This window comes from Kitasatospora sp. NPDC088134 (genome assembly GCF_044741705.1).
GTDB lineage: Bacteria > Actinomycetota > Actinomycetes > Streptomycetales > Streptomycetaceae > Kitasatospora.
This window is the reverse complement of the sequence record NZ_JBIUTD010000032.1, coordinates 1-56,318: the sequence shown is the minus strand read 5'-3', so window position 1 is coordinate 56,318 and position 56,318 is coordinate 1. Positions and strand designations below refer to the sequence as shown.

The window sequence follows — 56,318 nt, the reverse complement described above, 5'->3', positions numbered from 1 at the left end:
TAGGGCGGCGGCCTGGTCGGCGGTGATCGGCAGCACGGGGACGTCGAGGCTGATGTCGTTCTTGGCGAACAGGCCGGGGGTCGGGCGGTAGGTCAGGACGCCGACCGCGCCGGCCTTCTTGGCGTCGGCGGAGACGGTGCGCTGGGAGGTGCCGTCGTCGGGGACGAGGGCGAGTCGGCCCTTGAGGTCGGCGCCGGCCAGGTCCCCGGGCGCGGCGACGACGGCGAGCGGGGCGCTGCCGGTGGCGGGCAGGTGGGCCTCGTCGGCGTACTGGGCGTAGTGGGGTTCGAGGGTGAGTCCGGCGCCGCGCAGCACCGCCTCGGGGGCGGCCAGGCGCAGGTAGCTGCCGAACTCGAAGCCGCCGGTGCGGGCCTTGCCGCTGCCCCAGGCGGAGAGTTCGACGGGGAGCAGGCCGGTGCGCACGCCGGTGGAGTCGACCCACTTGTCGCCCCACCAGCGGCCCAGTTCGAGGACCGCGTTGCGGACCCGCAGGTCGTGGTCGGTGCGCACCTCGATCGGGTCGGCCTTGCGGGCGTCCAGGGTGAGGACGGTGTCCTTGTTCAGCTGGAGTTCGGGCATGGCGAGCGCGGTGACGCCCTTGGGCGCGGCCTCGCCGGTGGGGTCGCGCCGGTCGGGGGTGACCACGTAGCCGCTGAGCGCGTAGGTGCCGGGGCGCAGCCGGTAGACGATCTCGCCGTTGGCGTCGGGGGCCTGCCGGCTGCCGGTGGCCTGGCCGAGGTCGACCAGGGTGATGCTGGTGCCGGCGTCGGACGCGGCGGGCTTGCCGTCGCGGTCGATCAGCTTGACCCGGACGGCGAAGGTGTCGGGTTCGACGTAGGCGTTGAACGGGGTGGAGACGGTGCTGCCGTCCGCGGCGGTGGCCAGCACCCGGCCGGTGAGGTCGCCGTACTGGCCGCCGGCCAGTTTGGCGGTCGGGTCGAGGGTCAGCGGCACCTCGACGGTGGCGCCGGCGGGGACGGTGACCTGGTCGGTGCCGAGACGGACGGCCTTGGCCTTGACCGGGGAGTCGTCGTCGCCGTCGGTGCGCTGGACGGCGAGCTTCAGCGTGACGGGCCGGTCGGAGGTGTTGGTGTACGGGAGTCGGACGGTGCGGGTGTCGGACTTCTGCTGGGGGTACGCGAAGTCGCCGAAGCCGACGGCGGGAGCGCCCAGGACGCGCTGGGTGGTGGCGGCGTCGGCGCGCAGCCGGCCCGCGCCGACCTGCTGGACGTCGCCGGGGACGGTGGCGAGCGCGGCGGAGACCAGGGCGGCCTTGATCCGGGCGGCGTCCCAGTCGGGGTGGCGCTGCTTGACCAGGGCGGCGGTGCCGGCCACCAGCGGCGTCGCCATCGAGGTGCCGGACATCGCGGTGTAGGCGTAGACGCCGCGCCCGCCGGCGGCGGCGCCCTTGACGTCGACGCCGGGGGCGGCGATCTCGGGCTTGAGGGTGTGGGTGCCGATGACGGAGCCGTGCGAGGAGAAGTTCGCGGTGGCGTCCTTGCCGTCGACGGCGCCGACGGTGAGCACGGCGGGCGCGCAGCCGGGCGAGCTGACGGACTGGTAGCGGCCCAGGTTGCCGGCCGCGACCACGAACAACGCCTTGGAGCGCTGGGCGAGTTGCTGGGCGGCGACCGACATCGGGTCGGTGCAGTCACTGGGCTCCGGGCTGCCGAGCGACATCGAGACCACGTCGGCGCCGGAGTCGGCGGCCCACTGCATGCCCGCGATGATCTGCGAGTCGGTGCCGGAGCCGCTGTCGTCGAGCACCTTGCCGACCAGCAGCCGGGCCCGGTCGGCGACGCCGCGCTCCGTGCCGCCGGAGGCCGCGCCGGTGCCGGCGATCTCGGAGGCGACGAAGGTGCCGTGGCCGACGGCGTCGTGCACGTCCTCGTCCGGCGTGCTCGGGTCCTCCGTGGTGAAGTTGCGGCGGGCGTCGACCTGTCCGGCCAGGTCGGGGTGCTGGTCGTCAATGCCGGTGTCGAGGACGGCGACCTTGACGCCGTCGCCGCCGAGGCCGGCCGCCCAGGCGGCGGGGGCGCCGATCTGCCGGGTCTCGGCGTCATTGGCGGTCTTGACCTTGCGGTCCAGCCAGAGCTTGGCCAGGCCGTCGCGGCCGGTGCCGTCCGGGGCGATCAGCTGGTCCCAGGTCCGGGCGGCGGCGTCCTTGGCGGGCTTGAGCGCGACGCCGTTCACGGCCTTGAGCGGCGTCGCCCCGGCGGCCCGGGCGCGCAGCTGCGGACTGGCATCGGCCGCCCCGGCGTCCCGGTAGGTGGCGATCAGCGGCAGGGTCTTGGCGCCCTGGTCGTCGTAGCCCTGCCGGATCAGCGCGCTGACGTCGAACAGGCCGCGGTCGACGGTTCCGGCGGCGAGCGCGGCGGAGGCCCGCTGCGGCAGGACGTACTGGTCGCCGTTCTCCTGCTGGGTGAAGACCAGCGGGAGGTTGCCGTGCTCGTCGGGCGGCACGGTGACGGAGCTGCGGCCGTCAGGGGTGCCGGTGACCCGGACCCGGTCGCCGGTGATCAGGGTGACGGTGCGCGGCGCCGCGTTCTGACGTCCCGTCAATTCCTTTGCCGTGCTGTTGGTTTCCTTGCTCTTCCGGTCGCCGGACGGGGCCGCGTACGCCTGTCCGGTGGTGCTGAGCGCGCCGGCGGCGAGGATGCCCGCCGCCGCCAGTGCCATCGCGCCGCGTATCCGCGCCGGCCATGTCATGGACGCCTCCAGGTCTCGGGTCTATGGCCGGTGAGCCTGGCAGAAAACCCCCCTGACCGGTCATGATGGGCGCTGGCGGATCACCGCCCGGCGGCAACCCGCCACCGGGTGCGTCCGGCACGAACTGACGCTGCGTGGCGGCCCCTTGGGCAGCGGACGGGTCGGCGGACGGGTCGGCGGACGGCGGTCGGCGGTCGGCCCGGCGGTTCTCACATACGGTGCGGCGGACGGAGCGTGGATGCTGGCGGCGATAGGACTGGACGAGCACGCCGAGCGGCTCTACACCCACCTGGTCGGCCACGGACCGGCCGACCGTGCCGAACTCGCCGCGCGCTGCGGGCCGTTGGCCGTCGGCTCGCTCGAACTCCTGCAGGCCGCCGGGCTGGTGGCCCCCGACGCGGAGCAGCGCTACACCGCCGCTCCCCCGGCCGTCGCCCTGGAGGCGCTGCTGACCGGGCAGCGGCACGCCCTGCGGGAGGCCGAACTCACCGCCTCGATGCTGACCGAGGCGTACCGCACCGCGACCACCGGCGCCGACCGGGCGCACCGCGACCTGGTCGAGGTGGTCGCCGGGCGGGCCGCGATCAGCCACCGGGTGGCCCAGTTGCAGGCGGGTGCGGAGCGCGAACTGCTCGCGCTGGTGACGGGCCGTCACCAGGTGGTGGCCGCCGACGAGACCGGCGCGGAGACCGCGGCGGTGGCCCGGGGCGTCGCCTACCGGGTGGTGCTGGAGCGCCGGGCGCTGGACGAACCCGGCGCGGCCCGGCCGCTGTTCGAGGCGATGGACCGGCAGCAGCAGATCCGGGTGGTGGAGAACGTCCCGACCAAGCTGATCGTCGCCGACCGGGAGCTGGCGCTCGTCCCGCTCACCGCCCCCTCCGCCGCCACCGACCCGGTCGCCCTGGTGGTGCGCGCGCCCGCCCTGGTCGCCGTCCTGGCCGTGCTGTTCGAGCAGACCTGGGAGTGGGCCCACCCGCTGGGCCGCACCGGCACCGGGCCGACCGTCGGCGACTCCCCCGCCGACGGGCCGGACGAGACCGACCGGCGGGTCCTCGCCCTGCTGCTGGCCGGCGCCACCGACCACGCCGTCGCCAAGCAGCTCGGCCTCGGCCTGCGCACCGTCCAGCGCCGGATCAGCCGCCTGATGGGGCTGGCCCGCGCCGACACCCGGATCCAGCTCGGCTGGCAGGCGCACCGCCGCGGCTGGGTGCACTGACCGCCCGCGCCCGCCGGCCCGCCCGGGCCCGCCGACCCGTCCGGGCCCTGCGGTAGGGTCTGCGCACCCTGGATCCCCCTTCCCGCCGGAGCGCTGAACCGCCGTGTCCCGTCCGATCTCCGCCGTTCCCGTCCGCCCCGTCTCCACCTCCGCAGACGCAGCACCGGCCCGGACCCGGCGGTGGTGGCGCCGGGTGCTGGTCGGCTCCGTGCTGGTCCTGGCCGCGGCCGGGCTGGTCGCGTTGGTGTACCCCCGGACCGTCGTGCTGGCCTCGCTGCCGGTCGGCGCCTGCTTCGACCTCCGGAGCGACCGGTTGGACACGGTGCGGCCCACGGCCTGCACGGACCCGCACCTCGGCGAGGTCACCGGGCAGTTCCCCGTCGACCTCGAGCGGGAGCCGCACCACGATGCGGAACTGGCCGCGGCGCTGGCCTGCAGCCCCGCCGTCACCGCCTACGTACCGGACTACTGGTCCCTGCCGCCCTCGCTCGGCTACGACTACCACCTGTCGACGGACCCGGGCCGTACCCCGCACGTCACCTGCTACCTGACCGCCCTGAACGACCGGGTGACGGGCCCCTCCCGGCCGCACGCCCCCGCCCCCACCGAGGCGCAGCGCGCCTATCTCACGGCCGTCGACCGCTACGACGAGGTCTCCGCCCTCGACATCGACCAGGCCGAGGGCGCCACCTCGGTCGAGATCCGCGACTGGACGGCCTGGATGGCCGACGCCGAACAGCAGTTGACGGACGACCTGGCCCGACTCGCCCCGCCCCCGGGCGCGGAGGCACCGCTCGCCGCCGTCCTCGCCTCCCACCGTTCCGCCCTCGCCCACTGGCGCGCGGCCGCCGCCCTCGACCCAGGCCGCAGCTTCTTGGAGATCCGCCGGGCCGCCGATGCCGCCCGCGCCGACGAGCACGCCGCCATGGACCCGGACGCCGAGGTCCGCCGCGCCCTGGGCCTGGCCACGACCATGCGCCCGCGCGGCTGGTCGCTCTGACCGGCCCGTTCCCGGCCGGAGCGGCGGAATGCGGCGGCCGTCCCGCCCCGGGGCGCCGGCCCGGCCGGGTCACGGTCGGGGGTCCGACTCCTGTTGGGACGCGCGGGAGATCCCCCGGGGGACGGCCTTGTTGAGGGAACGCAGGGCCAGCAGCAGGACGCCGAGATCGTCGATCAGGATCGGGTCGGGCAGCAGGTCCACCGGGGAGATCAGGTAGACGATCGCGCCCCAGAACAGCACCTTCTTCGACATCGGGATGCCCGTGTCGGACAGCAGCCGCTTGGTCCGCACCAGTTTGACCACCAGGACGACCGCCGCCGCCAGCGTGGCGGCGACCAGTACCGCGCCGACGCTCCACAGCAGCACACTCGTTCCGTCGCTCATCCGTCCGCCTCTCCCGCCGCCATCCGGTCCTCCTCGGGCCTCTTCTGCCCCGCTTCGGCCGAAGTGTGCTCCCCAGCGGGGTCTCCGAGGAGGAGGGTGGCCTGGCGGAAGCGTTCGTTCGGGCCGGGGGCGCGGGTGGTGCGGGCGAGTTCGGTGAGGCCGGCGTCGTGGAAGCGGGCAGCGAGGGTGTCGACGGGCCAGCGGTGGGCGGTGGTGACCTTGTGGTCGAAGGGGAGCGGGTCGCCGCTGTCGGTGTCGGTGGCGAAGAAGCCGGTGAGCAGCAGCCCGCCCGGGGCCAGCACGCGCCGCAACTCTGCCAGCACGGCCGGTAGTTGATGTGGCGTCAGGTGGATCAGCGAGTAGCGGGCGAGGATCGCGCCGAGGCTGCCGTCGGCGAGCGGCAGGGCGGCCAGCGTGCCGCGGACGAACGCCCCGCTGGAGTGCGCCAGTCGGGCCTGCGCCAGCATGCCGGCGGAGAGGTCGAGCCCGAAGGCGCGGATGCCGAGCCCGGACAGCAGGGCCGTCGCCTCGCCCGGCCCGCAACCGAGGTCGCCCACCGGCAGGCCCCGCCCGGCCACCGCCGGGGCCGCCACCAGCCGCCGGATCAGCGCCAACTCGTCCTCGCGGCCGCCGAGTTCGCCCCGGAACAGGGTGGCGTACAGCTCGGCCACCCCGTCGTACGCCCCGCCGACCCCACCGGCCCCGCCGCCTGCCCTCACATCCGCCACCACCGTCCGCGCCTCCCGTCCTGCACTGCCCTGCGCCGCCCTGACCTGTCGAAGGAGCGTCGAGCCTACCGGGCGGGCGCGGCGGGGAAAGCGCTTGCGGTCGGGGGCGGCCGGGTGGCTAGACTCTGCCCGTGGCCGTCGTAGCGATCTCTCGCCGATTTAGTGGCCCCCCGGCTCCCGATGGGTGCCGCAGGGGTCGGGTTTCGCCACGCCGATGACGCAGTCGGGCTGAGCGGGTCGGTCCCGGGCGGCGGATCGTGCCCAGGGGCCGGGGGGTGTGCACTCCCCCTTCTCTCCCCCGCCGAGGCCCGGAGGCCGTCACCATGTCCCTGCCCGTGAACCCTGCCGCATCCGCTGCCGTGCACACCGTCCGCCCGCTCTCCGCCGAGCAGTTGGCCGCCGACCTGGCGGTCCGCGACCTGACCGACCCGGCGGCCGGGCCGCACGCGCTGCAACTCGTCCTGGACGGCGCCGTCGACGCGCTCACCCGCCACTGGGCCTGCCCGGCGCGAGTGCACCGCGGCGAGCGCGTCGTCACCGTCGCCGACAACTACGACCACCTCAACTACCGTGCCGACGACGTCACTCGGGACACCCGCTACACCCGCTACGTGGACGCCCGCCGGATGCTGCGCAGCCACTCCAGCGCCCTCGTCCCGGGCGCGCTGCGCACCCTTGCCGCCGAACACCCGGGGGGCGGACCGGAGTCGGTGCTGCTGGTCTGCCCCGGCCTGGTGTACCGGCGCGACAGCATCGACCGGCTGCACACCGGCACCCCGCACCAGCTCGACCTCTGGTACCTGACCCGGCGTCCGACCCCGGCCGGCCCGGACGACCTGACCGCGATGATCGGCGTCCTGGCGGGGGCCCTGCTGCCGGGCCGGGCGTACCGGACCGAGGCGCGGGTCCACCCGTACACCCTGGCGGGGCGCCAGCTGGACGTCGAGGCGGACGGGGAGTGGGTGGAGGTCGCCGAGTGCGGACTCGCCCACCCGGAGGTGCTGGCGGCCGCCGGCCTGGGCCCCGAGTGGAGCGGACTGGCGCTCGGCATGGGCCTGGACCGGATGCTGATGCTGCTCAAGGGCGTACCGGACATCCGCCTGCTGCGCTCCACCGACCCCGCGGTGGCGGCGCAGCTCACCGACCTGGCCCCGTACCGGCCGGTGTCGGCGCAACCCGCCGTCCGCCGCGACCTGTCGATCGCCGTCGATCCGGTGGACGGCGCCGAAGACGGCTCCGACGGCACGGATCTCGCGGAGGACCTGGGTGACCGGGTCCGCGACGCCCTGGGCGCGGACGCGGACGCCGTGGAGACGGTGGAAGTCCTCTCCGCCACCCCCTGCCATCTGCTGCCCCCGCAGGCCCTGACCCGCCTCGGCGCCCGCCCGGACCAGCACAACCTGCTGGTCAAGCTGGTCCTGCGCGACCTCCACTGCACCCTGACCGACGCGGACGCCAACACCCTGCGCGACCGCGTCTACGCAGCCCTCCACCAGGGCACCGCCCACCAGTGGGCCGGCCGGACGGGCGCCCGAGCCTGACGCCGCAGAACCGCTAGCGTCGCAGGGCCGCGGCGACCAGGAGTTCCAGTGCTTCGCGCGGGACGTCCCGGTCGCCGCGGACCAGGGCGTCCAGGACCAGGCCGTCGAAGCAGGCGAGCAGGGTGAGGGTGCGGCCCTCCGGGTCGGGGGTGCCGTGCCGGGCGAGGAAGTCCCGGACGGCCGTTCGACCGGCGTTCTCGTGCGGGGCGAGGATCTCGCGCAGTTCCGGGTCGCGGACGCTCTCCACTACGCAGGCGCAGCGGGCCAGTGAGCGGCGGCGCCCTTCGCCGGCGAGCCGCTGCCGGGCCAGCAGGGCGAAGCCGTCGGCGAGTTCCGCGGCAGTCCGGGGCGGCGGGAACTCCTGCGCGGTGGACTGCAGTTCGGCCTGGTCCAGGTCGACCAGCCGGCGGACCAGGGCGGTCAGCAGCGCGGCCCGGGTGCGGAAGTAGGCGGAGGTGGTGCCGTCGGGCAGCGCGGCGGCGCGGTCGACGGCGCGGTGGGTGAGGCCGCGGACGCCCAGGTCGGCGAGGACGCCGAGGGCGGCGTCGGCGAGCAGGGTGCGTCGGTCGGTGGCCACCCCTCTTTCTACACCGCTTTCTGCACCGCACCGGTCTCCGCGCGGGGGTGCCCCGGCAGCGGCCGCCGCACCACTCTCTGCGCGGGGGTGCCCCGGCAGCGGCGGATCGGGTCGGCTACCATTTCTTCTACAGGTGTAGAAGAGGAGGCGGGCGATGCGCGGTACGGCGGTGGTGGTCGGCGGCGGGATCGGCGGTCTGGCGGCGGCCCTCGGGCTGCGCCGGATCGGCTGGTCGGTGACGGTGCTGGAGCGTTCGGCGGTGCCGGACGACGCGGGCGCGGCGATCTCGCTGGCGGCCAACGGGCTGCGGGCGCTGGACGGTCTCGGCGTGGGCGCGGCCGTCCGCGCCGCGTCCCGGGGGCAGTACCGGGGCGGGACGCGCACGCCGGGCGGGGCCTGGCTGGCCCGGATGGACGGGGCGGCGCTGGAGCGGGCGGTGGGCAGTCCGATCGTCGGGATCACCCGGGCCGAGCTGCACCGGCTGCTGCGCTCGGCGCTGCCCGCCGACGCGCTGCGGATCGGGGTCGAGGCGCTGACGCCCGTTCAGGACCCGTCCGGACGGGTGCGGTTGACCTGCTCCGACGGCGTCCGGGAGGCCGATCTGCTGGTGGTCGCGGACGGGGTGGGCAGTCGGCTGCGCGGCCTGCTGCTGCCGGGGCGGCCGGGCGCGGAGCCGACCGGGGCCGCCGTCCTGCGCGCCGTCACGGCCGAACCCCTGGAGCTGGCCGAGGACTTCGAGCTGACCTGGGGCGGCGGGGCGGAGTTCGGGCACATCCGACTGCCGGACGGCCGGGCCGAGTGGCACGCCGTGTTCGCCCTGCCGCCGGGGACCCGGTTCGCCGATCCGCTGGCCGAGCTGCGCCGCCGGTTCGGCGGCTGGCACCACCCGGTGCCGGAACTGCTGGCCGCGACCGCGCCGGCGGCGGTGCTGCACCACGACGTCCGCGAACTGCGCACCCCGCTGCCCTCGTTCACCGTCGGCCGGGCCGTTCTGCTCGGGGACGCCGCGCACGCGATGACCCCGAACCTGGGCCAGGGCGCCTGCCAGGCCCTGGAGGACGCCGTCACCCTGGCAGCCGCGCTCGCCGACGCCACCAGCACCACCGACACCGGCACCACCGGCACCGGCACCGGCACCGGCACCGGCACCACCGATCTGCCCGCCGCGCTCGCCGCCTACGACGCGGCCCGGCGGCCGCGCACCCGGGCCGTCGCGCTGGCGGCCCGCCGGGCGGGCCGGATGGGGCAGGGCCTGCGCAACCCCGTCGCGGTGGCGGCCCGCAACGCCGCGATGCGGCTCACCCCGGCGGGCGCGGCGATGCGGGCGATCCTGCGCCACCACGCCTGGACCCCGCCCCTGCTCCCGTTGCCCCTCCCGTAGGGCCGGACTCCCGCAGGGCCGGACTCCCGCAGGGCCGGACTCCCGCCGGACCGAACACCGCCGCCCCTCCGCTCGAACACGGGGCGGCGGCGGGGCGGCGGGCGTGGAGCGGGCGCGGGGCGGGAACCCCATCGGTGACCGCACCGGCCGGTGGCGCCGCCGCCACCCGCGTCGAGCACCCGCGTCGAGGAGGATCAGCTTGGCACCGCAGAAAGCCCCGTCCGGCAACCCGACCGGGATGGGCGGCGCTCCCCCGCCGCCGCCCGGACCGGCCAACCCGCCGCCCCCGCACCAGAAGTGACGGGCCATCAGGAACGAAACGTCCGCTACGCGCCGTAGCGGGCGACCCGCTCCAGGAGGGCGGCCTCGGCCTGCGGCCACTCCTCGTCGGTGATCGAGAACATCGCGGAGTCCCGCAGCCGGCCGTCCTCACCGGGCACCCAGGAGCGCGACCAGTTGCGCAGCACGCCCTCGAATTCTCCTCAGCACTGTCTGCCGGAGTTCACGCCTGTCCTGACCTGCGGAGGAACGAACCGTCGGACGGCGGCTGAACCTGCCCGGACGGGGCTGAATGAGACCAGAACCGAGACCAGCCATTCGGGCTTCGGCGCCTCCTCGTCACTGCGAAGGGGCACCTTCCGGGGTTCGTCCTGAGCAGCCATCGTTCAGCGGCCACGATGTCACCGGTGTTTGCCAGACTTACAGGATGGACCAGGGACCACCGAGGCGGTGGCTGTCGGAAGCGCAGCGCATGGACGCGCGGATCGCAGAGCTCCGACCGCAAGCCGATCGTCGAGTCGTCGGGCAGCACGTGATCTCCAGGGTGCTGCTCAGGCGTTTCGCCGCTCCGATTGGCAGCGCGGGGTACCAGGTGCTGCCATTTGATCTGAGGCACCCTGCACGGCTGCACAAGGTCAGGGGTGTCGGTGCGTGCGGCAGGATGAACAACTTCGCGCCTTTTGCCTCTGCGTCCCTGGAGGAGGTCCGGGGACGGCTGGAAACGCAAGTTCCCGAAGCGGCGAAAGCCGTGGATCGAGGTGATGTTTTTCAGTCTGAGCAGTACGTGCGGGTCTTGAAGGACCTCATAGCCCTGCACTGGGTGCGCTCCCTGCACTTTCGTGCAGTGCACCAGCAGATCTTCAACGAGGTCTATACAGAGCACAGGACCGCGCTGCTCACCCACAAGTCCGGCCTTCTGCGGGCTGCAGTGCTTCAGCGCTATCGGCTGCACCTTCCTGGGCCGGCGGGCCTGGCTGCCGCAGCGGACGAACTGCTGCGTCCCCAAGTCGAAAACTTCGCGTCGGGGGCAGACTTCCGCGTGCGGATCGAGGAGGCTTTCGGCAAGGCGAAGGAAATCATCGGGAGTACGGGGCTGGAGATCCTTGTACCTGAGGAGGGGGAATTTCTTCTCGGAGACATCCCGGCACTGACCGTTTGTCAGGACGGCGGCATACGCACCTACGGAATGGCTCTAGGCGACTCCACCGGTGTCGTGCTGCCCTTCGGCCCCAGGCATCTGCTTGTGGGGAGGACGCCTCGCAACGGGTTCGTTGCTGCTACTGCAGCAACTGTCAAGGACCTCAACCACCTCCAGATCGAGGCAGCACGGCGCCATGTCTACCTTCGCCCACACAGTGCGCTGGATGGTTTCGTCCGGAACTACCTTGACTGCGGTGGTCGGAGTAGCGGCGACTGAACAGGTCAGCCTGCTATATCAATTCTGACCATGATCCTTCGTGGTGGGCTGCCACTGTGGAGTCCCAAACGGAGGACGGCTTGCCGCGACAGGTGAACCAATCCGAGTCGCTCAGATCCAGTCCAGCGGCTACTAAAGCCCACGGCACTGGGCCAGGTGCCAAATCTCATGATCGAGCGCCGACCAGTACCGGCTCAGGTCGGAGCGTGATTCCAGTAGTGGTCTCGACCTTCGCCGAGAGTTCGGCGAGTGCTCGGGTGAAACCCGCGGAGGTCACTCCGTCGCGAGCGGTGAGGGTGAGGGTCCGACGCTCCGAGCAGTGCACGCCGTCGGCGATCTTGCTGCCGGGGCGGTAGCCGACGTGTTCCAGCAGCCAGCCGGCGCTGGCCCGCAACTGTCCGTCGCTGTCGGTGTGGACCGGGCAGCCCGAGGCTGACCAACGGGCGGCTTGCCCAGCGGTGACGGATGGGTTGAGGAAGACCGATCCGGCCTGGCGGGCGTCGGGACCGTGGGGGTCGAGGAGGAGTCCTCGGCGGTGGCGGTTGGCGAGCACGGCGGTGGTCACCTCGGCCACCGGCGGGCGGGTGCCCAGGCCAACGCCGAGTTCGTCGGCGAGCGGCCGGTAGGTGATGGGGGCAGCGGGCGAGCGGGTGAGGTGGAACGTCACGGTGAGGATGGTCCAGCGGCCGGGGGCGTTCTTGAACCGGCTGTCGCGGTGACGGAGGCGGCAGGCCTGGGCGGGCAGGGTCCGTAGGCGGCCCATGTCCCAGTCCCGGGCCGTAAGGTGGTCGAGGGCGTCGGAGATCTGCTGGCCGTAGGCTCCGGCATTCTGGACGGGGGCCGCGCCGACGGTGCCGGGTATGCCGGCCAGGCATTCGATCCCCGCGAGGTGCTTGGTGGCGGCCCAACTGGTGAGGTCGGCGAGCGGGTGCCCGGCATGGACGGTCACGGCCACCGTGGTGTTGTCCAGCCGCTTGGCGGTGATGCCCCGGGTGTTCATCACGAGCACGGTGCCCTCGTGTCCGGCGTCGGAGGCGATCACGTTGCTGCCGTGGCCGAGCGTGAGCGGAGCGCCTTCCCGGCGGGCAGCGATCGTGCGGACCGACTCGGCCCAGTCGTCGGGGTCGGAGACCCGCAGGGCGTTGGTGACGGGGCCGCCGAGCCGGAGGGTGGTCATGGACGCGAGCGTGGGGTGGTCCACGGGGGCCTCCTAGGGTTCGTCGGTGATCGCCTTCAGGGCGAGGGCCCGCAGCGGGGCGAGGCGGGTGCGGTTGTCCTGGTGGTGGTAGACGGCGTTGGTGCAGACGGCCAGGTAGCGGCCGGTGGCCGGGGCGAGGTAGAGGCTGGTCCCGGTGAAGCCGTGGTGGTAGGCGATCCGGCCCTCGTCGGCGAGGATCCAGGCCAGGCCGCGGTCGAGGCCCGCCTCGATCTCGGCCTGCGGCTGCATGCTGTGGGCGAGCCAGCGGCCCAGGGGCCCGCCGGTGGCGTGCGAGGTCAGCAGGTGGGTGGCGAAGGTGGCGAGGTCGGCCGGGGTGGTGAACACCCCGGCGTGGCCGGCGACTCCACCGAGCAGGGCGGCGTTGTCGTCGTGCGGCATCCCCCACAGCCGGGGCCCGCCGATCAACCGCTGCTCGGTCGGAGCGACCTGAGCGGAGCGGGGTACCGGTCCGTAGGCCGTGCTGGTCATGTCGAGATGCTGCCAGAGCTCGGCCGCCAGCTCGTCCAGGCGCTGGCAGCGGTAGTGGGCCAGGGCCAGGCCGAGGAGGATGAAACCGCGGTTGATGTAGCGGTGTCCGGCTCCGGGTTCGGCGATCAGGTCCTCGCCGCAGATCAGTTCGGCAAGCAGCTCGGTGCGGTTGCGGTACTGGTCGAGGCGGGTGTCGGCCCGCAGGCCGGAGGTGTGGGCCAGGACCTGGCGAACCGTTACCCGGCCGCCGGGCGCCTCCTCCGGAATGCCGATCAGCAGTTCACGGATCGGGGTGTCCAGGGTGAAGCCGTCCATGAGGGAGGTGCCGACCAGCGGCCAAGTGGCCAGGACCTTGGTCAGCGAGGCCACGTCGTACACCGTGTCCGGCCCGGGCCGGGCGTCGCCGCACTCGGGGGCGACGATGCCGGATGCCAGGTATCCGGGTGCGGTGTCGAAGGTGCCGTGGGCGATGATGCCGCCGGGTACGGTGCCGTCGGCGGTCATCAGGTCCAGGCATTCTCGAAGGTCGGCCAGCGCGTTCGGGGTCCAAGGTGCGGTGGTGGTCATGGCTGCTCCTGGTCGATCGTCAGGTCGGCACCGAGCGCGGCCAACTTCGGCAGGAGGCTGCCGTATCCGCGCCGCAGGTGATACATCCCTCGGATCGTAGAACTGCCCTCGGCCGCCAGGGCGGCGATCACGAGCGCGGTCGCCGCGCGGATGTCTGCCCCGGCCACGTCGGCGGCCGTCAGCGCCGACCGTCCCCGGGCGGTGATCACCGGGCCGCTCGCGTTGACGGCGGCACCGAATGCGGCGAGGGCAGGCAGGTGGGTGTCGCGCTGCGGGTAGATTCGCTCGTCGATCCGGGAGGTGCCCTCGGCCTGGGTCAGGAAGGCGGTCAGCTGCGGCTGTACGTCCGTCGGGAATCCGGGATGCGGTCCCGTGGCCATCTGGACCGCGCGCGGTCCGGCCGGGACGCTGACGGTGGTCCCGCCGTCCACCGCGTCGAGCCGGATGCCGGCGTCGGCGAACACGGACACCAGCCCGTCGGGGAACGCGGCGGTGGGGAAGCCGGTCAATTCGACGTCCGCCCCGGCTGCCTCCATCGCCGCGAGGTGCCGGTCGATGTGGCGGGTGCAGAAGGCATCGCCGCCGGGAGTCGGGAAGGTGACCTTGCCGGAGCGGGCCAGGAGGGCGCCGGCCATCACGGCGGTGGTGCGGATGCGTCGTCCGAGGTCGTCCGGGATGACCGGGAAGTAGGAGTCGGCCGGGCGGGTGGCGAACTCGTCCCCGGTCACCGTCGCACGGGTGCCGGTGCGGTGCAGGATGCCGACGACCACCCCGGTGTCCAGGATCTCCGGGGCGCCGATCAGGGTCAGCGGGTCGTCGGCGAGGATCGTGGCGGCGTACAGGTGGAGGGCGGTGTTCTTGCTGCCCTGCACGGTGGCAGTGCCGACCAGGCGCTGACCGCCGGTGATCCGCACGGCCCGCTCGTCGAGCGTGGTGGTGTCGGTGGTGGGCACAGTCACCTTCCTTGGCTTCCGGCGGGGAAGAAGCCCCCGACCTGGGTCTTCGGATAGAGCAGGGTGTGCGCGCCGATCAGGGTGGCGGGCTGGAGGACGGTGCCGGCGGGAACGATCACGCCGTCGCCGATCACCGCGCCGAACTTCGTCTGTCCGGTGGCGATCCGGTGGCCGTCGAGGTGCGCGCAGACCTCCTCGGTGGCTGGTTCGGTGACCGGCCCGGAGGTGACCCGCAGGCCCGTGGTGGAGACGAACGCGCCGATGTTGACGCCGAGGCCGAGCACGGAGTCGCCGACGAAGCTGGTGTGCTTCATGAAAACGCCGCCTGCCAGCAGGGAACGGGTGACCTCGGCGCCGAAGCCGATCCGGCAGCCGGGGCCGATGACCGTGTTGTCCCGGACCCGGGCGCCGGCCTCGACCACCGCGCCGGGACAGACCAGTACCGGGCCGGTGACGAACGCGCCTTCCGCGATGACGGCTCCAGCCGCCACGATCACCCGGCCGCGGACGACGGCGCCGGGCTCGATGACTCCGACGGGCTCGGGCAGAGCGATGTCCAGGCGCCCGGCCAGCAGGTCGGAGACGGCCTTCTTGAGACCGAAGACGGTCGGGCAGCAGCTCAACAGCTGCAGGATCACGGGATCGGTGACCTGCTCGGTGTCGATGTAGTACTCGGGGGTGGTGCGGTGGTCGACGCGCGCCAGCGAGGCGTTGATCGTGGGCGCTTCGGGCAGCCGGTGCATGGCTGGTTCTCCTCTCGGACGGGCGAGCGGCAGAGGGCGCGGGGTCGTCGCGACGACCCGTGGGGCCTATGTGACGGGCAGGTCGGGGGCGGTCGCGACCACCGGGAAACCGGCCTCGGCCTGGTGGTGTGCCGAGAGGCCGAGCGGGACGATGACGGGCAGGTGCAGAGCGGCCCAAGAAGCCGTCAGGAAGGCACTGAGCCGGTCACGGCCGGGCGGAGCGGCGTGCCGGGGACTCACAACAGGCAGGGGAGTGCTGTGCGTTGGCATGGGAGGGCCTCCGGCAGCAGGGGCGGGGGTGGACGTTCCCCAGTGAACTGCTCGGCTGAAGGCCGGATCCGTAGCCGGATTACGGGTCGTAGCCCGGCTACGGGTCAGATGATCTGCACGCCTGCGCGGGCGGCGAAGTCCCGGACACCCGGCAGCTTGCGGTCGTGCCGCAGCAACCCGGAGGCGAGGTCGCGGACGGCGCCGCGGCGGACCTCCTGCGGGGCGGCCTCCTCAGCGGCCATCAGGGCCTTGAAGCACTGCTCGGGCTTGCCCCACTGGTCGAACGCGCGGGCCACGTCGATGAAGAATCGGGCCTGCCGCTCGGCGGTCGGCAGCGAGGTGGGATCGATCGTGCGGGCCAGCTCGATCGCACGGCCGGCGTCACCGAGCTCGTAGTGCACCGACAACTCGTGCAGGGCGACGCCCTGTGCGCCCTCGACCAGTCCGGAGATCCGGCCCGAGGCAGCGGCACTGTCGACGGCTTCCCGGATCAGGGCGTGCGCGTAGGAGCGGTCTCCGCTCTTCGCAGCGGTGTAGGCGGCAGTGGCGTAGAGGTCACCGCGGGCGGCGAGGCGGGAAGCCTCCGGCACGGAGGTGTCGGCGAGGAGTTCCTCGGCCGCGACCACCACGATGTCGGTCGCCCGCGCCAGGCTCCCCTGGCGCCGCCAAGCGCTGGACACCATGCGCTGTGCCTCGGCGACGACCAGCGGATCCCCTCCGGCCCGGGCGGAGGTCAGCGCCCGGTCGGCAGTGATGGCCACCAGGTTGTTGTCGCCGGCCTTGATGCACAGTCGGACGGCGACGTTGTAGAGCTGGGCCACGTTGCGGCCGCGTTCTTCGGACGTGCCGAGCAACTGCGCAGCCGCGATCCGACCGGGCAGGGCTTCGGCGAGGGCGTCGTACCGAGCTGCCTTGAACTCCCGGCGGGACGCCACCAGGGAGGCTGCGACAGCTTCCGGGGTGGGCTCGCGCCGGGGAGCCGGCACCCGGTCCGTCCCGTACAGGAGAAGGTCCTCCAGCCCGCCCAGCGACGTCGTCGCCTCGGCGTGCGCGGCCGGTTCCCCCACGGCCGGAGCGAACAGGGCGGCAGCCGCCAGGGCCATGAACGGGCGGCGTCGCACATCGTCCTCCTCAGCAGCGGAAGTGCTCGTCAGCGTAGCCGAGGTGGGCTTCCGCGGGCGTGATCTCGGTCGGTCAGCAGCCGGTTGCGGCAAGGCGATCAGCTCGGCGAGGCCGACCTCCAGGACGTCGGCGAAGCGCTGGAGGAGTGTCAGGTCCTTGACCTGCTGCATGTCCCGCTCGACCAGGGACATCCAGTCCTCACTGCGACCGACCTCGGCAGCCAGTCGCAGCTGGGTCCACCCCAGCGTCGACCGCCTGAGCGAGATGAACGCCCCGAACGTCCTGCCGTTGTCCCCCACCGCAGACCCCCGCGGATCGTGTTCGACCAGCTACAGGCCGCTACCGTACCGAGCTTCGCGGGAGCGAGTACCAGAAGAGCGGGCGCCGACCGAGGCGACCTCGGCGGCGCGCGGCACCCAGGTGAAGCCGTAGCTGTCCCGCTGCTCCTCGGCCGCCGCCACCAAGCCCGCCTCGTGCCGCCGCTCCAGCGGCTCCAGGCGCACCAACCTTCCTTCCAGCACCGGTACTTCAAGCCGGCGGGTCACTCCTGCGGTCACTCCTGCGGCTCCGCCCCGAGCTCGCGGCGCAGCGTGATGTAGGGGACGGTGGCGCCGTCCAGCAGGTAGCGCTCGGTCTCGGTGAAGCCGCGGCGCAGCGCGTACTCCAGCCCGTCGACGTTGCTCTCCAGCACCACGGTCTGCACCGCGTCCACGCCCCAGGCCCGGGCCCGGTCCAGCCCGCGCAGCCACAGCCGGGTGCCGTAGCCCTGCTCGCGGTGGCCCGGCAGCACCCGGGCGATGACGGTGGCGGCCCCGTCGGACTCCTCGTCGGGCGGCCGCACCGTCGAGCAGCCGATGGCCAGCGCCCCCAGGTACGCCACCTCCAGGTGGTACCGCTCGGCCCGCTCCCGGACCTCGGCGGGCGAGAGCGGGTCGGTCGGGACGATCACGTTGTGGATGTACTGCCAGTCGGCGAGCATCTCCTCGTCGACCGGCCGCTCGATCCGCAACTCCCCTGCGGCAGCTGTAGAAGCAGGGGCGGGCGGGGGTCCGGCCGGTGTGTCGGCGCGCAGTTCTGTCACGGCAGCAGCGAACCGGCCGCAACGACCCACCGTCAACCGGGTTTTGCCACCGGCCGCCGGACCGCCGCCGACCTGCGCCCGGGCGCGCCGGGCGGGTCAGGCCTCGGCAGGCGGGTCAGGCGTCGGCGGGCGGGGCGAGCCGGGCGAGGGTTTCGGTGAGGGCGGCCTCGGTGGTGGCCTTGTCGAGGCCGAGGGAGGTGAGGACGCCGGTGCCGGCCTCGTGTTCGAGGAGGGCGAGCAGGAGGTGTTCGGTGCCGACGTAGTTGTGGCCGAGGCGGAGGGCCTCGCGCATGGTGAGTTCGAGGGCCTTCTTGGAGCCGGCGTCGTAGGGGACGAGGTCGGGGACTTCGTCGACGGCGGGCGGGAGGGCGGCGAGCGCGGCCGCCCGGACGGCGTCGGCGGTGACGCCCTGTGCGGTGATGAACGCGGCGGCCAGGCCCTCGGGTTCGGCGAGCAGCCCGAGGACGAGGTGCTCGGGGCGGACCTCGTCGTTGCGGGCGTCCTTGGCGGCCTGGTGCGCGGCCAGCACGACGTTGCGGGCGCGCGGGGTGAAGCGGTTGAAGCCCTGGGCGGTGTCGATCTCGCCGACCTCGCCCGGGTCCTTGGGGACGAAGCGCTTCTGGGCGGCCTGCCGGGTGACGCCCATGCTGCGGCCGATGTCGGTCCAGGACGCGCCGGAGCGGCGGGCCTGGTCGACGAAGTGGCCGATCAGGTGGTCGGCGACGTCGCCGAGGTGGTCGGCGACCAGGACGGCGCTGGAGAGCTGGTCCAGCGCTTCGGGGTAGGACTTCTTGATGCCCTCGATCAGGTCGTCGAGCCGGATGGAGGGGTTCTTTCCCGTGGTGTCAGCCATGAGGCAACCCTAGGTTGACAGTCCAGCACTGTCAACCATCGGTTGACACCCCCTCGCCACCGCTCGATCCGGCCATCCCCTACTCACGGGTAGCGGGTGTTTCGGTCGAGTTCACCGAGTCGCCGTCCGCTGTCTTGTCCCCGTCACGCAGGCCCGAGTTGACTGCACAACATCTCGTCCCGGCCACCCTCGGAGCCACCATGCCCACCAGCCGCGCCGCCCGCACCGCCGCCGTACTCACCGCCGCCGCAGCCCTGTTGACGACGCCTCAGGCCTTCGCGCAGGCCGAGAGCGCGCCCGTCACCGTCGCCCCGCTGAACGTGCTCACCTACAACACCTTCCTGATGAGCACCTCGCTGTACCCGAACTGGGGCCAGTCCTACCGGGCGCAGGCGATCGCCGGTGCCGACTTCTTCCAGGGCCACGACGTGGTGGTGCTGGAGGAGGCCTTCGACAACTCGACCTCCGACGCGCTGGTGGCGAAGGCCGCGGGCGTGTACCCGTACCACACCCCCGTGGTCGGCCGGTCGACCAGCGGCTGGGACGCCACCTCGGGCAGCTACAGCAGCAGCACCCCGGAGGACGGCGGCGTGGTGCTGCTCTCCAAGTGGCCGATCCTGCGCAAGGAGCAGTACGTCTTCAAGGACGCCTGCGGCTCCGACTGGTGGTCCAACAAGGGCTTCGTGTACGCGCAGCTCAACGTGAACGGGCAGCGCACCCACGTGGTCGGCACCCACCTGCAGTCCACCGACTCGGGCTGCGCGAGCGGCCAGGCCGCCGACGTCCGGGCCAAGCAGCTGCAGGCGATGAAGGGCTTCCTGGACGCCAAGCAGATCCCGGCGAACGAGCCGATCGTGCTGGCCGGCGACCTGAACATCGACTCGCACGGCGGCGAGTACCCGGCCCTGCTGAGCAACGGCAACCTCGCCCCGGCCACCACCCGCGACGGCTGGGCCAACTCCTTCGACACGGTCGACAACTCGATCGCCGCCTACCGCTACCCGGGCGAGCCGAAGGAGGACCTGGACTACGTGCTGTACCGCGCCGACCACGCCCGCCCGCAGCAGTACACCAACACCGTGCACCGCTTCCACAGCGCGCCGTGGACGGTCAGTAGCTGGGGCACCTCGTACACCTACTCCGACCTGTCGGACCACTACCCGCTGATCGCCGGCTGAGCACCGGCCGAGGAGCGCGGCAAAACGCGCGGGGCGCCGGCCGGAAAGCGTTTTCCGAACGGCGCCCCGCGCACGCGTCCGACCGACCGGTGAACGGCCGGCGGGCGACCGGCGGGCTACTTGCGGGGCTGGGCGAAGCGGACCATGTTGCCCGCCGGGTCGCGGAACGCGCAGTCGCGCACCCCGTACGGCTGGTCCATCGGCTCCTGGAGCACGTCGGCGCCGGTGGCGCGGATCCGCTCGAAGGTCGCGTCGCAGTCGGGGGTGCGGAAGTTGACGGCGCGCAGCAGGCCCTTGGCGAGCAGTTCGGCGGCGGCCCGGCGGTCGGCGTCGGTGGCACCGGGGTCGGCGACCGGGGGTTCGAGCACGACCTCGACCTCGGGCTGGGTCGGGGAGCCGAGGGTGACCCAGCGCATCCCCTCGAAGGCGACGTCGTTGCGCACCTCCAGCCCGAGCGCGTCCCGGTAGAAGCCGAGCGCGGCGTCGTGGTCGTCGACGGAGATGAAGCACTGCGAGAGCGTGATGTCCATGCCCCCGACGCTACTGACCGGCGGCGCCCGGCGCTTCTCCGTTCCTGATCGACCGCGCGGCGGGCTCCCCGGGCTCCCCGGGCTCCCCGGATTCGGCGGGGCGGCCGGTGCCGGTGCCGCGGATCGGACGGGTCAGGTACATCGCCACGCAGGCGGTGATGTGCTCGGCGGCGCTGTGGTCCCGGGCCCGGTAGGCGCTGGGGCTCTCGCCGACCAGCTCGGTGAACCGGGTGCTGAACGAGCCCAGCGAGGTACAGCCGACCGCCATGCACACCTCGGTGACCGACAGGTCGCCGCGCCGCAGCAGCACCTTGGCCCGCTCGATCCGGCGGGTCATCAGATAGCTGTAGGGCGTCTCCCCGTAGGCGGCGCGGAAGCTGCGCTGGAAGTGCCCCACCGACATCAGCGCGACCTTCGCCAGCGCGGCGACGTCCAGCGGTTCGGCGTAGTCGCGGTCCATGGTGTCCCGGGCCCGGCGAAGCCGCTTCAGGTCCTCGATCTGCACCCCGCCAGCGTAGCGGCCGCCTCCCACCGGGTTCCCGCCGCGCGGATATCCGCTTGCCCGACGGAGCGGACGCACACGATCATCCGGGCATGGACGCTCCCGCGCAGACACCCCCGCACCTGATCGACCTGGGCGACGACGGCCTGCCCGGCCTGGCACTGCGCCGCTTCGCCGGCGAGGCGGACCTCCCGGAGCTGCTCCGGGTGGTCGAGGAGTCGCTGGAGCACCTGCGCCCGTGGATGCCGTGGGTGGCCGAACACTGTCCGGCCCTGACCGCCGAGTTCCTGGCGGGCCGGGACGAGCGCTGGGCGAGCGGCGCGGCGTTCAGCTACGCGATCGTGCTGGACGGGGCGATCGTCGGCGCCTGCGACCTGTTCCGCCCCGAGGACTCCGACGACGGCGCCAGCAACAGCGAGGGCGAGCACGCGGGCGCCGGCGACGGCGAGGACGCCGACGAGGACGCGGGCGCCGACGCGGACACCGGCGGGGCTGCGGCGGGACGGGAGATCGGGTACTGGCTGCACCCGGCCGCGACCGGGCGGGGCGTGGCCACCCGGGCCGTCCGGGCGCTGGTGGCGGTGGCCTTCCGGCTGCCCGGCGTCGAGCACGTCGACATCGTGCACGACCCGGCCAACCTGGCCAGTGGCGCCGTCCCGGCCCGGCTGGGCTTCACCGAGCACCTGCGCCGCCCCGCCGAGGTGCTCGCGCCGGCCGAGACCGGCGAGGAGGTGGTGTGGCGGCTGACCCGCCGTCAGTAGCCGGGTGCCGCGCGCCGGCCACCGCCGATGCGGTTGTCGTACCGGGCAATTCACCCGTTGGCCGGGCACGTCGCGTCCCGTGTCGCGGGCGTCGCGCTGCTAGTTTTTGAGGCACGCGAGGGAGCCGGGTGGAGTGGCCGAGAGGCGAGGCAACGGCTTGCAGGGCCGTGTACATGGGTTCGATTCCTGTCTCCACCTCCTCGCTGCCCTCGCACGACCGCTCCCGCCCGGACGGGCCGGGCGGCGTCCGAGGAGGGAGTGGCCCTGATGGCCATCGCCACCGTCAATCCGGCCGACGGCCGTACCGTCGAGGTCTTCGATCCGCTGGACGAGGCGGCCGTGGAGCGCCGGTTGGCCCGCGCGCAGTCCGCGTTCGAGTCCTGGCGGCTGACCACCTTCGCGCAGCGCGCCGAGCTGATGCACCGGGCCGCGGACCTGCTGGAGCAGGAGAACGAGCAGGTGGCCCGGACGATGACGCTGGAGATGGGCAAGCCGCTGGCGCAGGCCCGGGCCGAGGCCGCGAAGTGCGTGAAGGCGATGCACTGGTACGCGGACCGGGCCGAGGCACTGCTCGCGGACGAGCACCCGGCGGCCGCGGACGTGGCGGACTCCGGCGGCGTCTCGGCGTACGTCCGGTACCGCCCGCTGGGCCCGGTGCTGGCGGTGATGCCGTGGAACTTCCCGTTCTGGCAGGTGGTGCGGTTCGCCGCGCCGGCCCTGATGGCGGGCAACGTGGGCCTGCTGAAGCACGCCTCGAACGTGCCGCGGACGGCGCTCGCGCTGGAGGAGCTGTTCACCCGGGCCGGGTTCCCGCAGGGCTGCTTCCAGACCCTGCTGATCGGCTCGCGCGCGGTCGAGGCGGTGGTCCGGGACGAGCGGGTGGTCGCGGTGACGCTGACCGGCAGCGAGGGCGCGGGCCGCGCGGTCGCGGCGGTCGCCGGCGACGAGGTGAAGAAGACCGTGCTGGAGCTGGGCGGCAGCGACCCGTTCCTGGTGCTGCCCTCGGCGGACGTGCCGGCCGCGGTGGAGCGGGCGGTGACGGCCCGGGTGCAGAACAACGGGCAGTCCTGCATCGCCGCGAAGCGCTTCATCGTGCACACGGACGTGTACGAGGAGTTCCTGGCCGGGTTCACCGCGCGGATGCGGGCGCTGACGGTCGGCGACCCGGCGCGGGAGGACACCGAGGTCGGGCCGCTGGCCACCGCGCAGGGCCGCGCCGACCTGGAGGAGCTGGTCGCCGACGCGGTCCGGCTCGGCGCCGCGGTGGAGTGCGGCGGCGCCCGCCCGGACGACCCGGCGCTGGCCGACGGCTGGTACTACCTGCCGACGGTGCTGACCGGGATCACCCGGCGGATGCGGCTGCACCAGGAGGAGGCGTTCGGCCCGGTCGCCACCGTCTACCGGGTCGCCGACCTGGACGAGGCCGTCGCCGTCGCCAACGACTCGCCGTTCGGCCTGAGCTCGAACGTCTGGACCCGGGACGAGGCCGAGCGCGAGCGCTGCGTGCGCGACCTGCGCGCGGGCGGCGTGTTCTTCAACGGCATGACGGCCTCGCACCCGGCGTTCCCGTTCGGCGGCGTCCGGCGCTCCGGCTACGGGCGGGAGCTGTCCGGGCACGGCATCCGGGAGTTCTGCAACATCACCACCGTCTGGTCCGGGGCCTGACGCCCGGAGCCCGGGCGGCGGTTCAGGCGGCGTGGCGGCCGCGCGCGTGACCCTGTTCGCGGCGTCCCCAGAACTGGGCGGCGAACGCGAACAGGGTCACTCCCCACACCACCGAGAACACGATCAGCAGCCAGAGCTGGTCGGTCTGCGGGGCGACCAGGCCGAGGCCCAGCGACAGCGCCAGCAGGAACACCAGCGAGGAGTTGTGCCTGGCCGTCGCCCAGGCGGTCAGCTCCTGGACCGGGTTGGGCCGCGACGGGCCGGCAGCGGTAGCGGGCATCGCTCTCACCTCCGCAGAATTCAGCGTCCGTTCGAGTATCCCGCTGGTCAGCGGGCCCGGCAGCCCGGGTAGCATCACGCCGAGGAGGACGAGGACACCGAGCACGGGAACACCGAGCGGGGACGAGGGGACGAGGGGGCACGGGTGGTGAGGCGCGGAGGGCTGCGCGGGCTGGAGCGGCAGGCGTCCGCACTGCCGGACGGGGCCGAGCTGTACCGGCTGCGCCCGGACGGCCGAGTGCTGCGCGCGGACCGCGCGGGCGCCCGCGAACTCGGCCCGCACGACCCGGACAGCGGCCTGCTGCGCTTCATCGACGACCAGCAGTGGGCGCACTACTTCATCGGCGACGCCCGGACCTCGCCGGAGCGGCCGTCCAATGCCACCTACAAGCTCGGCCTGGTCGCCCCGCACAGCGCCTTCACCCCGCACGCGCACGGCGGCGAGCACCTGGTGCTGGCGCTCGGCCCCGCCTCCTGCGGGCTGTACGACGCGCGCCGACGGCGGGTGGTGGACGTCGAGCTGGCGCCGGGCACGCTGATCCGGATACCGGAGCTGATGCCGCACTCCTTCGGCAACCGGGGCGGCGACCGGCTGGCGATCCTGGCGGCCAACACCGGCTACGGCATCGACCACGAGGACTACGCGATCACCGCGGACGTCGCCGAGGAGCGCGGCGAGGCCGAACTCGCCGCCGCGCTGCGGGAAGTGACGGCGCGTCAGCGTCCCGGTACCGTCACCGTCCGGGAGCGGCTGGCGGCCCGGCTGCACCGGATCGCCGCCGCGCTGGAGGACGCCCGGTGAGAGCGGCCGCCCTTGGCGCGGACCGGCAGGGGAGAGCGGCCGCCCGCAGCGCGGACCGGCAGGGGAAGCGATGACCAGGGAGGACGACCGATGATCTGTCCGCACTGCCACGTCGACCGGCGGCAGCGGGAACGCCTCAACCACGTCTGCGACCGGTGCCGCAAGGTGTTCGCCCTGGACCCGAAGGCGGAGCCCGGGCGGCTGCACGACACCAAGTTCCGCCAGCTGGTGGAGAAGGCCACCGGCGGCGGCCTGCGGATCACCGTCGAGCAGCTGTACTGGATCAACGAGCGCCGCCTGTACCGCTTCCCGACCGGGCAGGAGACCGCCGGTTCGGTCGGCAGGGCGGTCGGCCGGGCGGTCCCGGCCGCGGTGCTGGCGGTGGTGCTGGCGGTGGTCGCCGCCGCCGTCGGCTCCGGGCTGTCGGTCGTGTTCGCCGTGCCGGCCCTGGTCCTCGCCCTGCTGGCGGCCCGGCAGTTCCTCCGCCGGAAGACGCCGCTCCCACCCGCCCCGATGAACCTCGCCACCTCGCTGTCCGCCTTCGAGCAGCGGGTGATCGGCCGCTGGCGGGTGGTCTACCACGCACTGCCGGACGGGCTGGTGGAGCACGTGCCCGCGCTGCCCGGCGCGCCGATGGTGAAGGCCCGCGCCGCGGTGCTGTGCGAACTCCCGTCCGTGGCGGCATTCCTGCGCGCCAACGACTTCGAGGCCCGGCACGGCGTGCGGCTGGTCGAGCAGCTCGCCCTGGTCCCGGCCGACCTGCCCGTGGTGCTGGTCCGCGACCTGTCGCTGACCGCCCTCGCCCGGTCGGTGGCCGTCCGCTCCGCGCTGCCGGGCCGCCGGGTGGTCGACTGCGGGCTGCTGCCGAAGGCCGTCCGGGTGCCCGCGAAGGCGGTCCGGCTGCACGCCGTCGGCGGCGCCGGGACGGTGGCCGTGCCGCCCGAGCTGGCCGCCACGGCCGCCTGGCAGCGGCTGGAGCCGGAGGACCGCGACTGGCTGCTCGGCAACTGGGCCTCCCCGCTGATCGCGCTGCCGCCCGCGAAGCTGATGGCCCTGGTCGAGCGGGCGGTGGAGCGGGCCGTCAGCGCGCCCTCCCCCGTCCCCGCCCCGGAGGAGTCGCCGGCCGACACCCGGCGGCGGGCCGAGCGGATCGGCTTCCTGACCTGGCCGGCCGCCGTCCCCGCGCCCCGCGGCTCGACCGGTGCTCCGGCCGTTCGGCCCACCGAGGGCGGCGGCCGGTGAACCCCCCTGCCCCGACCGCCCGTACGAGGGGGACCGGATGCCGTCGATAGCCGACCGCCTGGTCGACCGCGCGCTCCGGCAGGCCCACGAGCGCTGCGCCCGGCCCGGACAACTTGCCTTCACCGCACGGCAGTTGTACTGGGAGACCGACCGGGTGCTGCTGCCGCTGCACCGCGGGCCGCACCGGCTGCGCTACACCACCCGGCCGGTGCTGTCCGCCGGACGGTTCGCCGCCGCGCTCGTCCGGCACCCCCAACTCCCGGTGCTGCCGGACCAGGTGGCGCCGCGCCCGCACCGGCCGGGCCCGGAGGGCGACCTGTACGACTACGCCTTCCCCCGGCTGCTGGTCTGCCAGGACCCGGGCGTCGCCGGGATGCTGCTCGCCAACCGGCTACACCTGGAGGGCGCCTGCCCGATCGTCACCCCGGAGCGACTGCCGCTGGAGCCCCGGCTGCTGGCCGCGCTGGGGCGCGCCGAGGGAGCGGTGGTGCACGTGCTGCACGACGCCTCCCCCGCCGGGCTGGAGCTGTTCCGGCGGGTCCGCGAGCACGCCGGCCCCGGGCTGCTGGTCCGCACCGCGGGCCTGCTCCCCCGGCACGCCGCCGCCCTGCACCTGGCCGCCCACGGCGGCCGCCCCCGCCCGGCGGCCGGCACGCTGCCCGCCGAACTGCCCGCCGCCGAACGGGACTGGCTGGCCGGCGGGCGGGTCGCCGAACTCGCCGCCGTCCGCCCGGCCCGCCTGCTGCGCACCGTGCTGCGCACCCTGCGCGGCGGCGGCTTCGCCCCGCCCGCCCGTCCGGCCGCGCCCACCCGGGCCCGCGACACCGGCTTCCTGACCTGGCCGACGCCCTGACCCCGCGAGGACGTGGACGATGACCCAGCCACCCGAAATCACCTACAGCGACGAGCTGCTGGCCGACGGCACGGTGCACCGCCGGTACTCCGACGGCCGCAGCGAATGGCGCACCCGGGGCACGGACGGCCGCATCCGCTGGCGGGACGACCGGGGCGACTCCGGCACCGACGAGCGGCTCGGCCGCGACCTGGTCAAGCGCACCCACGCGGACGGCCGGGTCGGCTACGGCCGCGACCTCGGCTACGGCCGCACCGTCTGGGGCCGGGGCCAGTACGTCCTGGTCAACCGCAGCTCCTTCCCCGGCCGGGTCGGCGTCGTCCTCGGCGCCCTCGGCCTCGGCGCGGGCATCGCCGCCGCCGCGTACGCCCCCGAGTTCCTCTCCCCCGACGAGGAGGAGGAACTGCGCCGCGAGGCCGAACGGGCCCGCGCCGCCTCGGGCGGCGACGGCGGGGGCGGGGACGGGGGCGACTTCGGCGACTTCGACGACGACCACGGCGGCTTCGGCGCGGCGGGCGACGGCAACGACGAGGCCGACCCGGCCGGCGGCGACGGCTGGGACGGCTGGGACGGCGACGACTTTGGCTGATCCCCGCACCGAGCGACGCAGTGTTCGACCCGTACCGCCCGGAAGGGAGCCCGTCGTGACCGATCCGCGTTCCTCGACCACGGAGGTGCCCGCCACTGGCGGGCGGGCGCACCGGGCGGCCCGGTACCTGGTGGTGTCACGGCCCCGGCTCTCGGCACGACTGCTGTCCGGCGTGCCCGGGTTCGCCGAGGGTCCGTTCACGGTGGACGGGCGGACGGCCGTCGGGGAGGTGACCCTGCACAACCGGGGGGAGCTGCTGGCCGCGCTGGCCGCCGCCGGGCGGCCGGCCGAACCGTCCTGCCCGGACGGGGAGTTGCTGCTGCGCTGCTGGCTGGTGCTGGGCCCGGACGGGCTGCGGGCCGCCGACGGCATGTTCACCCTCGCGGTGCTGGACGGCGAGGAACTGGTCCTGGTCCGCGACCACGCCGGGGCCCGGACGGCGTTCCACTGCCGCACCCGGGACGGCGGCTGGGCCGCGTCCAGCTCGCTCCGCGCCCTGCGCGAACTCCCGGGCGTGGACACCGGGTTGGACCTGGCGGCGGTCCGCTCCTTCCTGGCCTTCGCCTACCTGCCGGGCGAGGAGACGCTGCTGCGCGGCGTCCACGAGCTGCTGCCCGGTAAGGTCACCCGGCTGCGCCCGGACGGCAGCGTCCGCGTCGAACCGTACTGGGAGCCGCGCGCCGAGCCGGCCGACCCGGAGCTGACGGCCGGTCACTTCGCCGCCGGGCTGCGGGAGTTGCTGGGGCAGGCGGTGACGCGGCGGCTGCCGGCCGGCCAGGACGTCGCGGTGCTGCTCTCCGGCGGGGTGGACAGTTCGCTGGTGACGGCGCTGGCCGCGCGGCTGCACGACCGGGCGGTGCGCACCTACTCGATCAGCTTCGGTTCCGAACTGCCCAACGAGCTCGGCTACTCGGGCCTGGTCGCCGCGCACTGCGGGACGGCGCACCGGGTGCTGACCGTCCCCGGCGAGCAGGTCGCGGCCCGGCTCGCCGACACCGTGGCGCTGCTGGACAGCCCCGTCGGGGACCCGCTGACGGTGCCGAACCTGATGCTGGCGGAGGCGGTGGCCGCCGACGGGCTGAGCGTCTCGCTGAACGGCGAGGGCGGCGACCCGGTGTTCGGCGGGCCGAAGAACCTGCCGATGCTGGTCTTCGAACTGCTCCGCGACGACCCGTCGCCGCAGGCCCGCGCCGACGCCTACCTGCACACCTACCGCAAGTGCTGGGAGGACCTGCCGGTGCTGCTCACCGGCGGGGCGCTGGCCGAACTCGACGGCGCCCCGCACCCGCGCCGGCACGTCGCGCCGTACCTGACCGACGAGCGGATGCCGTCCGTGCTCGACCAGTTGCTGCACTGCAACCTGCGGACCAAGGGCGCGCACCACATCCTCACCAAGGTCGAGCGGCTGACCTCCTCGCAGGGCATCCAGGGCCGCTCGCCGCTGTTCGACCGGCGGGTCGTCGACCACGCCTTCGCCACCCCGCCGGCCCTCAAGCTGCGCGGCACCGAGGAGAAGTGGATCCTCAAGGAGGCCGTCCGGGACCTGCTGCCCGACACCGTCACCTACCGCCCGAAGAGCGGCATGCGGGTGCCGGTGCAGCAGTGGCTGCGCGGCCCGCTCGCCGAACTCACCGCCGACCTGCTGCTCGGCCCGACCGCCCGGGCCCGCGGCCTGTTCCGGGCCGACACGGTGGAGACCTGGATGCACGGCGGGGGTCTGCTGCTGCCCCGGCAGGGCGGCAAGCTGTGGCTGCTGCTCACCCTCGAACTCTGGCTGCGCGCCTACGACCTGTGACCGTCCGCCCCCTGCCGGGTCCCGGCCGCGCGCCCGGGACCCGCGACACCTGGAGCACCCGATGACCGACCCGAACACCGAAGCCACCGCGCCCGCCGGGGCCGAACCGACCGTGCTGCTCGACCCCCGCACCGGCGAGGTCCGCGGTGCCCAACGGCCGGGCCGGGCCGCCGAGGTGGCGGCGGCCGTGGCCGGGGCCCGGGCGGCGCAGCGGAGTTGGGCGGCGCTCACCCCGCGCGAGCGGCACCGCCGGCTGGCCGCGCTCGCCGACCTGGTGGAGCGGCACGCGGCGGACTACCTGGCGGCCGAGTGCGCGGGCACCGGCAAGCCGGCGGCCGAGGCGGCCGGCGAGATCGCCGAGGTCGCGGACCTGTTCCGGTTCTACGGTGGGGCGGTGCGGGCCGGGAGTTCGCCCGCCGCCGGGGACTACCTGGCCGGGCACCAGAGCTGGGTGCGCTGGGAGCCGGTCGGCACGGTGGCCGCCGTGGTGCCGTGGAACTACCCGCTGCTGATGGCGGGTTGGCGCTGCGCCCCGGCGCTGGCGGCGGGCAACGCGGTGGTCCTGAAGCCCGCCGAGAGCACCCCGGACAGTGCGCTGCTGCTCGCCGCGCACGCCGAACAGGCCCTCGGGGCGGGCGTGTTGACGGCACTGCCGGGCGACCGGGAGACCGGCCGCCTGCTGGTGGGCGCCGGCTGCGACCTGGTCGCCTTCACCGGCAGCCCGGCGGGCGGCGCCGATGTCGCGGCCCGGGCCGGGCTCACCCCCGTCAGCCTCGAACTGGGCGGCAACAGCCCGGTGCTGGTGCTCCCCGACGCCCCGGCCGACACCTGGGAGCAGTTGGCCGCGGCCTGCACGTACAACGCGGGGCAGAGCTGCGCGGCGCCCGCCCGGGTGATCGTGGTCGCCGACACCGCGGAGGCGTACCGGGCGGCGGTGGCGGCGCTGGCCGCCGCGATGGCACAGCGGTGGTCCGGGCGGGACTTCGGTCCGCTCAACAACCCCGACCAGGCGGCCCGTTACGACCGGATCGTGGCCGCCTCGGGCGCCCGGGCCGTGCACACCGCGCCCGGCCGCGCCGACGGCCTGTGGCGGCCCGCGACGGTGCTGGCCGACCTGCCCGCCGACGACCCCGCCGTCCGGGAGGAGGTGTTCGGCCCGCTGCTGACCGTCCAGCACGCTGCCGACCCGGACGCGGCCGTCGCGCTCGCCGAGTCCGTCCCGCAGGCGCTGGCCGCCTCCGTCTGGACCGCCGACCTGAGCACCGGCCTGGCCCTGACCGACCGGATCTCGGCGGGCGAGGTCTGGCTGAACTGCCACCTCGCCCAGTCCGCCGAACTCCCGCACAGCGGCCGCCGCTCCTCCGGCGCGGGCACCGACCTCTCCGCGCTCGCGCTGCGCGACTACCAGCGCCCCAAGACCGTGACGGCCCGCCTGGTCTGACGGTCCGTCCGGTCCGGCCGGCCGTCCCCCGGTAAAGCGTTGGACCCCGGCCCGCCCGGGCGGCGACGATTCCGAGGTGGACGATCTCCGGAAGGGCGGTCTCGGGATGGACGCGGAACCGTTGGCGGGCGGGTTGGCGAACGCGGGCGCGGTGTGGCGGCGCGGGGCGGCGGTGGAGCGGCCGGCCCCGGCGCACGCGCAGGCGCTGCACGGGTTCCTGACGGCGCTCCGGGCGGGCGGGTTCGCGGGGGCGCCGGTGCCGGTGGGGCCGGTGGCGGACGGGCGGGAGCGGTTGGAGTTCCTGCCCGGCGAGGTCGCGCTGCTGCCGTACCCGGCGTGGGCGCTCACCACGGACGCGCTGGTCTCGGTGGCGCGGCTGCTGCGGAGCTGGCACGACGCCTCGGCGCGGACGCCGTTCGACCCGGCCGCGGACTGGCCCCAGGACTTCGCCGACCCGGAGGGCGGCGAGCTGCTGTGCCACAACGACGCGTGCGCGGAGAACGTGGTCTTCCGCGCGGGCGCGGCCGCCGCGCTGATCGACTTCGACTACGCCGCGCCCGGCCGCCCGGTCTGGGACGTCGCCATGACGCTCCGCTACTGGGCGCCGATGCTGGACCCGGCCACCGCCGCGCAGACCGCCCGCGACCACCTGCCCGCCCTGCCCCGCCTCTCCCTGTTCGCCGACGCCTACGGCCTCTCCCCCGCCGACCGGACGGCCCTGCCGACCGCCCTGGAGCAGACCACCGCCGCCTGCCGGGCCTTCGTCGCCCGCCGGGTCGAGAGCGGCGACCCCGGCTTCCTGCGGGTCTTCGCCTCGTACGGCGGCTGGCCCCGCTGGGATCGCATCCAGACCTGGCTGTCCGAGCAGCGCCCCCACCTGGAGCGCGCCCTGCGCACCTGACGCCCCCTCACCGGGCGTACTCGTCCGGCGGGTCGGCCCCCGGATGGGTGCTCCGGCGCGCGGCGGGGGCGGGCAGTCCGTACGGTGCCGTTTCGGGGGGTCCACCCGAGCGAGAGGTATTCACTGGCATGGCCGGGAAGTTCGAGCTGTACATGGACGAGTCGGGCAACCACCGCTTCCGCCTGAAGGCGGCCAACGGGGCGGTCGTGGTGACCGGCGACCCCGAGGAGTCCCGCGAGCAGTGCCTGAAGAGCATCGAGTCGCTCCGCAAGCTCGCGCCCTACGCGCAGCTGCAGGAGACGAAGGCGAACGCGAACGCCTGACGGCACCCGGCCCCGGACGGGGCCACCGCCCGGAGCTCGTGACGACCCGTCGGGTCCGTCGCGGGCTCCGCGGCTTTCCCCCTCCGGGCCCGGCTCGCCCTCTCCCCGGCCCGGGTCGGGTGCGCCATCCTGGCGTGAGGGAAATCGGGCGGAGGGGGCGGCAGTGTCGGGTCGGGACGTGCTGGTGGCGGCGGGGGTGCTGTTCCCCGACGAGCGGGGGCGGGTGCTGGTGGTGCGGGTGGCCTACCGGTCGGCGCACCCCGTCGAGGTGCCGGGTGGGGGGTGGGAGGTCGCGGACGGCTCGCCCCGGGAGGCCGCCGTCCGGGAGGTGCGGGAGGAGTTGGGCGTCACGCCGGTGCTGCGCGGGCTGGCCTGCCTGGACTGGTCGCGCGACCCCGGGCGGCCCCCGCTGGTGGCCTTCCTGTACTGGGCCGACCCGCTGACGCCGGAGCAGCTCGCGGCGCTCCGCCCGCAGGCCGCCGAGCTGAGCGGCTTCGCCCACCTGACGCCCGATCAGCTCGACTCGGCGCTGACGCCGGTGCTGGCGCGCCGGGTCGGGGCCTGTCTGCGGGCCCCGCGCTCGGCCGCGCCGCTGGAGCTCGCCGACGGTCGGCCGGTCGGCCACAGCGCGCTGCACCTGGCGCCGCGTCCGACCCCGCCGTACACCGGCCCGGCCGACCTGCTGCCGAGTACCGGCGAGGCCGTCGCCCCGCCGCTGGACCGGGCGGCGTACCTGGCGGGCCTGCCCCGGGCGCGGGCGAAGGCCCGGATGCTGTTCACGGCCGCGGACGGGCGGGTGCTGCTGCTGCGGCTGACACCCTGGGAGGGCGAGTCGGGCTGGCTGCTGCCCGGCGGCTCGATCGAGGCGGACCGGGAGCTGCCCCGGGCGGCCGCCCGCCGGGAGACCCTGGAGGAGCTGGGCTGGCACCGCGAGCCGGGGCGGCTGCTCGCCGTCGACTGGGTCGCCGACCACCCGTGGGACCCGCCGCACCTGTCGTTGACCTACGACGGCGGGACGGTGACGCCGGATCAGCTGGCGGCGATCCGGCTCCAGGAGGAGGAGATCGTCGAGTGGCGGTTGTGCACCCCGGCGCAGGCGGCGGAGGTGCTGCGGCCGTCCGCGCTGCGGCGGCTGACGGCGTGTCTGGCCGTCCGCGCGCTGCCGCCCGGGGCCGGGCCCGCCGAACTGCTGTGCGGCGCACCGCCGGACGGGGCCGGCTGAGCGGGCCCCGGCGGTTCGCGGCGGGTGGCGGGGGCCGCACCGGGTATGAATAGCCTGGTCGGAGCGGTCGAAGCCGCCCCCGGGCGGCGCGTGGAGGTGGGCGGTGGAGCGGTCGTCGGTCGGGTCCGCGGTGGGTGGGCGGGCGGTGCGGGCCCTCGGGGGCGGCGACCGGCTGGTGCTGGAGCTGGGCGACGGGCTGCGGCTGACGGTGCAGAACGACTTCCGCCTGCTGCGCGCCGCCGAGGTCGACCACTTCTACCCGGCGCTGGGCGTCTCCCCGTCCGGCCCGCTGGCCCGGCTCGCCGACGCGGTCGTCACGGCGGCCACCGTCACCCCGGCGGGCGGCCTGCTGCTGGTCTTCGACACCGGCCACTCGCTGACCGTCGCCCCCGACCCGGCCCCGGGCGGCCCCGCCCACCCGTGGCGCCTCGACTCCCCCGCCGGCCCCCTCTTCACCGGCGGCCCCCTCTTCGCCGACGGCCCGACCGGCACCACCCCGACGGCCTGACACCGCCCCGGCGGCCCGGCACCCCCCGTCGGCGGCGACCCCGGGTCGGAACCTTCTGCCCGGCCGGGTGCGTCATTAGGATGGCGCAGGTCAAACGGGTGGGGCGGAAGGGGCGCGTGTGTTCGGGATCATCAGGCCGTGTCGGCACCGGCTGTCGGAGCGGCTGCACGCCTCGTGGATGGCGCACCTGTGCGGGCTGTGCCTGGCCCTGCGGGACGACCACGGGCAGTTGGCGCGGACGGCGACCAACTACGACGGCCTGGTGATCTCGGTGCTGGTGGAGGCGCAGTCGCCGAAGGCCGCGGACCGCCGGACGGCCGGGCCCTGCCCACTGCGGGGGATGCGGACGGCGCCGGTGGCGCGCGGCGAGGGGGCCCGGCTGGCGGCCGCCGTCTCGCTGGCGCTGGCCTCGGTGAAGGTCCGGGACCACGTGCTGGACGGTGACGGGGTGTTCGCGCGCCGCCCGATCGCGGCGGGGGCGCGGCGGGTGACGCGCCGTTGGGAGCGGCAGAGCGCGGGCAGCGCGGCCGTGGTCGGTTTCGACACGGGGGTGCTGCTGGCCGCGGCGGGGCGGCAGGAGGAGGCGGAGTCGGCGGTGACGGCGGGCGGCCCGCTGCTGCTGGCGACGGCGCCGACGGAGGAGGCCACGGCGGCGGCGTTCGCGCACACGGCGGTGCTGGCGGGGCGTCCGGGCAACGCGGCGGCGCTGGCCGAGGCGGGCCGGCTGTTCGGGCGGCTCGCGCACCTGCTGGACGCGGCGGAGGACCGGGCCGAGGACGAGGCGAAGGGCCTGTGGAACCCGCTGACCGTCACCGGCACCCCGCAGGCCGAGGCGGAGCGGCTGTGCCGGGACGCGGTGCACGGCATCCGGCTGGCGCTGTCCGAGGTGGAGTTCACCGACCGGGCGCTGGTGCACCGGCTGCTGGCGCACGAGACCGGCGAGGCGGTGAACCGGGTGTTCGGGCGGCCCGACCACGCCTGCGCGAGCACCGCCCCGCCCGGCCTCGACCCGAACAACCCGTACCAGCAGCCCGGCCACGGCCACCCGGAGAAGCCGAAGCAGCCGCGTTCGCTGATCCCGGGCTGCGCGGTCTGGGCCGCGATGGCCTGCACCTGCCAGTTGCTGTGCTGCAGCCACGACGACCCGTTCTCCCGGGAGCGCCGCGAGGGGTTCTGCCAGCGCAACGACTGCTGCGACAACTGTGACTGCGACTGCTCCGGCTGCTGCGACGGTTGTGACTGCTGCGGGTGCGACTGCTGCGACTGCGGCGGGTGCGACTGCGGATGACGGGCCGGGACGGCGGTGGGCGCACGGGAGCGGAACGGGGAGCGGACATGGCGGACGTGACACCGGCGGGCACGGCAGCAGCGAGCACGGCAGTGGCGAGCACGGCAGTGGCGGGCACGGCAGCTGCGGGGTCGGCGGCGGTGGAGCTGGCCGGGTGGGGCTGGCCGGAGGTGCGGGCGCTGGGCGGTGGCGCGGCGGACCCGTTCGAGGTCGGCGGGCTGCCGCTCGTCTGGCGGCCGAAGGACCGGCACTTCGGGGTCCGGCGGGACGGGCGGGTGGTCGCCCACGCGGGGCTGGTGCCGGTGCCGGTCGAGGTCGGCGGGCGGCGCTTCGAGGTCGCGGGCGTCGGCGGGGTGATCGTGGACCCGCAGTGGCGCGGGCACGGGCTGGCCCGGATCGCGGTGGCGGGGGTGCTGGACGCGGCGCGCGTCGACGGCCTCGACCTGGCCCTGCTGTTCTGCCTGCCGGACCGGGCCCCGCTGTACGCCCGGCTCGGCTGGACGGCGCTGCCGGACCCGGTGACGGCGGACCAGCCGGACGGCCCGGTGCCGATGCCGATCGGCGCGATGTGGACGGCCGTGACGGCGGGGTCGCGCTGGCCGGACGGCGGTCCGGTGCGCCTGCACTCGCTGCCGATGTGACAGACCGTCAACTACCTTCGGCAGCACGGGTCCTGCTGCTGGACGCGGCGCCGGGCGAGCTGCTCGGGCGGGAGCTGGCGCGGCTGCTCGGGCACGGGTTGGACGTCACGCTGAACCTGCGCCGGGTGGAGCGGCCGGACGAGGCCCGGGCGGCCTGGGCCGGTCGGGTGGCGTTCACCGACTTCGACCTGTTCGACCCGGCCGCGCTGGCGGCCGAAGTCCGGTGCGGCGGGCGGGGGTTCGACGCGGTGAAGTCCCGGGCCGGGGCCCCGCTGCGGGCGGGGTTCCTGACGGCGGCGACCGATCCGGCACTGGCCCGCCCGCTGCGGGTGATCGGGCGGGCGGGCGCGGGCACCGACCACGTCGACCTGGTGGCGGCGGCCCGGCTCGGGGTGACCGTCACGCACACGCCGGGCTCCAACGCGGAGGCGGTCGCGGAGTTCGCCCTCGCGGCGGCGCTGGCCCTGATCCGGCAGCTGCCCTCCCTCGATACTTCGCTGCAGGGCGGAAGTTGGGCGTCCCCCGGGCCGTCCCGGAGCCTGTCGGAACTGCGCCTGGGCATCGTCGGACTGGGCCGGACCGGGCGGGCACTGGCCGTCCGGGCGGGCGCGCTCGGGGCCCGGGTGCTGGGCTGGTCGCGGACGGCGGAGCCCCTGTCGGGGGTCGAACTCCTGGGCTCGCTCGACGAGTTGCTGGCCGCGAGCGATGTCCTCTCACTGCACGTCCCGCTCGGTCCGGCGACCCAGAACCTGATCGGGGCCCGGGAGTTGGCGCTGCTGCCACCCGGCGCCGTCCTGGTGCACACGGCGCGCGGCGGTGTCGTCGACGAACACGCTCTCGCGGCTGCGCTGCGCGATCCGGCGCACCCGCTCGCGGCGGCGGCCGTCGACACCTTCGTCCAGGAGCACGCCGCCTTCGCCTCCCCGCTGGTCGGCCTGCCGAACGCCCTGCTGACCCCGCACGTGGCGGGGATGACCCGGGAGGCGATGGCCCGTTCCGCGCTCCGCTGCGCCGACCAGCTCGCCGCTCTGCTGGCCGGCCGTCCCGAGGGCATCCCGGTCGCCCGGCCCTGACCGCCTCCCCGAACTCACCGTTGCCGCAGCCCTGTTCGAGGACCGACGGACCGTCAATACTGCTTCGGGACCGGACGCTGCGATCCGGGCACCGGGGGCTGTTGCGGTCCTGTTGCGGTGGATGTGAGCCGAGCCACAGTCCGGTGCGTGCACGAGGTGATCGGATGGGCGGATGACCGCGCACCGCTCCCCTGCCGCCCGCCGTCCGTTGCCGCTGCCGGCGGGCGGTGCCGCCCTGGTCGCCGTCCTGGCGCTGGCGGGTTGCGGCAGCGCGTCCGGGTCGGCGGCGGCCGGTGGTGCTCCGGCGTCGGCGGGCCCGTGCGGGGCACCGGCGGTGTGGCCGACCGGCGGGGCGGCGCCGTACCCGGACTGGTCGCTGGACGGGGTGCGGATCCTGGCGGCGAACGGGGTGTGCGCGGAGTACGAGGTGACCAACCGGGGCACCGAGCCGATGGACGTGACGGTGCTGTTCCGCTGGTCGGGCGAGAGCGAGTTGCTGAGCGGCGACCCGACCGGCACGGTCAGGGCCGTTCCGGCGGGCGGGACGGCGAAGGGCCGTTTCGCGGTGGGCGGCGGCGGGGTCGGCACGAAGCGGCAGGACCCCCGGGTGCGGGTGCTGCGGGTCCGCAGCGTGCCGACGGCCGAGGCGCCCGTGCCGGAGGGCCAGTGCCCGGCCTCCGGGACGCGGGTGTTCACGGACCGGGCCGACGCCTCGATGGGCCTGCGGGCGTTGGGGCTGCACCTGGTCAACTGCGGGACGGCGCCGGTCGAGTTGAACGGCCGACCGGAGGTGGAGGTGCTCGACGGGGCGCACCGCCGGGTCGACTCGGTGCGCGTCCTGGCCGGCGGCGCGGACATCGCCACCGGCACCGGCGCGGACGTGCCGCAGCGGCGCTTCACCCTGCAGCCCGGCCAGGGGGCGATGGCGGTGCTGGTCTGGCGCAACACGACCGGCCTGGAGTCGGACCCGGTGCACGCCCCGTACGCCCGGGTCCGGGCCACCCCCGGTGCGGCGCCGGTGATGGTCACCCCGGAACTGGACCTCGGCACCACGGGCCGGCTCGGCGTCGGGGCCTGGGCCCCGGAGACCTCGGGCCGCTGAACCGCGCCTCGGGCCCGACGACCGGCCGACTGGACATTCTCCGCAGGATTTTGACACGGTGGGCCGCCCCGGCCGGGTCCGCGGAGGCGCGGCCGGCTTCTTCCGGAGGTCCAGCCATGCCGACGGTCCGCCCCGCTCCGGACGCCGCCGCCTTCTACACGGCGCAGAGCGCCTTCTCCGATCCCGGCGAATTCGCCGCCGGGTACGCCGGACTGCCGACCGGTCCGCGCGAACTGGCCGCCGTGGTGCGCGGCTTGATGCTCCATCGGCGGGAGGTCGGGCGGTTCGGTCCGGCCGTCCCGCCGGAGCACCTGCGCGAGGACGCCGAGGCCCGCTACCTGGATGCGATCCTGCGGGTCCTGCTCGGACGGAGCGACGCCCCGCTGACCCGGCGGCGCGCCGCCGGGGAGCGTTTCGTCGGCGTCTGCCGCGACTTCGCCCTGCTGCACTGCTCGTTGCTGCGCCACGCGGGCGTCCCGGCCCGGCTGCGCTGCGGCTTCGCCGGCTACCTCGGCCCGGCGGGGTTCCACACCGACCACGTGGTGACCGAGTACTGGGACGCCGGGCGGGGGTGGCTGCTGGCCGACCCCGAGCTGGCCGACCCGGCGGTCGCCGAGGCGCTGGGGGTGGACTTCGATCCGCTGGACGTGCCGCGCGACCGCTTCCTGGTCGCGGGCGAGGTGTGGCGGGCCGTCCGGGCGGGGTCGGCGGACCCGGCGGTTTTCGGGCTCCGGCCGGGCGATCCGCGGTCCGGGGAGTGGTTCGTCGCGGGCGGCGTCCGGCTCGACCTGGCGGCGCTGAACAAGGTGGAGACGCTGCTGTGGGACGTCTGGGGCGCGGCCCCGGACCACGACGGGGCGGCCACCGACGGGGTGCGCGAACTCTACGACCGGGCTGCGGCGGTGACGGCCGGCCAGGTCCCGTTCGGGGCGGCGCGGGAGCTGTTCGACCGGGAGGACGGGTTGCGGACGCCGCGGACCGTGCGCTCCCTGGCGGCGTTCGGCGGCCCGCGCGAGGTGGTGCTCCGGTGAGCGGCGGGGCATGCAGGGGCATGCAGGGGCGTGCAGGGGCGTGCAGGGGCGTGCAGGGGCATCAAATGTGACGTTACCGTGATGTGATGATCAACTTCCGACAGCCTGCGCTCACTACCGTCAAGGATCATGCGCGCTTCCGACCCCGCACCGAACGGCGATGACGACGACGAACCCGACTGGGACCTCGCGCTCGACGAGGAGTTCGTCCGCGCCGCGACGATCCGGGAGGACGCCCTGCACGCGCGGCACGACCCGCATCCCTTGTACGCACGGCACGCCGGGCCGCCGGAGCCCGGGCCGCGGGCGGGGCGGCGCAGGCTGGTGCTGGGGGCGAGCGCGCTGGTGCTGGCCGCCGTCGGGGCGGGCCTGCTGTACGGCCCGGCGAGCCGGGCGCCGGACCCGGGGCCGACCATCGGCCCGGGGCCGACCGTCGGCCCGGAGGTGACCGCCGGTCGCATCCCCCCGCTCGCGCTGCCCCCGGACTGGGTCGCCCCGCTCGACGCGGTCTTCCCCGAGCGGTCGGCCGACCCGGACGGTCCCGCCCTGGTCCGGCTCCGGGCTGCCGACCTGCCCTCCTGCACCGACCCGGCCGTCCCGGCCCGGGAGGGCGAAGCGGCCCGCCGGGCGGGCCGGTGCGTGGCGGCGCAGCACGCGGTCTACGCCGTCGGCGAGGACCGCCTCACCGTGTCCGTCCTCACCATGGCCTCGGCCGAGGAGGCCCGCGCCGCCGTGTCGGCCCTGGGCGCGGCACCCGCGACCGAGCCCCCGGCGCCCGCCGCCCGGGCCCCGCTGTCCGTCGGCCGGGCGGACCGCACCGTATGGCTCTACAGCTTCACGGGCACCGGTCCCGCCCCCTCGACGTCCCGCTTGGTCGCGCCGTTCATGGCGCACTGGACGGCCCGGGCCGAACAGGCGGCCGCGAACGGCCCGGCACCGGCACACTGAGCCGGCGCCGTCCCACTGGCCGCCCACCGGCGCCGACGGGCACGTGTCCCTGGGGACCCTTCGGCACGACCACCGCCCCCGGCCGGACGGCAGGTCCTCGGACTGCAGCGAGGCCTTCACCCAGCATCCGCAGCCGCCCGGCAGCGGGGCGCCGGGTTCAGCCGACGTGGACCCGGGGGCGGCGGGCGCGGTCGGGCTCGGCCTCGCGCAGCACCTCGCGGGTGACGGGGGCGACCTCGCCCTGGCCGAACAGGAAGAAGCGCAGGAACTGGGCGAACGGGTTGCCCTCGGTCCACTCGAAGTAGATGTGCGGCAGCTGGCCGGTGGTGTCGCGGACGTGCAGCAGTATCGCGGCGAGCGCGTTCGGGACGCTGGAGTGCTCCAGCGTCAGCACCCGGTAGCGGTCGTGCAGCACCTCGCCGTGCACCTTCAGCTCGGCCTCGAAGTCGGACGGGTCGAGGACGGTGACCTCGACGAAGACCAGGTCGTCCTCGGCCGGGATGTCGTTGTCGGTCCGGATCTGGTGCACCTTGTCGCGGTACTCGTCGAGGTCGCGGCCGGACGGCTCGTTGGCGATGAAGCGGATCGTGCGGTGCGCGGTGTCGCGGACGAAGCGCTCCGCGACCTCGTCCAACCGCACGTCGGTGACCCGCAGTTCGAAGGCGCGGGCGAGCCGGGAGGCGGCCGAGACCAGCACGATGCCGGCGATGAAGCAGGCGCCGATCTTCACGCCGTCCGGGCGCTCGGCGATGTTGACGGCGGTGGTGTAGAGGAAGACCGCGGCGATGGCCGCGAAGCCGATCGTCCAGCCGCGCTGGCGGGCGGCCCGGGCGGCGATGGTGACCGCGATCGCGGCGGAGGTGATCAGCACCAGCACGCCGGTGGCGTACGCGCCGCCCTGCTTGTCGACGTTCGCGTCGAACAGCCAGGTGATCAGGAAGGCGATCGCGGTGAGCACCAGCACCATCGGGCGCACCGCGCGCGCCCAGTGCGGGGCCATGCCGTAGCGCGGCAGGTAACGGGGCATCAGGTTGAGCAGCCCGGCCATCGCGGAGGCGCCGGCGAACCACAGGATGGCGATGGTGGACAGGTCGTAGACCGAGCCGAACGCGCCGCCGAGGTAGTGGTGGGCCAGGTAGGCGAGGGCGCGGCCGTTGGCGGGGCCGCCGGGCTCGAAGTCCCGGGCGGGGATCAGCAGGGTGGTGATGAAGCTGGTGGTGATCAGGAAGCAGCTCATGATCACGGCGGCGGTGGTGAGCAGTTTGCGGGCGCCGCGGATCCGGCCGGTGGGGCGCTCCTCGGTGTCGTCGGGGTCGCCCTCGATGTGCGGCATCACGGCGACGCCGGTCTCGAAGCCGGACAGGCCGAGCGCGAGCTTGGGGAAGACCAGCAGGGCGACGCCGACCATCGCCACCGGGTTGCCGTGCTCGACGCTCAGCGCGTGCGTCCAGTCGGTGACCAGGGACGGCGCGGTGACGACGTGCCAGAGGCCGACGGCGACCACCACCACGTTCAGCGCCAGGTAGACGCCGACCAGCACGATCGCCACGCCGATCGCCTCGCTGAAGCCCTTCAGGAAGACCGCGCCGAGCGCGGCCACCAGGATCATCGTGATCAGCACCTGGTGGCCGCTCAGCGCGCCGGCCAGGTGCGGGTTCTCCACCAGGTGGGCGGTGGCGTCGGCGGCGGACAGCGTGATGGTGATGATGAAGTCGGTGGCGGCGAAGCCGAGCAGCGCGAGGACGAACAGCTTGCCCTTCCAGAACGACAGCAGCCGCTCCAGCATGGCGATCGAGCCCTCGCCGTGCGGGCTCTCCTGGGCGACCCGGCGGTAGACCGGCAGCGCGCCGAACAGCGTGACCAGCACCAGCACCACGGTGGCGACCGGGGAGAGCAGGCCGGCGGCGAGCGCGGCGATGCCGGGCTGGTAGCCGAGGGTGGAGAAGTAGTCGAGGCCGGTCAGGCACATGACCTTCCACCAGCGCTGGCCCCGGTGCTCCTCGGCGGGCTGGGCGTGCGGCCCGGGGTGCTGCTTGGCCATGTCGGACAGGCCCTCCAGCAGCCAGGCCCGGAACCGCTGCCGGGCCCGGCCTCCGTCCGTGGGGGCGGAAGTCACCACAGTGCTGCTCCTGTCGCGGGTCGCGGGGTCGTGGGCCCCGGGGCGCGGCCGGAGACTCCCGGCCCGCCGGGCGGACTCCCACGCCAATGTAGGTCAGCTCCACCGCCGTCCGGGGCAGGCTGGAGCGTAACGCCCCCCTTCGGCCCATCCCGGCACCGGTCCCGCCCACTTGACGCTCCTTTGGTCCCCCGTTTCCACCCCGTTTGCCGACCGGCCCGCCGACCCGGCTGCCGCCCTCCCCGGCCCATCGCCCGGGACGGTCGGTGGCCGCGGTCAGACCAGGTGGTCGAAGGCTCCGGCCTTGGCACCCGCGATCATGGCTGCGATCTCGGCGCGGGTGTAGAGCAGAGGAGTCTGCTCGGGCCGCTTCGAGTCGCGGACGGCGACGAACCCGCCGACCGCACCGAACTCCACGCAGTTGTCGTTGCCCCCGCTGGCCGGGCTCTTCTCCCAGGTGACGGCGGAGAAGTCCAGCTCGGCGGGGTCGGGCTTGGTGGTGCTCACGCTCACAGCTCCTTGAGAATCCTGTTGATCCGACTGCGGGTCTCGGGCGGCCCGAGGGCACGGGCCCGCAGGTGGTCGAAGACCTCGGTGTAGCGCTCCACGTCCGCAGCCCCCTCGAAACCCACCGAGTTGGTCAGATTCTCCACCCACACCACGTCCGGATTCGGCTCGGGGAAGCCCATGAGCACGAACGACCCGTACAGGCCCGGATGGAAACCGGCCGAAAACGGCAGGAGCTGGACGGTGAGGTTCGGGCTGGGCGCGACGGCCAGCAGGTGCTCCAACTGCCGCTTCAGCACGGTCGGTGAGCCTTCGATCCGTCGCACCGCCGCCTCGTCGATCACCGCCCACAGCTTCGGCGCGTCCGGGCGGCCCAACACCTTCTCCTGACGCTCCATCCGTACCGTCACCAGGGCGTCGACCTGTCTGGCGGTCAGGTCCACGCGCATCGCGGTGATGACCTGACGCGCGTAGTCGGCGGTCTGCAGCAGACCGGGCATCAGTTGCGGCTCGTAGGAACGGAAGCTCGTCGCACTGGACTCCAGAGCCAGGTAGCCCGCGTACTGGGTGGTGTTGATGACCGTGGAGTACTTCTTCCACCACTGCTGACGCTGAGCCTGATCGGCGCGGACGAGGTCGAGGATGTCCTCGCGCTCGACGGGGTCAGCGACTTCGTAGCAGTCCAGCAGGGCCTTCACCAGGACTGGCGTGGTGCCTCGCTCGCCGTTCTCGATGCGGCTGAGCGAGCTCTGGTTGACCTCCACGATGCCCGCGACCTCGGTCAGCGTCAGCTCTCTCGCGTCCCTCAACTCCTTGAGTCTGGAAGCGAGCTGACGGCGGTACACGGACTGCGGGGCCGGGTTCCTCTTCGCCATGACGCAAGTCTCCCCTTCCGCCAGCCCGAAGGACAACCAATCCGAGGGAACTTTGCATGGGCATATTGCCCAAATGAAGAAGCGACGGGCATGCTGGCCATCCGTAGCGAAACGTGACCGCCCGGTTGCTTTTCGTGTCTCTTGCCTCTGCACGCCTTACGTCGACCGCCGGGCCCGCATGCTGCCGTGCGAAGAGTTCGCGTCGATCCGATCCTCCCGCCCACCGTTCGGAGGTTTCCGTGTCTCCATCCGCTGCCATCGCTGTCCGCCCTGGGCCGCCGCTCTCCGGGACCGTCCGGGTCGACGGTTCGAAGAACGCCGCGCTGCCCCTGCTGGCGGCGGCCGCCGCGATCCGCCGACCGGTCCGGTTGGGCAACATGCCCGGCAGCTCGGACGTGCAGTTGATGCTGGCACTGCTCCAGAGTTCGGGCCTGCGCCTGGTCCGCCCTTCCACCGTTCCCCGGTCGGTGGCCCTCGTGCCCCTGGACGATCACTCGGAGGTGCCCGAACTGCCGGACGCGGACCGCATCCGGGCCTCCTACTACCTGGTGCCCGCCCTGCTGGCCGCCCGCGGCCGGGCCCGGCTGCCGTGGCCGGGCGGCTGCCGGATCGGCGACCGGGGCATGGACGAGCACTTCAAGGTCTACGCCGCCTTCGGCGACAAGGTCGAGACCGACCGGGCCGGTTACCGCGTCACCGCCTCGCCGAGCGGCCCCACGCAGGTGGCGGTGGACCTGCCGTTCCGCTCGCGGGGAGCGAGCGTGGCGGCCGTCCTGCGCGCCGTGGCGGGCGGCCACCGGCTGCGGCTGGGCAACCCCAACCTGTCCCCGGAGTTCACCGGGGTGCTGGATTTCCTGCGGCAGGCCGGCTGGCAGGCGGACCTCACCCGGGACGTCCTCCGCGTCGAGCCGCCCGCCGCACCCGACGAGACGGCGACGCTCGACCGGTCGGTGCCGGGCGACAAGATCGAGGCCGGGACCTTGGCCTGCGCGATCGCCGCCACCGGCGGCAGCGGCCGGATCGAGGGCGTCCGGGTCCTGGACGTCCGGCCCGTCACCGAGGCGCTGAACCGGCTGGGCTTCCCCGTCCTGACCGAGCCCGACGCCCTGGTCCTGCCCGGTGGCGGCACTCCGACCGGTGCCCCGCTGACGGCCGTCGCCTCGCTCGACCCGGACGGCCTGGACGCCGACTTCGAGCCCGCGCTGCTGGCGCTCGCCCTCGGCCTGCCCGGCACCCACCTGTTCGCCGATGCCGTCAACCCCGGCCGCCACGGCAACCTACTGCCGCAACTCCACCTCCTCGGAGCCGAGTTCGAGGAGTTCTCCGCCACCCGCTGCCGCCTGACCGGCCCGCAGCGGTTGACCGGCACCCTGGTGGAGGCCACCGACATCCGCACCGGCAGCGCGCTGCTGATCGCCGGACTCACCGCCCGCGGCACCACCACCGTCACCGGCCTCGACCAGCTCCGGCGCGGCCACGCCGACCTGCCCGCCAAGCTCCACGCCCTCGGCGCCGACGTCACCGAGGCCGCCCGGTGACCGGGGCCGCGCGAGTACTGAAGCGGATCCTCGCCACCACCGACGTCCACTCCCACCTTGCCCACGCCACCGGCCTGCTCTCCCACCTGCGCGCCGAACGCGGCCGGTCGCTGATCGTGGACTGCGGGGACTTCTTCGAGGGCACCGGCTACTACCGGCTCAGCCGCGGCGGCATCGAACGCGAGGTCCTGCTCGCGCTGTACGACGTGATCGCGCCGGGCAACCACGGCTGGAGCCACCACTTCGAGCCCGGGCTGCACGAGTTGACGGTATGCGCGAACGCCGTCGACGACGTGAGCGGCCGACCGCTCTTCCGACCGCTGCACCTGGCGGAGGTCGGCGGACGGCGGGTGGCTGTCACCGCCGTCATCGGTCCGCAGGCATTCGCCGCGATCCCGCTCGCCCAGCGCGCCGGGCACCGCGCCACGGACCCGCTGCGGGCGCTGCGCGAACTGCTGCTGGCCCACCACCACGAGGTGGACTTCTGGGTGCTGCTGTCGCACTCGGGCTTCGAACAGGACGTGCAACTGACCACCGAGTGCCCGTTCCTGGAGGTCGTCTTCGCCGGGCACTGCCACAGCGACCGCTACGGGCCCGAGACGGTAGGCGGCACCCTCGTCGTCAAGGGCCCCGAGCACGGGGCCGGGTACGCGCTGGCCGAACCGGCTGCCGGGCCCGGCTGGACCGCCCGCCCCTACCGCTTCCCCACCACCGGCCGGCTCCCGGCCGACCTGGCGGAGATCGGCCGGGAGATCGACACGCTGAAGGACCGCCTGGCCGCCCCGCTCGGGCCCGTCGCCGAACGCTGGCGCAACGCCGTCCCCAGCCGTCGGGCGCTGCTGGAGGCCGTCGCCGCCGAACTGCACCGGGATCTCGGCGGCAGCGCACTCGTCGTCCTCAACGAGACCGCCCTGCGGCCCGCGCCCCTCGGCGAAGTGCTGCGGACCGAAGACCTGATGGCGGTCGAACCGTTCGGCAACCGGCTCGTCCGCACCGGCCCGCCCGACGACCTGCCCGCACTGCTGGCGCGCCTGACCGAACAAGCCGGGCCGCTCGTCACGGTGCCCGACCCGCCTCCGCCCGGCCTCCGCCACGTGCTGACCACCGACTACCTCGCCGAGACCTTTCCGTCCGGGCCCGCCGAGGACAGCGGCCGACCGCTCGGCCAGGTCGTCCGGCACGTCCTCACCCGCACCCCGAGCGTCGAAGGAGCAGCCGAATGATCCTCACCGGCCCGGAGATCACCACGGCCGCCCGCGACGGCCGGCTGCGCATCGCCCCCTTCGAACCCGGCCAGGTCAACCCCAACAGCTACAACGTCCGCCTCGGGTCCACCCTGCTGACGTACACCGAGGAGGTCATCGACGCCCACCGCCCCAACCTCACCCAGGAGTTCGAGATCGGCGAGAACGGGTTCGTCCTCCGGCCGGGCCAGCTCTACCTGGGGCACACCGTGGAGGAGGTCGGCTCCGACACCTTCGTCCCACTGCTGTTCGGCCGTTCCTCCGTCGGGCGGCTCGGCCTGTTCGTCGAGATCACCGCGCCGATCGGCGACCTCGGCTTCCACGGCCAGTGGACGCTGATGCTCTCCCCGACCCGCCCGCTGCGGGTCTACCGGGGCATGAAGATCGGCCAGATCATGTTCTTCCTGTCCGTGGGACCGGTCGACCTCTACAGCGGCAAGTACCAGGCCGCGCTCGGCCCGCAGCCCTCCGGCTACTGGCGCGACCGTCCCGGTGCCGGGGCGGCGGCTCGATGATCCTCACCGCCAGCGCCATCGCCGCCGCCGTCGCGGCGGGCGAGATCACCATCGCCCCCTTCGACCCGGTCCGGCTCTCCCCGAACGCCTACGACTGGCGCCTCGGCGAGACCTTACGGGTGTGCGAGGGCGATCTGGATGCCGCCGAGCCCACCCCTTTCACCGAGATCGCCATCCCCAGTGACGGCCTCGTTCTCGAACCCGGCGTGCTGTACCTCGGCGCGACGCTGGAGCACACCGGCTCCGAGCGGTACGCGCAGTTGCTCAACGGCGATCGCACCACCGGGGCGCTCGGCATCTGGGTGCACGTCTCCGCCCCGCTCGGCCACGTCGGCCACGCGATCCGCTGGACGTTGGAGATCCGCGCCGCCAAACCGGTACGGGTCTACCCCGGCATGACCTTCGGGAAGTTGGTCTTCCTGCAGACCTTCGGTGCTCCGGCCAGCTACCAGCAGCTCGGCCTCAAGTACACGGCCACCGACGGCATCGACATGTCCCGCCTCTACGAGGAGATCCCCGGAGGCACCGCATGACCTTCCCCCGCGCCGACCGCCCCCTGGTGGCGACCTGCCTCGACCTCCCCTACGGCAGCCCCGGTGGCAGCGTCGAACTCTTCCTCGACCTGTACACCGGCGACCGCCCGCTCCTTCCCGCCCGCGCCTTCATGCTCCAGCCCGCCGGACCCCGCCCCGCCGTCCCGGCCGGGCTCGACCTGCTGCCCGTCAGCGGAAAGACCCTGGAGGGCCCCGCCTTCCGCCGCTACGTCGCCGCCCTCTGCCGTGCCCTCGTACATGCCTTGGACGCCGAGCGGATCGGGGTGCTGCACCTGCACCACCTGGCCTTCGGCGCCACCCCCGCCCTACTGCGGGCACTGCCCCGGCACCCGCGGATCGCCCTGGTGCACGGCACCGACCTGCTCTTCGCCGAGCAGCACCGCGACCAACTGCGTGTCCTGCGCGAGAGCGCCCGCCTCGCCGACCCGATCGTGGTTCCCACCACCGCCATGGCCGACCACCTGGCCCGCCTCTCACCCGGGACCGACACCGGCAAGATCCACCACATTCCGTGGGGCATCCCCGATCACCTGCTCACCACCCCACCCGCTCCGGCCGCCCGGCACGGCGGTCCCCACCTGCGGCTGCTGTACGCCGGACGGCTCACCCCGGAGAAGGGCGGCGGCGTCCTCGTCAAGGCGCTGGCCGTGGTGAAGAACGTCGAACTGAGCATCGCCGCCCCGCGCGCGGAGTTCGACGCGCTCCGACCCTCGCTCCGCCACGCCGGTCACCCGGTGCGCTACCTGGGCTGGCTCCGCCGCCCGCAACTGTGGAAGGCGTTCGCCGAGCACGACGCGCTCGCCGTGCCCTCCACCACCCTGGAGGCGATGGGCCTGGTCGCCCTGGAGGCCCAGGCGTGCGGCCTGCCCGTCCTCCACCAGCCCGTTCCCGGCCTGCGCGAAGCCCTCGGCGGCTCCGCCCTGGCCACCGACTTCACCGACGCCGCCACGCTCACCCACGACCTGGAGCGCTTGCGGACCTCGTTCACGCTGCTGCCCGCCCTGCGGGAGGCCGGCCGGACGAACGCGACCCGCCACCCGCTCAGCGCCACCGCCGCCGCGCTGACCGACCTCGGCGCGCAGTTCCGCTGAACCGGGCACCGCGCCGAAGCCCACCCCGCCCCGGTCGGCTCACTACGCTGACCGGGGCGGACGTCCACCGCGATTCGGGGAGACCATGACACCCAGCACCGACCGCATCCACCAACTCCTGACCGACGGTCTCCGCGACCGCGCCTACCCCGGGGCGGTGTGGGCCGTCGGCGACGCGACCAGCACCCGGGCCGGCGGTGCAGTCGGCGTTCTCGACCCCGCACAACCCGACGAGACCATGCGGCCGGACACCCTGTTCGACGTCGCCAGTCTCACCAAGATCCTCGCCGTCTGGTCCACCGTCGGCGCACTGTGGCAGGACGGTCTGCTGCTGCTGGACGAGCCGCTCGGCACCTTCTGGCCCGAAGTGACCGGCCACCCCCTCGGCCGGGCCACCGCACACCACCTGCTCACCCACACCGCCGGGCTGCCGCTGAGGGCCCAGCTGAAGAACCGCTACGGCACCGACCCCGCCGAGATCCGCGTGGGTGTCCTGCACGAGGCCCTGCACCGACCGCCGGGCGAGGCAGTCGAGTACACCGACCGGGCCGCCCTCGTCCTCGGCTACCTCGCCGAACACCTCTCCGGCCAGCCCCTCGACCACCTCGCCGCAACCCGGATCTGGCAGCCCCTCGGCATGCACACCACCCGCTTCGGCCCACTGCCCGCCGAGCAGACTGCCCTCGCCGCCCCCACCGAACTCGACCAGGACACCGGCACCCACCTCAAGGGCACCGCCCACGACTTCTCCGCCCGCCTCCTGAACGGTGTGTGCGGTATCGCCGGCGCCTTCTCCACCGCCGCCGACCTCGCCCGCTTCCTCCAGTACCTGCTCGACCCCGCCACCGCCCCGGGAAAGCCCGGCTTCGACCCCGCCTGGACCAAGGAATCCCTGACCGTCCGGACCGGCGCCCTGGAGCCCGCCCGCGGCCTGTTCTGGCACCCCGCCCCCGGCACCGACCCGGCCGAGGACGTCTGGGTGCACTACGGCTTCACCGGCACCGGCCTGTGGGCCTCCCCCCAACTGGGCACCTGGGCCGTCCTGCTGACCAACAAGATCTACTACACCCGCGACCGCGAACCGCTCACCAGCGTCCGCAACCGCTTCCGCGCCCTCGTTTTCTCCTGACCCCGGCGACCGCGCGCCTCGAACCGGCCCCGGGGGCGGCCGTGCTCCCCCACCCCAACGGTTCGAGCACGTGCGGGCTCGGGGCGTCAAGGGCCGTCCGGTCCCCGGGTCGGTGGTGGGGCGGGGCGGGACGGCCCTGTCGGTGGTGGGGGGCGGTTTGGCAGACTGCGGGGTGTTCGTGGTCCGCGAGGAGGAGTTGCTGCCGTGTCCGAGGCTTCCGCGCCGATCAGGGTGTTCCTGCTGGACGACCACGAGGTGGTCCGCCGCGGGGTGCACGACCTGCTGGACTCCGAACCCGACCTGGCGGTCGTCGGCGAGGCCGGGACGGTCGAGCAGGCGCTCGCCCGGGTGCCCGCGCTGCGCCCCGACGTCGCGGTGCTGGACATGCGGCTGCCCGACGGCGACGGCGTGACGGTCTGCCGCGAACTGCGGTCCCGGCTGCCCGGGCTGGCCTGCCTGATGCTCACCTCCTTCGACGACGAGGAGGCCCTGCTGGACTCGATCATGGCGGGCGCGGCGGGCTACGTCCTCAAGCAGATCAGCGGCACCGACCTGGTGACCGCGATCCGCACGGTGGCCACCGGGCGGTCGATGCTCGACTCCGGCGCCGCGACCCGGCTGATGGCCCGGCTCCGCGGCGGGTCGCCCGCGCCCGCCGCCGAGTTCCCGCAGCTCACCGACCGGGAGCGGGAGATCCTGGCGCTGATCGGCGAGGGCCTGACCAACCGTCAGATCGGCGAACGGGTGTTCCTGGCCGAGAAGACCGTCAAGAACCACATCTCCCGGCTGCTCGCCAAACTCGGCGTGGAGCGCCGGGTGCAGGCCGCCGTGATCGCCGCCCGGACACCGGCCGCGCACTCCGCCGACCGCTGGTGATGCGGGTCGGAGATTCGATGGGAATACATGACGATCCGATCGTGGATCTCTTCGGCGCTCCCGGTCCGGACGGAACGCCCGGGATTCTTCGTCCGCACCGCACCAGTGCGCGCCTGGGCAGGTCGAGGGGCGACCACTTCGCGGACTCTGTCGATGAACAGCGGATCGATGCCGATGCTCCGACACGGCTCAGCCGGACGAGACGTACAGAACCAGGCCCCCGATCGTGTCGGCCACTTGGGCGGCGAGCCAGGCGGACACTGCTCACTGCCCCTGCCAAGGGAAGTATTCCTGGTTGGGGTTGCCCCAGAGCGATCGGTCGCTCAGCGGGCAGCTGTCCAGTTCAGCCGTGAGCAATGCCACCAGGAAGTCGACCATGCCGAGGTCCTGGAGCAGCCACCGGCCCAGCCCCCGCTTCCAGACCACGACCGGCCACCGGTCGGGATCCGGATCGGTGGCGAGCCAGCACAGCGTGTCGGCGGCATCGCTGCCGCCCCAGCCGCGCAACAGGACCGGGTCGGTGACCTCGTCCGGGAGACCGGTGCGCACCCGGGCGAAGGTGAAGCGGGCGTCCCCGGTGTACTCTTCCACGTCGATCGGCGGTTCGCCCGGACCACTGACCACCAAGGGATGGCCGATGTCGAGGTGGTCGCCGATCCCGCCCACGCCGTAGGCGTCGATGAACGCCCGGTAGTCGGCCGGGAAGGGACCCTGAACTGCCTCGGCAGCGGGCCAGTCGATCGGCTCGCAGGCCGTCGACGGAGGCGGCATCATCGCCCTGAGTCGCCCCAGGTTCATGTGGTTCTCCCTTTGACGAGGGCGGCTCGGCGGGGAGACCGGCCGCAGCTTCCGATGATCATGGCGTGTTACCGGCCGGGCACGGGCTGCTTGCTGCGGCTGTCGTCACTCCGCCCAGATCCTTCCACCCCGGCTCGGGCTGTGGAGCATGTTGGCAACAGGCTCGTCGAAGCTGATGTCGACAGGTTCCGCAGGTCGGTTCCCGAGCCGGGGAGCCGACTGCCCAGCAGGTGGCAGGCGTTGACCGTCTGCACCTCGGCAGAAGGACGGGCCGGCCCACCTGCGCCTTGCCCCCACAGGTATCCGGGGGCACGTACTTCCTGACTGCTGAGCGCGTCGCGGGCGGAGTAGGTGCAACTGCCGGCACCGTCGCCGAGGAGTTCGTTGCACTCGTCGTAGGTGCTGCTGAGGCCGCCGACGTCGTAGCCGACGGTGGTTCCGGGCATCCCGTCCTCGCCGTGACGGCACCGATGACCGGCATTGTCGAGGCCGCTCGCCGGGGTCCGGAGGGTCCGGGCGAGGATGTCGGTGGGGGTGGAGAGGAACAGTGCACTACGGCGAACGGATCGGGGCAGGCGCGGGTCCGCCGGACGAGGACGTGCTGGTGCCGCCGGAGTCCTGGCGCCCGCTCGCCCTGCCCCGGCGGCAGCCGGACGCGGGCGGCCCGGCGGACGGCGGCGTCGAACGCTGGTTCCACAAACCCCTTCCGGGCGGCCGCCACCTGGTGGTCCGACTCCGCCCCGGCATCTACGTCGGACTGGTCAACGAGTCCCCCGAGCAGACCTTCGAAACCGTCTGGCTGGACACCCGTCCCGGCGATCACTGGCCCGCCCCCGGTCGACGCCCCGAACGCCTCGGCACCCTCGACCCGGTCACCTCCTCCGAACTCCTCGTCGAACTCGCCGAGTTGACCGCTCCCTGAGGCCGCCGGCCGAGCTGCCGACGGGCCGTCGGCAGTGGCCGCCCCTCCAGCGCCTCACCTCGGACGGCGTCGGAGCGGTATGCCAGCATCGTCCCGGCGGTGGGAGCACCACACCGCTCCCGCCCCTTCTTTCTCTCGCGTCGACCGCCGAACGGCGGGTCAGGAGCAGCCGTGCACGACACCGAGCAGCAGCCGTACGACCGTTCCCGGAGCGGGACGGTGCTGCGCTGGCGGCCCGGCGAGCAGCGGGAGTGGGCGGCCCGGGCCGGAGCCGCCGTCCGGTACCCCGGGGACACCGACTGGGCGGCCGAGGCGCCGTCCCGGTTGGCCCAGGACCCGGCGGTGGCCTGCGAGTTCCTGCTCGCCAGACCGGTCTCGGTGCTCGCGCCGTTCCTCGCGCACTGGCGGCCGGAGCCGACCCGGATCGACGGCGACGCGCTCCGGGCGGTGCTCGCCGCCCACGGGACGGCCGCCGTCCCCGCCGTCCTGCACGCCGCCGAGCACCGCCCCGCCGCGTTCGCCGCGCTGCTGCTCCCGGTCCTCGACGTCCGGGCCGCCCGGCTGCTCACCCCGGGCCTGCTGGGCGTCAAATCCCTTCAGGAACCGGCTCGTTCATGGTTCGTCCGGCACGGCACGGCAGGTGCCCTGTGCCTGCTTCCGGATGCGCTGGGCGCCCGTGGCCCGGTGCAGGCTGCGGCCGAACAGGCGCTGCGCCGCGCAGTTGCCGAGCAGGGGCGGGCAGCACTGCGCGCTGCGGCCGCGGACCAGTACGGGGCCGACATGGCTTCGGCGCTCGACCGGTTGCTGCCCGCCGAGCGGGCAGTGCCCGGCACGGTGGACGGAGCCGACCTCGCGCTGCCGTCCTGGCTGCGGGTCGCCGAACTGCCGCCGCCGGTGCTGCTCTCGGGGGCGGTGCTGCCGGCGGCGGAGGTGCGTCGCTTGCTGGCGCTGCTCCGGCCCGGCTGTTCCGGGTCGGCGGAGGCGGTGGCGGGGTGTCGACCCGAGGCGCTCGCGGAGTTCGGGTGGGCGCTGTTCGAGCAGTGGCGGTCGGCGGGCGAACCCGTCGAGGACGGTGGGGTGTTCGCCGCGCTCGGCGCATTCGGTGACGACGGGACGGCCCGGCGGCTCGGCGCGCTGCTGCGCGAGCGGGCCGGGCGGGACGGTGACCGGTGGGTCGGGCAGGTTCTGGACGTGCTGGTCGCGCTCGGCACCGACACCGCACTACGCCAGTTGCACGCGTTGGCGGCGCACCTGCCCGCCGGGGCGGTGGAGAGCAGGCTCGCCGAGGTTGCCGACGGTCTCGGCCTGACGTCCGATCAGCTCGCCGACCGTCTCGCCCCCGACGGCACCACGGTATTCGACTACGGCGCACGGGCGTTCACCGTCGGCTTCGACGAGCACCTGCGCCCGTACGTGGTCGACGACGCGGACGGGCGGCGCGAGGAGCTGCCACCGCCCGGACCGCAGGACGACCCGGCGGCCGCGGCCACCGCGCAACAGCGCTTCGCCGCGCTGGTGTGGGACGTCCGGGCCCTCGCCGACGAGCAGGGGAGGCGGCTGGAGGCCGCCATGGTGGCCGAACGGGTCTGGGGCGCCGACGAGTTCCGTGAACTGCTGGGGTATCCACTGCTGGGACGGCTGGCGCGCCGACTGGTGTGGATCATCGACCACACGGCTTTCCGGATCAGGCCGGACGGCACCGTCACCAGCGCGTACGGGAGCAACTACCCGCTTCCGGAGGGGAGTCCGGCCAAGCTGGCCCATCCGCTGCACCTCGGACCGGACCTGGCGGCCTGGTCGGAACTGTTCGCCGACGCCGGGCTCGTCCAGCCGTTCCGCCAACTGGCCCGACCGGTCAAAGCGTTGACCCGCGAAGAGGCTGCGGGCCATCGCCTGCCCCGCTTCGAGGGCGCCGTCGTACCGGCCGACCGTCTGCTCGCACGGCATGCCAACGGCTGGCGGCAGGTCGGCGGCACCGACCTGTACCGCCAACTGCCGGACGGCAGCCGCCTGGTGCTCACCTTTGCACCGGACGCACCCACCCCCCGCCCCGGACGGACCCTGCGGTCGGTGCAGCTGACGTCCGGCCCGGACCGCCTCCGCCCGGGGCCGCGCCGGCTCGCCTCGCTCGAACCCGTCGCGGCCTCCGAAGTCCTGCTCGAACTGGAGGAGTTGACGTCCCCGGAGGCGTAGCGCCTCAGCCTGCCGTTCGACCCCGGCGTGGAAGAGCGCGTCCGCCCGGGCGTACAGGCATGGGGCCCGGGAATCTCAGGAGGTCGAACGACCTCTGCCGTCAATCGGCGGGCCGAGCGACGGCGGCACGGCTCTGCTGGAGGTGGAGCTCGACGTAACGGCACAGGTCCAGGGCGTCCTGCGGGTCGTCGGCCCGGTGGCTGAACCGACGGATGAGCAGCACCGAATCGAGGGTGACGCCTTCGCGGGCCAGCACGAACAGCAGGGTGAGCAGGGCAGCGCGGGCGTTGCCGTCGTCGAACGGGTGGAAGAAGCAGACATCCAAGTGGGCGCGGGCCGCCCTGGCGGCGAGCGAGAGCCGGCCGTCGCCGGCCTGCGCCAAGCAGGTATCGAGGCGGGCGCGGGTGTCGGGGCCGATCCCGTAGCGCTCGGCGCCGTCTTTGGCGAAGGCGGGGTGGGTGCGCAGCGGGGGCGGCTCGGGGGTGCCCAGTACGTGCTGCTGCCAGCCGCGCAGCAGCTCGAAGTCGAGTGTGGCGCCGCGGGCGGCGTCGGCCCGTACCAGTTCGAGTGCGGCGAGCAGGCCGGCTGCGCGGGCAGCGTCCACGGCCGCGTCGAAGAAGCGGAACTCCTCGACCGCGCCGTCGCGGGCGGGCACCACCGGTCCGCTGTCCGCGCTGCCCCCGTGTTCCGGCCACGGTACGCTCTCGCGCACCGCGAGCCAGCGCTCCAGGTGGTCCGGGAGCGCGCCGGACTCGGGGGGCCGGCGGGCGTCCTCGGGCCGCAGGGGGCCGACGAGCCGCTCCGCGATGTCCGCCGCCAGCACGGTGTCCGGCGCGGTCCAGCTCTTGAATCGGCCCCCGACCGCCCGGCGCACCAGGCTCCCGGCCGTCTCCAGGGCGACGCCCCAGTAGGTGAGGAACCAGATCAGGACCTGCTCGCAGTGCCGGTACCAGCCGCTTTCGGCACCGGTCCAGTCGGCCACCTGCAGGATCACGTTGCGGGCGGTGCTCTCCCACAGGATGCGGTCGGCCGCCAGGGTCTCGGGGTCCAGCGGGTAGGCCTCGAACCACTCCGCGAGACGCTCCAGCCAGTCCCGCCACTCGCACAGCGCCGCCACGACCCGGTCGAGGGTCTGCTGCGGGGTGGTGATCGAGTGCGCGCCGCAACACCAGCTCCCGACCGGCCCTCCGTCGATGTCCCCCTCACCGGTTGACCAGCGCCATCCTGCCGCCCACTGGCCGTAGTGCTCGACCAGCGCATGCGTCATGGCATCGGACCAGGGCTTGGCCACCTCGTGCGCCCAGTTGACCCGGGTCAGGTCAATGTCCGGATCCGTCCGGGAGGGCACCCGCCTCGCCGGACCCAGGGAGTGGACCACCTGCGCCACCGCACCGGGGTCGAAGGGGTGGGCGGCGGGATCGACCTCGTCCCAGGACAGTCCTCCCGGGTAGGGCACTCTGGACACCCGATCAGGGTGCCCGGGGACCGGCGGTGCGGGCAACGGTATTTCCCCGGCTGCCCGAAGTCGTCGCCGACCGGGAGCATGGGCAGGGGGCGTGAGCCGGGAGCGTGAGCAGGGCAACGAACAGGGCCTGCCGGGTCGTTCGAGGAGCACCGGGCCGGCCGAGGTCGAGCGGCAGGCTCAGGTCCGGCCGAGGAATCCGGGCTCGGAGGCGCCGGCCTGGCGGGCGAAGTCGGCGGCCAGGCCGAGGACTTCGTGCATCGGCACGGCCCGGCGGCTGGTGGCTGCCAGGTCGGCCCGGGCCTCCTCCGACCAGAGGAACGGGTAGGTGGCGATCCCCTGGGAGGGGGTGAGCCCGGCGGCCTCCGTCTCCCAGCCGGGCCAGCGCAGGCCCTGGTAGAAGGTGGTCGAGCCGCCGGAGAGCAGCCAGGCGATCCATCCGGAGTGGCCGATCTCCAGGGGTTCCCAGGCCAGGGTGTCGGGCGCGAAGTAGACCAACTGGCCGGGCGCGCCGGGGCGGTTCGCGGCCGCCGGGTCGTGGCCGTTCAGCGCGAAGACCCCGCCGAGGACGTCGTGGCCGACGACCAGGCCGTCCGCCGGGTACCAGGCCGGGTCGAAGGCCGCCGGGAACCCGTTGACCTGACCCAGCCCCGGCAGGCCCCCGGCGCCGTCGGCCCGGCCGCCGCCGAAGACCCGCAGCCAGCCGCCGTCCAGCAGCAGCCCGCCCGTGTGCAGGGTCAACGCCCCCAGCGTGGACCGTACGGTGACCTGCAGTTGGAGCAGGCAGCGCCGCCCCTCCTCGGGGTCGGCCGGGAGCACCCGTACGGGAACGGCTGCGGTGGCCAGCAGTTCGCGGAGTTCGGGCCAGGCCGGGTCGTCGACCTCGGTCAACTCTTCGATCGTGCGCATCCGGCAATGATCACACGCCGGGCGAGCCTCCCGGGACGGCACGGATCGCACGGACCGCACGGACCGGACCGAACCGGAAGCGGAAGCGGAAGCGGGAAGGTGCGGTTCCGGCCGCCGATGGGGGCGCGGCGTGCGGCAAGGGGCGACCCATGGGGCGGGTGGGGCGAAGTCACGTGCGGGGTGCGGTGGTTGGGGGAAGCGGGGCGGGGGTGGCGGGGGTGGGGGTGGCGGGGGTGGGATCGGCCGGGAATCGACCGGCGTGGGCATGCCGGGGGTATGGGCCGCCGGGGCTTGCCGCTCCTAGTGCCGCGTCAGGCAACCTTTGCCGTCAAGGAGCGGCGTCCGGTGCGTGCTCTCGGCGTGCCGGCCGGAAGCCCTCGTACTGGGTGTACTCGGGTTTTCGGCCG

At 74.3% G+C, this 56,318-nt stretch carries 53 protein-coding genes, 1 tRNA gene and 2 pseudogenes (1 of these 56 running past the window's edge); 34 read left to right on the top strand and 22 right to left on the bottom strand.

Features of this window, described 5'->3' with window-relative positions; genetic code table 11:
- On the bottom strand, positions 1-2,709 hold the 5' portion of the coding sequence (locus ACIOHG_RS33235; protein WP_400956169.1) for a S8 family serine peptidase. The gene continues 1,086 nt to the left of window position 1, outside the view; the window shows 2,709 of its 3,795 coding nt (coding positions 1-2,709); it begins with the start codon at positions 2,707-2,709; its stop codon lies off the left edge, out of view.
- Between the two features lie 238 nt (positions 2,710-2,947).
- On the opposite strand from ACIOHG_RS33235, the gene ACIOHG_RS33230 reads away from it, so the two are divergent.
- A complete protein-coding gene (locus tag ACIOHG_RS33230; RefSeq protein WP_400956168.1) occupies positions 2,948-3,925 on the top strand; it encodes a helix-turn-helix transcriptional regulator in 978 nt (325 codons plus the stop codon).
- A 103-nt stretch (positions 3,926-4,028) separates the two neighbouring features.
- Positions 4,029-4,925, top strand: a complete 897-nt coding sequence (locus tag ACIOHG_RS33225; RefSeq protein WP_400956167.1) for a hypothetical protein — start codon at positions 4,029-4,031, stop codon at positions 4,923-4,925.
- Between the two features lie 69 nt (positions 4,926-4,994).
- Here the strand turns inward: ACIOHG_RS33225 and ACIOHG_RS33220 are convergent, their stop codons facing one another.
- Entirely contained in the window at positions 4,995-5,309 is a 315-nt protein-coding gene (locus tag ACIOHG_RS33220) for a YkvA family protein (RefSeq protein ID WP_400956165.1), read from the bottom strand.
- Positions 5,306-6,037, bottom strand: a complete 732-nt coding sequence (locus tag ACIOHG_RS33215) for a class I SAM-dependent methyltransferase (protein ID WP_400956163.1) — start codon at positions 6,035-6,037, stop codon at positions 5,306-5,308. Before ACIOHG_RS33215 ends, ACIOHG_RS33220 begins: the two co-directional genes overlap by 4 nt.
- Positions 6,038-6,372: 335 nt before the next feature.
- On the opposite strand from ACIOHG_RS33215, the gene ACIOHG_RS33210 reads away from it, so the two are divergent.
- Positions 6,373-7,578: a hypothetical protein gene (locus ACIOHG_RS33210; RefSeq protein WP_400956161.1), complete on the top strand. Its 1,206-nt coding sequence runs from the start codon at positions 6,373-6,375 to the stop codon at positions 7,576-7,578.
- Between the two features lie 13 nt (positions 7,579-7,591).
- Here ACIOHG_RS33210 and ACIOHG_RS33205 read toward each other — a convergent pair whose 3' ends face one another.
- The gene (locus tag ACIOHG_RS33205; RefSeq protein WP_400956160.1) at positions 7,592-8,155 is read right to left on the bottom strand and encodes a TetR/AcrR family transcriptional regulator; all 564 of its coding nucleotides are present in this window, start codon (positions 8,153-8,155) and stop codon (positions 7,592-7,594) included.
- A 154-nt stretch (positions 8,156-8,309) separates the two neighbouring features.
- On the opposite strand from ACIOHG_RS33205, the gene ACIOHG_RS33200 reads away from it, so the two are divergent.
- Complete coding sequence (locus tag ACIOHG_RS33200) at positions 8,310-9,536, top strand: FAD-dependent monooxygenase (RefSeq protein ID WP_400956158.1); 1,227 nt, start codon at positions 8,310-8,312, stop codon at positions 9,534-9,536.
- Positions 9,537-9,862: 326 nt separating this feature from the next.
- Here ACIOHG_RS33200 and ACIOHG_RS33195 read toward each other — a convergent pair.
- Positions 9,863-10,012: pseudogene (locus tag ACIOHG_RS33195) on the bottom strand (N-acetyltransferase); the annotation flags it as partial.
- A gap of 230 nt (positions 10,013-10,242) precedes the next feature.
- On the opposite strand from ACIOHG_RS33195, the gene ACIOHG_RS33190 reads away from it, so the two are divergent.
- Positions 10,243-11,232, top strand: coding sequence for a DUF4238 domain-containing protein (locus tag ACIOHG_RS33190; RefSeq protein ID WP_400956156.1), 990 nt, complete (start codon positions 10,243-10,245; stop codon positions 11,230-11,232).
- A 166-nt stretch (positions 11,233-11,398) separates the two neighbouring features.
- Here ACIOHG_RS33190 and ACIOHG_RS33185 read toward each other — a convergent pair whose 3' ends face one another.
- From ACIOHG_RS33185 to ACIOHG_RS33150, 8 genes and pseudogenes are all read right to left on the bottom strand, one after another.
- Positions 11,399-12,433, bottom strand: a complete 1,035-nt coding sequence (locus ACIOHG_RS33185; RefSeq protein WP_400956154.1) for a UDP-N-acetylmuramate dehydrogenase — start codon at positions 12,431-12,433, stop codon at positions 11,399-11,401.
- 9 nt (positions 12,434-12,442) lie between these two features.
- Positions 12,443-13,486: a serine hydrolase domain-containing protein gene (locus ACIOHG_RS33180; protein WP_400956152.1), complete on the bottom strand. Its 1,044-nt coding sequence runs from the start codon at positions 13,484-13,486 to the stop codon at positions 12,443-12,445.
- Entirely contained in the window at positions 13,483-14,439 is a 957-nt protein-coding gene (locus tag ACIOHG_RS33175; RefSeq protein ID WP_400956150.1) for a hypothetical protein, read from the bottom strand. Before ACIOHG_RS33175 ends, ACIOHG_RS33180 begins: the two co-directional genes overlap by 4 nt.
- Positions 14,440-14,441: 2 nt before the next feature.
- Complete coding sequence (locus ACIOHG_RS33170; protein WP_400956148.1) at positions 14,442-15,182, bottom strand: hypothetical protein; 741 nt, start codon at positions 15,180-15,182, stop codon at positions 14,442-14,444.
- A gap of 374 nt (positions 15,183-15,556) precedes the next feature.
- Complete coding sequence (locus ACIOHG_RS33165) at positions 15,557-16,765, bottom strand: XRE family transcriptional regulator (protein WP_400956146.1); 1,209 nt, start codon at positions 16,763-16,765, stop codon at positions 15,557-15,559.
- 204 nt (positions 16,766-16,969) lie between these two features.
- A pseudogene (locus ACIOHG_RS33160) lies at positions 16,970-17,119 on the bottom strand (N-acetyltransferase); the annotation flags it as partial.
- Positions 17,120-17,127: 8 nt separating this feature from the next.
- Complete coding sequence (locus tag ACIOHG_RS33155; RefSeq protein ID WP_400956144.1) at positions 17,128-17,583, bottom strand: GNAT family N-acetyltransferase; 456 nt, start codon at positions 17,581-17,583, stop codon at positions 17,128-17,130.
- A gap of 187 nt (positions 17,584-17,770) precedes the next feature.
- Positions 17,771-18,508 (bottom strand): Clp protease N-terminal domain-containing protein, encoded by a 738-nt coding sequence (locus ACIOHG_RS33150; protein ID WP_400956143.1) that lies wholly within the window; start codon positions 18,506-18,508, stop codon positions 17,771-17,773.
- A 200-nt stretch (positions 18,509-18,708) separates the two neighbouring features.
- On the opposite strand from ACIOHG_RS33150, the gene sph reads away from it, so the two are divergent.
- The gene (gene sph, locus ACIOHG_RS33145; RefSeq protein WP_400956140.1) at positions 18,709-19,686 is read left to right on the top strand and encodes a sphingomyelin phosphodiesterase; all 978 of its coding nucleotides are present in this window, start codon (positions 18,709-18,711) and stop codon (positions 19,684-19,686) included.
- A 116-nt stretch (positions 19,687-19,802) separates the two neighbouring features.
- On the opposite strand, the gene ACIOHG_RS33140 is transcribed toward sph, so the two are convergent.
- Entirely contained in the window at positions 19,803-20,216 is a 414-nt protein-coding gene (locus tag ACIOHG_RS33140; RefSeq protein ID WP_400956138.1) for a VOC family protein, read from the bottom strand.
- A 10-nt stretch (positions 20,217-20,226) separates the two neighbouring features.
- Entirely contained in the window at positions 20,227-20,676 is a 450-nt protein-coding gene (locus ACIOHG_RS33135; RefSeq protein WP_400956211.1) for a helix-turn-helix transcriptional regulator, read from the bottom strand.
- 134 nt (positions 20,677-20,810) lie between these two features.
- Here ACIOHG_RS33135 and ACIOHG_RS33130 point away from each other — a divergent pair, with 134 nt between their 5' ends.
- The 3 genes from ACIOHG_RS33130 (at position 20,811) to ACIOHG_RS33120 (ending at position 23,144) form a co-directional block, all read left to right on the top strand.
- Positions 20,811-21,479, top strand: coding sequence for a GNAT family N-acetyltransferase (locus tag ACIOHG_RS33130; RefSeq protein ID WP_400956136.1), 669 nt, complete (start codon positions 20,811-20,813; stop codon positions 21,477-21,479).
- Positions 21,480-21,606: 127 nt separating this feature from the next.
- Positions 21,607-21,677 (top strand) — tRNA-Cys (locus ACIOHG_RS33125).
- A 69-nt stretch (positions 21,678-21,746) separates the two neighbouring features.
- Positions 21,747-23,144: an NADP-dependent succinic semialdehyde dehydrogenase gene (locus ACIOHG_RS33120; RefSeq protein ID WP_400956135.1), complete on the top strand. Its 1,398-nt coding sequence runs from the start codon at positions 21,747-21,749 to the stop codon at positions 23,142-23,144.
- A gap of 22 nt (positions 23,145-23,166) precedes the next feature.
- Here ACIOHG_RS33120 and ACIOHG_RS33115 read toward each other — a convergent pair whose 3' ends face one another.
- A complete protein-coding gene (locus ACIOHG_RS33115) occupies positions 23,167-23,424 on the bottom strand; it encodes a hypothetical protein (protein WP_400956133.1) in 258 nt (85 codons plus the stop codon).
- A gap of 144 nt (positions 23,425-23,568) precedes the next feature.
- On the opposite strand from ACIOHG_RS33115, the gene ACIOHG_RS33110 reads away from it, so the two are divergent.
- The 16 genes from ACIOHG_RS33110 to ACIOHG_RS33035 all read left to right on the top strand — a co-directional run bounded on the left by ACIOHG_RS33110 (position 23,569) and on the right by ACIOHG_RS33035 (position 39,182).
- Entirely contained in the window at positions 23,569-24,225 is a 657-nt protein-coding gene (locus ACIOHG_RS33110; RefSeq protein WP_400956131.1) for a cupin domain-containing protein, read from the top strand.
- Positions 24,226-24,315: 90 nt separating this feature from the next.
- Entirely contained in the window at positions 24,316-25,467 is a 1,152-nt protein-coding gene (locus ACIOHG_RS33105; RefSeq protein ID WP_400956129.1) for a hypothetical protein, read from the top strand.
- A gap of 37 nt (positions 25,468-25,504) precedes the next feature.
- Positions 25,505-26,320: a hypothetical protein gene (locus ACIOHG_RS33100; protein ID WP_400956127.1), complete on the top strand. Its 816-nt coding sequence runs from the start codon at positions 25,505-25,507 to the stop codon at positions 26,318-26,320.
- 19 nt (positions 26,321-26,339) lie between these two features.
- On the top strand, positions 26,340-26,909 hold the full coding sequence (locus ACIOHG_RS33095) for a hypothetical protein (RefSeq protein ID WP_400956125.1): 570 nt from the start codon (positions 26,340-26,342) through the stop codon (positions 26,907-26,909).
- 55 nt (positions 26,910-26,964) lie between these two features.
- Positions 26,965-28,704, top strand: a complete 1,740-nt coding sequence (locus ACIOHG_RS33090) for an asparagine synthase (RefSeq protein WP_400956123.1) — start codon at positions 26,965-26,967, stop codon at positions 28,702-28,704.
- Positions 28,705-28,765: 61 nt separating this feature from the next.
- Positions 28,766-30,145, top strand: a complete 1,380-nt coding sequence (locus ACIOHG_RS33085) for an aldehyde dehydrogenase family protein (protein WP_400956122.1) — start codon at positions 28,766-28,768, stop codon at positions 30,143-30,145.
- Between the two features lie 106 nt (positions 30,146-30,251).
- Positions 30,252-31,046, top strand: a complete 795-nt coding sequence (locus tag ACIOHG_RS33080; RefSeq protein WP_400956209.1) for a phosphotransferase — start codon at positions 30,252-30,254, stop codon at positions 31,044-31,046.
- A 128-nt stretch (positions 31,047-31,174) separates the two neighbouring features.
- Positions 31,175-31,369 (top strand): YegP family protein, encoded by a 195-nt coding sequence (locus ACIOHG_RS33075; RefSeq protein WP_400956120.1) that lies wholly within the window; start codon positions 31,175-31,177, stop codon positions 31,367-31,369.
- Positions 31,370-31,532: 163 nt separating this feature from the next.
- Positions 31,533-32,591, top strand: a complete 1,059-nt coding sequence (locus ACIOHG_RS33070; RefSeq protein ID WP_400956118.1) for an NUDIX hydrolase — start codon at positions 31,533-31,535, stop codon at positions 32,589-32,591.
- 103 nt (positions 32,592-32,694) lie between these two features.
- Positions 32,695-33,099, top strand: a complete 405-nt coding sequence (locus ACIOHG_RS33065) for a DUF6188 family protein (RefSeq protein ID WP_400956117.1) — start codon at positions 32,695-32,697, stop codon at positions 33,097-33,099.
- 118 nt (positions 33,100-33,217) lie between these two features.
- The gene (locus tag ACIOHG_RS33060) at positions 33,218-34,387 is read left to right on the top strand and encodes a DUF5685 family protein (protein ID WP_400956116.1); all 1,170 of its coding nucleotides are present in this window, start codon (positions 33,218-33,220) and stop codon (positions 34,385-34,387) included.
- 47 nt (positions 34,388-34,434) lie between these two features.
- On the top strand, positions 34,435-35,028 hold the full coding sequence (locus tag ACIOHG_RS33055) for a GNAT family N-acetyltransferase (RefSeq protein WP_400956114.1): 594 nt from the start codon (positions 34,435-34,437) through the stop codon (positions 35,026-35,028).
- Entirely contained in the window at positions 35,025-36,101 is a 1,077-nt protein-coding gene (locus ACIOHG_RS33050) for an NAD(P)-dependent oxidoreductase (protein ID WP_400956113.1), read from the top strand. Before ACIOHG_RS33055 ends, ACIOHG_RS33050 begins: the two co-directional genes overlap by 4 nt.
- Before the next feature lie 172 nt (positions 36,102-36,273).
- Entirely contained in the window at positions 36,274-37,203 is a 930-nt protein-coding gene (locus ACIOHG_RS33045; RefSeq protein ID WP_400956111.1) for a DUF4232 domain-containing protein, read from the top strand.
- A 116-nt stretch (positions 37,204-37,319) separates the two neighbouring features.
- Positions 37,320-38,234 (top strand): transglutaminase-like domain-containing protein, encoded by a 915-nt coding sequence (locus tag ACIOHG_RS33040; protein WP_400956109.1) that lies wholly within the window; start codon positions 37,320-37,322, stop codon positions 38,232-38,234.
- A gap of 129 nt (positions 38,235-38,363) precedes the next feature.
- Complete coding sequence (locus ACIOHG_RS33035; protein WP_400956107.1) at positions 38,364-39,182, top strand: hypothetical protein; 819 nt, start codon at positions 38,364-38,366, stop codon at positions 39,180-39,182.
- A 157-nt stretch (positions 39,183-39,339) separates the two neighbouring features.
- Here the strand turns inward: ACIOHG_RS33035 and ACIOHG_RS33030 are convergent, their stop codons facing one another.
- The 3 genes from ACIOHG_RS33030 to ACIOHG_RS33020 all read right to left on the bottom strand — a co-directional run bounded on the left by ACIOHG_RS33030 (position 39,340) and on the right by ACIOHG_RS33020 (position 42,680).
- Positions 39,340-41,301, bottom strand: a complete 1,962-nt coding sequence (locus tag ACIOHG_RS33030; protein ID WP_400956106.1) for an amino acid transporter — start codon at positions 41,299-41,301, stop codon at positions 39,340-39,342.
- Positions 41,302-41,574: 273 nt separating this feature from the next.
- Positions 41,575-41,805, bottom strand: a complete 231-nt coding sequence (locus ACIOHG_RS33025; protein ID WP_400956104.1) for a DUF397 domain-containing protein — start codon at positions 41,803-41,805, stop codon at positions 41,575-41,577.
- 2 nt (positions 41,806-41,807) lie between these two features.
- The gene (locus ACIOHG_RS33020) at positions 41,808-42,680 is read right to left on the bottom strand and encodes a helix-turn-helix domain-containing protein (protein WP_400956102.1); all 873 of its coding nucleotides are present in this window, start codon (positions 42,678-42,680) and stop codon (positions 41,808-41,810) included.
- A gap of 239 nt (positions 42,681-42,919) precedes the next feature.
- Between ACIOHG_RS33020 and ACIOHG_RS33015 the strand changes: the two genes are divergently transcribed.
- The 7 genes from ACIOHG_RS33015 (at position 42,920) to ACIOHG_RS32985 (ending at position 49,627) form a co-directional block, all read left to right on the top strand.
- Positions 42,920-44,218: a UDP-N-acetylglucosamine 1-carboxyvinyltransferase gene (locus ACIOHG_RS33015; protein ID WP_400956100.1), complete on the top strand. Its 1,299-nt coding sequence runs from the start codon at positions 42,920-42,922 to the stop codon at positions 44,216-44,218.
- Positions 44,215-45,441, top strand: a complete 1,227-nt coding sequence (locus tag ACIOHG_RS33010) for a metallophosphoesterase (protein ID WP_400956098.1) — start codon at positions 44,215-44,217, stop codon at positions 45,439-45,441. Before ACIOHG_RS33015 ends, ACIOHG_RS33010 begins: the two co-directional genes overlap by 4 nt.
- The gene (dcd, locus tag ACIOHG_RS33005) at positions 45,438-45,977 is read left to right on the top strand and encodes a dCTP deaminase (protein ID WP_400956097.1); all 540 of its coding nucleotides are present in this window, start codon (positions 45,438-45,440) and stop codon (positions 45,975-45,977) included. The genes ACIOHG_RS33010 and dcd overlap by 4 nt, the downstream gene beginning before the upstream one ends.
- A complete protein-coding gene (locus ACIOHG_RS33000) occupies positions 45,974-46,510 on the top strand; it encodes a dCTP deaminase domain-containing protein (RefSeq protein ID WP_400956096.1) in 537 nt (178 codons plus the stop codon). The genes dcd and ACIOHG_RS33000 overlap by 4 nt, the downstream gene beginning before the upstream one ends.
- On the top strand, positions 46,507-47,622 hold the full coding sequence (locus ACIOHG_RS32995) for a glycosyltransferase family 4 protein (protein WP_400956095.1): 1,116 nt from the start codon (positions 46,507-46,509) through the stop codon (positions 47,620-47,622). Before ACIOHG_RS33000 ends, ACIOHG_RS32995 begins: the two co-directional genes overlap by 4 nt.
- An 85-nt stretch (positions 47,623-47,707) precedes the next feature.
- A complete protein-coding gene (locus ACIOHG_RS32990) occupies positions 47,708-48,751 on the top strand; it encodes a serine hydrolase domain-containing protein (RefSeq protein WP_400956094.1) in 1,044 nt (347 codons plus the stop codon).
- A gap of 204 nt (positions 48,752-48,955) precedes the next feature.
- On the top strand, positions 48,956-49,627 hold the full coding sequence (locus tag ACIOHG_RS32985; RefSeq protein ID WP_400956092.1) for a response regulator: 672 nt from the start codon (positions 48,956-48,958) through the stop codon (positions 49,625-49,627).
- A gap of 264 nt (positions 49,628-49,891) precedes the next feature.
- Here ACIOHG_RS32985 and ACIOHG_RS32980 read toward each other — a convergent pair whose 3' ends face one another.
- Positions 49,892-50,425, bottom strand: a complete 534-nt coding sequence (locus tag ACIOHG_RS32980) for a hypothetical protein (protein WP_400956091.1) — start codon at positions 50,423-50,425, stop codon at positions 49,892-49,894.
- A 547-nt stretch (positions 50,426-50,972) separates the two neighbouring features.
- Between ACIOHG_RS32980 and ACIOHG_RS32975 the strand changes: the two genes are divergently transcribed.
- Entirely contained in the window at positions 50,973-51,347 is a 375-nt protein-coding gene (locus ACIOHG_RS32975) for a hypothetical protein (RefSeq protein ID WP_400956089.1), read from the top strand.
- 171 nt (positions 51,348-51,518) lie between these two features.
- Positions 51,519-53,540 carry a DUF4132 domain-containing protein gene (locus ACIOHG_RS32970; RefSeq protein WP_400956088.1) on the top strand — a complete coding sequence of 674 codons (2,022 nt, stop codon included), beginning with the start codon at positions 51,519-51,521 and terminating at the stop codon, positions 53,538-53,540.
- A gap of 100 nt (positions 53,541-53,640) precedes the next feature.
- On the opposite strand, the gene ACIOHG_RS32965 is transcribed toward ACIOHG_RS32970, so the two are convergent.
- Positions 53,641-55,005, bottom strand: a complete 1,365-nt coding sequence (locus ACIOHG_RS32965; RefSeq protein WP_400956086.1) for a Fic family protein — start codon at positions 55,003-55,005, stop codon at positions 53,641-53,643.
- Positions 55,006-55,182: 177 nt separating this feature from the next.
- On the bottom strand, positions 55,183-55,911 hold the full coding sequence (locus ACIOHG_RS32960) for a DUF2625 family protein (protein WP_400956085.1): 729 nt from the start codon (positions 55,909-55,911) through the stop codon (positions 55,183-55,185).
- Positions 55,912-56,318: the final 407 nt, after the last annotated feature.

Coding starts and splice junctions, on each gene's coding strand:
- ACIOHG_RS33230 (WP_400956168.1), top strand. CDS start 2,948: ATGCTGGCGGCGATAGGACTGGACGAGCACGCCGAGCGGCTCTACACC.
- ACIOHG_RS33220 (WP_400956165.1), bottom strand. CDS start 5,309: ATGAGCGACGGAACGAGTGTGCTGCTGTGGAGCGTCGGCGCGGTACTG.
- ACIOHG_RS33200 (WP_400956158.1), top strand. CDS start 8,310: ATGCGCGGTACGGCGGTGGTGGTCGGCGGCGGGATCGGCGGTCTGGCG.
- ACIOHG_RS33190 (WP_400956156.1), top strand. CDS start 10,243: ATGGACCAGGGACCACCGAGGCGGTGGCTGTCGGAAGCGCAGCGCATG.
- ACIOHG_RS33180 (WP_400956152.1), bottom strand. CDS start 13,486: ATGACCACCACCGCACCTTGGACCCCGAACGCGCTGGCCGACCTTCGA.
- ACIOHG_RS33170 (WP_400956148.1), bottom strand. CDS start 15,182: ATGCACCGGCTGCCCGAAGCGCCCACGATCAACGCCTCGCTGGCGCGC.
- ACIOHG_RS33165 (WP_400956146.1), bottom strand. CDS start 16,765: ATGTCCCTGGTCGAGCGGGACATGCAGCAGGTCAAGGACCTGACACTC.
- ACIOHG_RS33150 (WP_400956143.1), bottom strand. CDS start 18,508: ATGGCTGACACCACGGGAAAGAACCCCTCCATCCGGCTCGACGACCTG.
- sph (WP_400956140.1), top strand. CDS start 18,709: ATGCCCACCAGCCGCGCCGCCCGCACCGCCGCCGTACTCACCGCCGCC.
- ACIOHG_RS33140 (WP_400956138.1), bottom strand. CDS start 20,216: ATGGACATCACGCTCTCGCAGTGCTTCATCTCCGTCGACGACCACGAC.
- ACIOHG_RS33135 (WP_400956211.1), bottom strand. CDS start 20,676: ATGGACCGCGACTACGCCGAACCGCTGGACGTCGCCGCGCTGGCGAAG.
- ACIOHG_RS33130 (WP_400956136.1), top strand. CDS start 20,811: ATGGACGCTCCCGCGCAGACACCCCCGCACCTGATCGACCTGGGCGAC.
- ACIOHG_RS33120 (WP_400956135.1), top strand. CDS start 21,747: ATGGCCATCGCCACCGTCAATCCGGCCGACGGCCGTACCGTCGAGGTC.
- ACIOHG_RS33115 (WP_400956133.1), bottom strand. CDS start 23,424: ATGCCCGCTACCGCTGCCGGCCCGTCGCGGCCCAACCCGGTCCAGGAG.
- ACIOHG_RS33105 (WP_400956129.1), top strand. CDS start 24,316: ATGATCTGTCCGCACTGCCACGTCGACCGGCGGCAGCGGGAACGCCTC.
- ACIOHG_RS33100 (WP_400956127.1), top strand. CDS start 25,505: ATGCCGTCGATAGCCGACCGCCTGGTCGACCGCGCGCTCCGGCAGGCC.
- ACIOHG_RS33095 (WP_400956125.1), top strand. CDS start 26,340: ATGACCCAGCCACCCGAAATCACCTACAGCGACGAGCTGCTGGCCGAC.
- ACIOHG_RS33085 (WP_400956122.1), top strand. CDS start 28,766: ATGACCGACCCGAACACCGAAGCCACCGCGCCCGCCGGGGCCGAACCG.
- ACIOHG_RS33080 (WP_400956209.1), top strand. CDS start 30,252: ATGGACGCGGAACCGTTGGCGGGCGGGTTGGCGAACGCGGGCGCGGTG.
- ACIOHG_RS33075 (WP_400956120.1), top strand. CDS start 31,175: ATGGCCGGGAAGTTCGAGCTGTACATGGACGAGTCGGGCAACCACCGC.
- ACIOHG_RS33055 (WP_400956114.1), top strand. CDS start 34,435: ATGGCGGACGTGACACCGGCGGGCACGGCAGCAGCGAGCACGGCAGTG.
- ACIOHG_RS33045 (WP_400956111.1), top strand. CDS start 36,274: ATGACCGCGCACCGCTCCCCTGCCGCCCGCCGTCCGTTGCCGCTGCCG.
- ACIOHG_RS33040 (WP_400956109.1), top strand. CDS start 37,320: ATGCCGACGGTCCGCCCCGCTCCGGACGCCGCCGCCTTCTACACGGCG.
- ACIOHG_RS33035 (WP_400956107.1), top strand. CDS start 38,364: ATGCGCGCTTCCGACCCCGCACCGAACGGCGATGACGACGACGAACCC.
- ACIOHG_RS33020 (WP_400956102.1), bottom strand. CDS start 42,680: ATGGCGAAGAGGAACCCGGCCCCGCAGTCCGTGTACCGCCGTCAGCTC.
- dcd (WP_400956097.1), top strand. CDS start 45,438: ATGATCCTCACCGGCCCGGAGATCACCACGGCCGCCCGCGACGGCCGG.
- ACIOHG_RS33000 (WP_400956096.1), top strand. CDS start 45,974: ATGATCCTCACCGCCAGCGCCATCGCCGCCGCCGTCGCGGCGGGCGAG.
- ACIOHG_RS32995 (WP_400956095.1), top strand. CDS start 46,507: ATGACCTTCCCCCGCGCCGACCGCCCCCTGGTGGCGACCTGCCTCGAC.
- ACIOHG_RS32990 (WP_400956094.1), top strand. CDS start 47,708: ATGACACCCAGCACCGACCGCATCCACCAACTCCTGACCGACGGTCTC.
- ACIOHG_RS32980 (WP_400956091.1), bottom strand. CDS start 50,425: ATGAACCTGGGGCGACTCAGGGCGATGATGCCGCCTCCGTCGACGGCC.
- ACIOHG_RS32960 (WP_400956085.1), bottom strand. CDS start 55,911: ATGCGCACGATCGAAGAGTTGACCGAGGTCGACGACCCGGCCTGGCCC.